This is a genomic window from Bradyrhizobium sp. USDA 3240, from assembly GCF_054063295.1.
The window spans coordinates 1,565,151-1,620,190 of sequence record NZ_JBSSGD010000002.1; the positions used below are offsets into that span (position 1 = coordinate 1,565,151).

Here is a 55,040-nt window from a genome sequence, read left to right on the forward strand (position 1 = left end):
GGTGTTCTGCTTCTGGATCGCCTTCATCGGCGCATCCTTTCTGGAGAGATCGAGCAGCCGCTGGTAGGCCACCTCGGCCTCGGCCCGGGTCGGGCGCGCAATCACGAAGGCGGACAGCCCGAAGCGCAGCGGTGCCGTGGCTCGCGGCCGCGCAGCCACGTCGGCGATCAGGCCTGCGACGTCGTCGAGCGGCTGTCCATTGATGAACCATACATCGCCGTGGTCGGCGACCAGGGCACGCGCCGGCTCGGATTCGCCGCCGACATAGATCAATGGCCGTGGCCGGTAGAGGCTGCCGGGCCGCAGCACATAGTCCCTGACATCAAAATGCTCGCCCTTGTAGGTCAGCCGCTCGCCCTGCATCAGGCGCGACACCACGGTGATCCACTCGCGGCCGTAGGCATAGCGGGCGTCATGCTCCGCAAAGCCGATGCCGGCCTTGTCGAGCTCGGGCCGATTCCAGGCATTGACCAGATTGATCGCGAAGCGGCCGCGGCTGATGTTCTCGATCCCGAGCGCAAGCTTCGCCAGCACGACCGGATGATAGAGATAGGGCTTGATTGCGGCGATGATCTCGATCCGGCTGGTCAGCGCGGCAAGTGCGGCGGCGGCGCTCCAGGCCTCGAGCTGATCAAGATCCTCCTGATGCGGATTGATGGTGTGCTGCGCGATGAGCGTGGAGTTGTAGCCGAGCCTTTCGGCCGCGATCACGAGGTCGCGATTGCGTTCCCACGATGCATCATAGGGCTCCTCGGGATCCTGATAGGCAGCGCGCGAACCGTGCACCAGCGCCCAGATCCCGAAGCGAAGCGGTCGTATCGTCATTGGCGATCTCCGAATTGCGCTTTGTCGCTTTGCTTTTCACGAAGACGCGGCTGGAGATCAAGCAACGTCACATCAAAAGATTTTCCTTGCCGCGCCGCGCGCGCGGACAAATCAGAAAACTCCAAATCTCACGACAATTGAAATACCGCTCTATTTCTGTTGGCGAAAAATCGTGGGACAGTTTGCGTCATCTGAACGATCCCAGTTCGACCGCAGTCGAATGCGCAACTGACAAAAGATCATCATTCCAGGCCGACATCCATGAACAAGCCCGTATCCGCCACCTCGTTGCAGCCGTCCGACCGCCTGGATAGCCAATCCCCTGACATCGATGCGCTGCTGAGCCGCATCGCCGAGGGCGCCAGTCAACGCGAGCGCGAACGTATCCTGCCCTTCGCCGAGGTCGATCTCATTCGCAAGGCGCGTCTGGGCGCACTACGGCTTCCTGTAGATGTCGGCGGCGCGGGCGCGTCGATCCGCACGCTGTTCGAACTCGTGATCCGGCTCGGCGCCGCCGACGCCAACGTCGCGCATATCCTGCGCAACCATTTCAGCGTGGTCGAACGGCTGGTGCGCCGTCCCAGGGACGAGCAGCACCGGCAGTGGCAGAAGGCCGTCGCCGACGGCGCGATCATCGGGCTCGCGGCCACCGAACTCGATACCCCGAAGGTCGGCAATGTCACGCCAAACACCACACTGACCGCCGACGGCGACGACTATCTGCTCAACGGCACCAAATACTACAGCACCGGCACGCTCTATTCCGACTATGTGCTGGTGCGCACGGCCGACACGACTGGCGCCAATGCGGCGGTGCTGATCCCGGTCAAGCGCGAGGGTATCGAGCTGATCGACGATTGGGACGGGCTCGGTCAGCGGCTGACCGCAACCGGCACCACGCACTTCCGCAACGTGCGCGTCAAGCGCCAGGAGGTGGTGTTCGATGCGCCTGACGCCGGCTACGGCATTCCCTACTCCAACACGTTCGCGCAGCTGTTCCTGACCGCAATCAACGCCGGCATCGCGCGCGCGGTGCTGCAGGACGCGAGCGAACTGGTGCGATCGCGCAAGCGGACGTTCTACTATGCACCGAGCGAGATACCGGCGGACGACCCGTTGCTGCAGCAGACCGTCGGCCAGATCGCCAGCGGCGCGTTTGCGGCCGAGACCGTGGTGCTCGCGGCGGCAGAAGCCCTCGACGCCGCCACCGACGTGTTCGACGCCGGCGATGCCGGTGCCGTCGACGCCGCGCACAGGGCCGCACTGCTCTCGGCCAAAGCCAAGATTGTCGCCGATGAGCTCGCGATCCGCAGCGGCAGCCTGCTGTTCGACGTCGGCGGCGCGTCCGCCACCAAGAAGGCGACCAATTTCGACCGCCACTGGCGCAACGCGCGGACCCTGGCCTCGCACAACCCGAACAACTTCAAGGCCCGCTCGATCGGGCAATATGAGATCAGCGGCACGCCGCTACCCGCCAAGGGCTTCTTCTGATCGGAAGCAGATCCGGCGGCGACAAGAGGGAGAGACCCGATGAGCAAGCCGGACATCCATTTGGTCGACGCGGATCACGAGATCGAGCTGCAGTTTCGCCTGGTGATGCGCCGCCTCGCCGGCGGCGTTTGCGTCATCACGGCGGGAAGCGGCGATGACATCACCGGGATGACCGTCACCTCGCTGACGTCGCTCAGCGCCTCGCCGCCTCGGCTCCTGGTCAGCATCAACCGGCAGGCCTCTACGTTTGAGCCGATCGCCCGCCACCGGCTCTTCGGCGTCAACATCCTCGGCTCGGACCAGCAGGCGCTCGCGGAACGGTTCAGCAACAGCCGCCTGAAAGGCAGCCAGCGTTTCGACCGAACGGCCTGGACCCCTGGCTCATCCGGCGTCCCGTTGCTGGACCATTCGCTTGCCACGGTCGAATGCCAGGTGGAGGAGATCATCGAGCGGCACTCTCACGGCATCATCGTGGGTCGGCTGTCCAGCATGGACGTGTCGCACCGCCTGTCCGGCCTCACCTACTGGAACGGACGGTATGTGCAGATCGATCACGAGGCTGATCTCGATCTGCTCGCCGAAGTCAGTATTCCGCTGGCCCACGTCCGCTAGGACAAGGAGGGGCACGCCATGAAGCGCGAAATGCCGCCACAGTCGCCACCGTCATCGGCCGGCGTTGCCGGCAGCCCGCCGGGCCGCTGGCAGCTCGACCGGATCGTCGCCGAGCTGCGCGTCTCCAGGGAAGAAACCCACAGCATTCGGCGGGACGGCGATCCGCGGCGCGCCCCATCGCGCGATGCGCTCGAAGCGATCCTCGACGGCCTCACCGAGGCGCTGTTCCCGCGGCACTATGGCCAATCGGATCTCGACGGCGAGAATATCGACTATTTTGTCGGCAATACCTTGAGCATCGCGCTGGATTCGCTCCACGCACAAATCCACCGCGCGGCGCTGTTCGTCGGCGACGAGCTCGAGCCGGGTTTTGAGCGCCATGACGCCGTCGAACTGACGCGCGCGTTCGCCGCGCAATTGCCGCAGGTGCGCGGGCTTCTCGTCAACGATCTGCGCGCGGCCTTTGTCGGCGATCCGGCGGCGCGAAACTTTCCGGAAATCCTGATCGGCCACCCCGGCATGACCGCGATCATCCACCACCGCCTTGCCCATCTGCTGTACCGGCTCGGGGCGCGGCTGGTGGCACGCCTGATGGCGGAGATCGCGCATGCCCGGACCGGCATCGATATTCATCCCGGCGCCAGCATCGGCTCGGGCTTCTTCATCGATCACGGCACCGGCGTTGTGATCGGGGAAACGGCGATCATCGGCGACAATGTCCGGATCTACCAGGCCGTTACGCTCGGCGCGCGGCATTTCCCGACCGACGACGAAGGCAGCCTGATCAAGGGCGACGCCCGTCATCCGATCGTCGCGGACGACGTGGTGATCTATGCCGGCGCGACCATCCTCGGCCGCATCACGATCGGCCGCGGCTCGACCGTCGGCGGCAATGTCTGGCTGACCCGCGACGTCCCGCCGAACAGCGTGGTGACCCAGGCCACCGCGCGCAACACGCCGGGCGGCAGCAACGCCTCCTCCTAACCAGCCACCGGCGCCTTCCAGCGCATGAAGTGCCGTTCGATCGCCTCGAGAACAGCATTGAACGCCAGACCGATCACCGTGATTCCGAGAATGCCGAAATACATCTGCGGGATCAGGAAGCTGTACTGGCTGTTGATGATGAGATAGCCGAGGCCGGCCTTGGCGCCGACCATTTCGGACGCCACCAGCACCAGCATGGCCGATGCGCTGGCGAGGCGAATGCCGACGAAGATGGTCGGAAGCGCGGCGGGCAAGATCACCTTGCGGAACAACTGCTGCGGCGTCGCACCCATGGTCCGCGCCGACTTGATCAGCAGCGGATCGACCTGCTTCACGGCGGCAATGGTGTTCAGCAGCAGTGGCCAGGCGCAGCTATAGATCACCATCGTGATCTTGGACAATTCGCCGATCCCGAGCAGCAGAATGAACACGGGCAGCAGTGCCAGCGGCGCCGTGTTGCGGCAGATCTCGATGAACTGGTTCAGGAGATCGCCGAGCCGGGTGTACCAGCCGACGACGAGCCCGAGCGGGACAATCAGGACGACCGAGATCAGAAATCCGCTCAGGGCGCGGAGCAGGCTCGCGGTGACGTCGTCGTAGAGCTCGCCGGTTTGCGCAAGCTGCCAGCCGGCCGCGATCACCTCCGAGAATGGTGGCAGGAACACGACGTCGATCAGCCCGAGCCGCGGCACCGCCTCCCAGGCGGCCAACAGGGCAATCAGCAGCAGGGAACGACGACCCGCGGTGGCCAGCCGGCGAAGGGCAGCGCGCATCCGAACCGCCGCCGATGCTTGGCCGTCCGCGCCGGTCTCTCGCCGGCCATAGCCGAGCTCCAGCAGGGTCAACATCTCCAGACTAGACATGCGCAGCCTCCTCCACCTCACGGTCGGTGCGACGCACGCTGCCGGCCAACTGTCCCTGCTGGGCCTTCTGCACTTCCTCGCGCAGTACGCTCCAGATCTCATGCCTGACGTGGCCGAACTCCGGCAGCGAACGCACGTCCTCGGCCTCGCTGCGCAGCGCGTCGGGGATGGCGATGACCTGCTTGATCCGGCCCGGGCGCGACGTCATCACCGCGACACGCTGACCGAGCACCACCGCCTCATCGATGCCATGGGTGATGAAGACGATGGTCTTGCCGGTGGCGCGCCAGATTCGCAGCAGTTCGCCCTGCAACGTCTCACGCGTCTGTGCATCGAGCGCGGCGAACGGCTCGTCCATCAACAGGACTTCCGGATCGTAGGCGAGGCTTCGCGCGATCGCGACGCGCTGCTTCATGCCGCCGGAGAGTTCGTGCGGGTAGCGGTCGGCAAAACCGGACAGCCCGACCAGGTCGAGGAAGTGCCGCGCAACCTCGCGCCGCTGCCCAGCCTTGAGACCGGCGATATCGAGCCCAAACTCGATATTCTGCGCTGCGGTCCGCCACGGAAACAGCGCGTATTGCTGGAACACGATGCCGCGATCGCGTCCCGGCCCGGTGATCGGCCGGCCATCGAGCAGGATGCGGCCGCTGGTCGGTGCCGTCAGGCCACCCAACAGATCGAGCAAGGTCGATTTGCCGCAGCCGCTCGGTCCGACCAGAGCGAGGAATTCGCCCGAGCGAACATCGAGCGTGATGTCTTCCAGCGCAGTGAAACGACCCGCAGGGCGGCCGCCCTCGCCTCGCGTGACGAATTCCTTGCAGACCTGCTCGAAGCGGATCTTGACCGGGCTCGTCATCGTGCCTCCGCCGTCTTGCCCGCACGGAAATAATTGAACTCGTTTGTGTAGGTGTCGGAGACCTTGATCTGGCCGGGCTTGAACAGCCCATCCTTCACGAGCCAATCGATCCACACCTGGATCTCGGCGTCTGAAATCACGCCGCCTTTGCTCGCGACGCCAGTGCTCTTCCAGTACTTGATCGAGGAGCCGTCCTCGTTGCGCTTGCGTTCGGCAATGATCCGTTCGAAACGGGCGCGGACCTCTTCCGGCGGCGTGGTCTGCGCCCATTGGATCGCCCGCGAGATGCCCTCGACCAGCTTGCGCGAAGCATTGGGATTATCCTTGATGAACTTGTCCCGCAGCACATAGGCGCCGCCGGTGAACTGGCCGAACAGATCGGTATCGTTGAACAGCGAATGGATGCCGCCCCGCTCCAACGCCTTGTCGCGCAACACGCCGCTGAGCGTACTCACCTCAACCTGACCCTGGCGCAACGCCTGCTCACTGGTCACCGGCGGTATCGCCACCAGCGTCACTTGCCTCGCCTCGCTCGCACTGAGGCCATTGCGTGCCAGATATTCGCGGAGCACGAATTCGAGATGGGCGCCCAGCGTATTGACCGCGACCTTCTTGCCGATCAGGTCGCGCGCCGTCCTGATCGGGCTGTCGTCCTTGACGAAGTAGCCCTGATAGGTGTTGGCGTCGGAGCCGTAATAGCCGACCACGGCCTTGATCGGAGCTTTCGCCGCGATCAGCTTGAGAATTGCGCCATAGAACGCGCCGCCGATGTCGATGTCGCCGGTGACGACGGTCTGGATGTCCTGCGGTCCGCTGATGGTGTTGCCGACCCATTTCAGCTTCAGCGGCGCGAGATAGCCGAGGTCTTCGGCAAGCTCAGTGAACGTCACCTGACCGGCCCAGCCCTGGTAGCGAATCTCGGTCTTTTCGAGCGGCGGCTCGGCAAAGGCCGGAGCCGCCAGCCCGAGCGCCACGGCGCCGGTCAGCATCAGGCGCGCGGCCGCGCGCGCGGCGAAACGCCGGGCGCGCAGGATTCGGATCAATGCATTCATGTTCGCAACTCCCCTCGATCCGACCGGATCATGCCGCCTTCGCGGCCTGCTGCTTCGGTGCCTTGATGCGCGTCACGCTGTGACGACCGTCGATCGATACCGGGACTTCGCCGTCGATCGTGGCACGGCGCACCACGCGGTGCTGATCGCCATAGTCATTGACCGCATAGTGCTGGGTTGCGCGGTTATCCCAGATCGCGACGTCGCCGGCCTTCCAGCTCCAGCGCACGGTGTTCTCCGGCGCCGTGATGTGCGACTGGAACAGGTCGAACAGCTTCTGGCCGTCATATTTCGGCAGACCGACGAAGCGCTGCACGAAATTGCCGAGCACCAGCGTCCGCTCGCCGGTCTCGGGATGAACGCGCACCACGGGATGCTCGGTCTCGTAGATCGTGCCGGTGAACACTTCATCGAAATGCTTGCGGTCGGCCTCGCTTGCGCGCGCCTTGACGGCATAGTCATAGGCGTTGCTGTGAACCGCCCAAAGCTCGTCGGCAAGACGCTGCAACGGCACCGGCAGGTCGAGATAGGCCGCGGCCGTATTCGACCAGACGGTGTCGCCGCCATAGGGCGGGATCACCACGCCGCGCAGCACCGAGATCTTCGGATAGGCATCGACGAACGTCACGTCGGTGTGCCATTGGTCGGCGCGGCCGCCGCCACGTCCCGAGTCCAACTCCAGGATCGAGGATGTCCCCTTGATCGCGCCGACCGTCGGATGCGGCACCAGCCTGCCGAGCCGCACCGCAAAGCGTTCCTGCTCGGAATCGTCGAGATGCTGCTGGTCACGGAAGAAGATCACCTTGTGCTCGAGCAGCACCTGGTTGATGGCGCGGATCACCTCATCGGACAGATCGCCCGACAGCTCGACGTTCCTGATCTCCGCGCCAAGCCTCGCTGCACGCTTGACGATATCGGCGCGCGGAATGACGTTATCGCTGACACTCGTGTTGCTCATGATCGTGCTCTCACCGCGATCTCCAGGACAAGGCTCCGCCATGCGCCGGTCGCGGGAACGACGGCGGAGACAAACGAACCGGCTTGCAAACCGGCTTGAAGGTGTGGGCTCTACTCGGCCGCGACGTGCTCCGGTGGACGCCAGACCGCCGGCGCATAAAGCTCGGCAGCAAAATCGTCGGCGATCGGTCCATTGATGCGCGCCTCATGCGCCGCCAGATCGGCCAGGAACAGATCGCGGCTGATCCGCGCCACAACCGCGGGAATGTCGCGCCTGAAGCTCGGGACGTCGCCGACCGGCAGGCCGAAGCTGACGAAGGCGGCCGGGTTGAAGACATGGATATTCTTCAGGAACGGCGCGCGACCGGGCTCCCGCTCCAGATATTCGTGCCCCGATCCCAGATAGGGATACGCCGCGAGAGTCTCATCCCTGTCCTGGTCACGCGGCGTGAAACGGTCGCGCCACAGCAGGATCTCATCCGCAAAGTCGCGAAGCTCGGCCTGCGCGCCGAGGTCCACGGCATATCCGGTACCGGCGATGGCAAAGTCGAAGCCGAATTCACCCCGCGGCGTTACCGCGACGGGACGCCCGCCCTCGAGCCGCACCGCCTGCCACGGCGCGCCCAGATGGAGATGGAAATTGGGAAACGCGACGGCGCGCGAGATCGCATCCGGCGGCGGGGTCGAGCCTGCCGCGCGGAAGCGGATCGCCTGCTGCCAGCGCACGGCATCCGGCAGGGCCCCGAAATTGTCGTAGGCGCCCGGATAGCCGCGGATCCGTATCACCGGGAGCGAGGCCAGCGTCTCGCGCCGTGCATAGAGGTGAACGTCGCGCGCTCCGGCTTCCAGCGCGACGGCGGCGGCGTCGAACGCCGACGCGGCGCTTCCAATCACCGCCACCGATCGGCCCCTCAGCGACCTGAAGTCGATCCTCTCGGAAGTATGCGCATGAATCTGCTTCGGCAGATTGCGCAGCGCGTCCGGAATAATGGCGCCGCCACTTCCGGCAAAGCCGGTCGCAAGCACCAGCTTTCGCGCGGTCTCGACCGTCACGCGGCCGCCTTGCTCCAGATGCAGCCGCAGATGCCCTCCCGCCGGTTCGATCAGAACCAGCCGCGTCGCGTAACGGACCGCGACACCGGTGACCTTGCGGTACCAATCGAGATAGGCCGCCCAGTCGAGCCGCAAAATACGATCGAGCGCGTCATAGGCGGCTGCACCGTAACGCGCCTCGTACCACGCCTGGAACCCGAGACCGGCCAGACCAAGCTCCGGGCCTGGCAGGGACTTCGGCGTCCGAAGCTTATGCATGCGCGCGCTCGTCAACCACACGCCCGACTCAGTCCCGCCGGCCGCGGCATCGATCACCGAGACCTTCCCGATCCCTGTCCGCCGAAGCGCAAACGCAAACGCCGAGCCGGATTGTCCACCGCCGACGACGACCACGTTGTGATCGATCCCATCCAGATCGGGCACCCAGTTTTGCGGATCGGGTCCGATCAGGCGCAACGCCTCGCGGGCAACACTGTCGGGGTCGGATAGCGGCATGATGATCGGCCTCGCTTTGACGTTGCAAATCGTAAGAGCGATCGATCGCCAGTCAATGAAACGAAACCAGCTTTGTTTTCTGCGGCGCGCAATGATCGCTCCGTGGCCGACGCAGCCGTTGAAATATTTGCGACGATCGTCGCGTTCCTCGCCATTTCAGCGTGCGAGACCAGAACGACTGAAGCGCTTGACAGGCAAGAACGGCACGAGCGGCCTGCTGATTTCTTCGCGACGGATGCACTCGTCTATCATCGCCGATCAACTCACAAGCTTCATGCTGGCTTCCGACGCAACAATGCAAGTTCATTTCATCGACAGGCTTGCGATCACCGACGTAGAGTCAAAGCATAGCTCGCACGCCGAAGTGCACACAGCGCTGCAATCATCGACGACAGGACACGCCGCAGATGAGTGGTGTCATTAGCCTCGAACACGATACGCCTGAGCTGGCTCGCTCCTATGATGAAGCGGGGCTGGTTCAGTTCCGTCACGGCAAGTTCCTGATCGGGCCATTGGCGATCAGGACCGGCGAGCATGTCCTCGATATCGGGACGGGCACCGGCCGCCTCGCCGAATTCGTCGCCGGCCTGGTCGGACCGAACGGCCGGGTGATCGGGATCGACCCGCTCCCCGGCCGCGTCGAGATCGCGCGACTTCGGCAGTCGGATCATCTTCAATTCGGCACGGGCCGGGCCGAGGACCTCTCAGGCTTCGACGACGGCCAATTCGATGCGGTCTATCTCAACAGCGTCTTCCATTGGATTGCCGACAAGCGCGGCGCCTTACAGGAAATCCATCGTGTGCTCAAGCCCGGCGGCCGCCTCGGGCTCAACGTGCAGGACCCATCCCGTCCGCATCAGTCCCGCGTGCTGCTGCGCCGGGCCATCACGGAGACCGGACTCGCCGATCATTGCCAGGATTCCAATCCGGTGCTCGGCCTGACCGACGAGGAACTCAGGTCACTGTTCGCAGCCGGCGGCTTCGCCGCTTACCGCAGCGAACTGCGCACGCTGACGGACGTGCACGAGGACGTCAATTCGCTGCTCCGATGGTCGGAAGCCAGCGCCTTCGGCAACTTCCTCGAGGCGTTCTTACCATCCGAACGCGAACAGATCCGCGGCGCGTTTGCCCGCCTCGTCGAAACGAAGCGCACACCGGAAGGGTTGCCTCTGGAGCGTTACCTGCGTTTCGCGTTTGCACACAAGCCATCAACCGGCAACTGACCACCCCAACATTCCGCGAGCCGCAGGCATGAGCGATCGACAGCTTTCTCTCAATCTCTTCATCTATCCGGGTGGCCATCACGAAGCGGCCTGGCGCTACAAGGGCTCGGCTGCGGAGCGGATCCTCGACGTCACCTACTATCAGGAGCTGGCGCAGAAGGCCGAGGCGCACAAGTTCGACGCGATCTTCTTTGCCGACGGGCCGGCGCTCGCCGACAATGTCCGTTATGCGCAGCGCTTCCGCTTCGAGCCGATCACCTGGCTTGCCGCCATCGCAGTCGCCACCCGTCGCATCGGCCTGATCGCGACCGCGTCGACGACCTACACCGAGCCTTACAATCTCGCGCGTCTGTTCGCCTCGCTCGATCATCTCAGCGGCGGCCGGGCCGGCTGGAACATCGTGACGACGAGCACGGCGCAGGCGGCGCAGAACTTCGGCCTGCCTGAGCATCCTCCGCATCATGAACGCTACGAGCGCGCGCGCGAATATCTCGATGTCATCACCAGGCTGTGGGACAGCTGGGAAGACGACGCCCTGATCAACGATCCCGTCTCAGGCGTTTTCGCCGACACCGACAAGATCCACGCCATCAATCACGCCGGAAAGCACTTTCGCGTCCGCGGCCCCCTCAACATCTCGCGGACACCGCAGGGACGGCCGGTCTATGTGCAGGCCGGCTCGTCCGACGACGGCCGCGCCTTTGCCGCACGCTTTGCCGAAGCCATTTTTACGGCACATCAGACCCTGGCGAGCGCTCAGGAGTTCTACACCGATATCAAGCGGCAAGCTCGCGCCTTCGATCGCAGTCCCGATCAGATCAAGGTCCTGCCGGGCATCAGTCCCTTCATCGCCAGTACGCAAGCCGAAGCGGATCGGCTGCAGGACGAGTTCAATGAACTGATCCAGCCGGAATATTCGCTGACCCAGCTGCGCCAGATGATCGGGCTCGATCTCTCCGGCTTCGACCTCGACGGTCCGTTCCCGCGCCATCTGATCGACACCAATGGCGCGCGCGGCGTGGCCAGCCGCTTCAAGCTGGTGGTCGACATCGTTGATCGCGAGCAGCTGACGATCCGCCAGCTCGTCCAGCGCCTGGCCGGTGCGCGCGGCCACTGGGTGATTGCAGGGCCGCCGGAGAAGATCGCCGACAACATCCAGACCTAGTTCGAGAACGGCGCCGCCGACGGCTTCAACGTCATGCCGCCCTGGCTGCCCGGTGGGTTCGACGTCTTTGCCGAGCAGGTCGTCCCGATCCTGCGCAAGCGCGGCCTGTTCCGCGATGACTACGCCGGCACGACACTGCGCGACCATTATGGCCTGCACCGGCCGCCGAGCGTCTTCTCCAGCTCGATTCAAGCGATCGCATGATCGCCTGACGTTCGCCAAGTGAAGCAAATCAAAGTGAAGCGGCGCACGCGACGCGTTTAGCCGTCGACCGCGGCCGCGATCCTGCGAAGGCACTGGAAAAGAAGGTCTTTTCCGTGGTGGGCAATCAGGGCTCGAACTTGGGACCCGCTGATTAAGAGTTCAAAACCGGCGCCTCTCTGCGATTTCTGAATCTGCGCCACACTACGATGAAGTCGAGAAAGGTCTTTTATTTATAGAGACTTGTCGCATAGCTTCGCAGCCCAGCGAACCCTGACCTTCAAACACCTCAGTTCGCCAAAACCGTTTGAAAACCGTTTTAGCAGTTCACGTCGACCCTCATGACCGACATTCGCATTGCTCTCAACGACAAGGCCATCGCTCAGCTGCCGACTCCTGAAGATGGCTGGTATTTGGCTCGCGACACCGAGTTGAAAGGCTTCTTCGTGGTTATCGGGAAGCGAAAAAGGACCTTCACTGTTCAAGGTGATCTCAGACAACGAGGAAAGCGGGCGTCCTCCATCAGAGTATCGATTGGTGACGCCAGCGAGTTGACGACCAGGGCAGCCCGCGCGATTGCCAAGGAATATCTTGCTCAGATCAGCAAGGGACAGCACCCGAAAGCGAGGGAGAACGGAAACTCCGAACAAGCCGCGATCGATGGGAATGGTGCTGTAGGGGCCGCTACCCTGGAGCAGGCTTGGCAACGCTACCTGGAAGCCCATCTGGTCCGAAAAGGCCGTAGCGAGAAAACGATCAGCGGGTATCGCGATCACGTTGAGCGTCTGTTTTCGGAATGGCTGAAGACCCCTTTGCTGGATCTCGCGAATGATCCTGCTCGGGTCGCCAAAAAGCATGATCAGCTTACTAAGGAGAACGGTCCCTACATCGCGAATGGCAGCATGCGGACGCTGCGGGCCATCTACAACCATGCGCGGAAGACCAATCGATCGCTGCCGCGCGACAACCCCGCAGATGCTGTCGATTGGAATCAGGAAGAGCGCAGGAATACTGGTATGGGGACCGGCGATTTGAGAGGATGGTTTCTCGAACTGGCCAAGATAGAGAACCCAATCCGGCGCGAATTCCATCTTTTAGCATTGCTGTGTGGATCTAGACCCACCGCCTTGCAGCTGGCCAGTCCAGAGCACATAAATTTTCGACGGCGCACGCTCCACATCCCAAAGCCCAAAGGAGGCAGTAAGCGGGCGTTCGACATCCCGCTATCTCGGCAAATGATCCTGTGTCTCATTCGGGTGCTTCGTTTCGGAAGGCAAATGCAGCCGTTTCAGTCGCAAAAGTGGTTATTCCCCGCTGAGAGCGCCTCAGGACACTTAGCGGAGACAAAGGAGGATCGAAAGGTCTTGTCAAAATGGGGCAATGACCTTCGTCAAACATTTCGGACGATTGCCACCGCTGCCGGCGTTTCCGAATTCGATGCTAAGCTCCTCATGAACCATTCTATCCCTGGCGTGAACGCAGGCTATGTCACTCGGCACAAGCTGGTTGAAGACCACCTGCGCAGCCAACAGCAAGCTATCAGTACCGTCGTGTTTTCCGCACTTGGTGACTCGCTAAAGGAACATAAAGCTCTGATAAATTGGCTCGGTCCCGGGGCTAGCCGAAGAGCCGTCACCCAAGTCCGATTGGAGCCAAACACTCTGAGCGAGGAGCAAGAACGAATTCAGAAGGCAGCATGACTTCGAGCTGGCCGCCTGAGGAGTGTGGCAGTGTAACTCGGGAGACCGATTGTAGACGGCGTGCCGAGAGTTAGCAGCGGCTGCCAAACGCCCCCCAAGGACCCGCGCCTACCAGCCTCCTGTGCGTAACGAACTCAAAGGCTTAAGCGTCCCTTTGAGCGCAACGGATCAGAATCGGAATGGCGGAATCAAAATCCGCTCCATTATGCAATGATTTCAAAGCGCATTTGGAAAAAATCACCAAAATGCGCTCTAGCAACTTCAATAGCTTAGTTCTCGTTTCCAAATGACGAAGCTACTTTCGTCGGGAGGGCTTGGCGGCTCGGCTCGAAGAATGATCATCTAGATTTCCCGCCATACCGGCCTATGCGCGACGATCGCTGCTTCACTATGGAAGCGCACGTCTTTGCGATCGAAGTGCAAATTGGTGCCGCTTTCGTCGATCACGGGAGCCGGCTTCGCTTCGTCGCTTGATGATCCTTACCTCATTCTCGAACGTCCGCTTGCCAAACTAGAACCCCATGATCGTGCCAGCGCAGGTCCTTACGTCTCCCACAAGCTGCGGCGTTGACCTAGTTCAACGGAGGGCCTGTGCCGCTGTCGCGGCGTGCCCGGTGTTTCTGTGGCGCCCGGCGCCGGCGGCGCGCTGTACCGGCTTCTAATGGCCTCGCTAATGGCTATGCCAGTGTCGCCGTGGTGACGGGTGCGCGTCGATGTCGGGGCTGCCCTGCCTGCCGTCGTTGTGGGCAAGAGAGCTTTACACGCTCTTCGGGGCTAGATTCTCGAGGGGAGCCGTCAGGCGGCAAATTTCCAAGCCGATTGGATGACGCCAAAGATGAAGTGACTGTAGCGATGCGGGATTGCGAACATAGCATCCCCAAACTCAAAGCGCGCTCAGTCCGCCATCGACGACGAGATCAGCTCCGGCCACGTAGCTGCTTTCGTCAGAAGCCAGGAACAGCGCTGCCGCAGCAATCTCCTCCGGGCGACCAAGGCGGTTGAGCGGGGTGGCAGCCTTGAAGCTCTCCCCGATCGCGTCGGCGCCTTCTTTCGTTGCCGACTGAGCGTCGATGATGGGCGTGTCAATCGCGCCGGGACTGATCGCATTGATACGGATTCCGCGGTCCTCCGATTCGACCGTCCACGTGCGCACAAAGGAACGAACGCTGGCCTTGGTTGCGTTGTAGGCGGTGTAGCGCGGAATGCCCTTGAACGCGGCGATGGATGAAATCAGGACGATGGCGCCTCCGTCACGGACGAGAGGCGCCTTCTGAACCGTGAAGAGAAGCCCGCCAGCTATGACCCGCAGATGGTCTATCAGACGGACGCCATGATCACGCGGATCGCTGCAGCTTGCAGCGCGGGTAGGACACACGTTAGCGGAATGTGCATCGCGAGAACGACGGTGCGCCGGACTCGCCGAGCCGTCCGCAGATGTGCGACCGGAATGACCCGTTAACACCGCGCTGGTGATTTGAGCCAGGCAAAAATATTGCTGACGGATCCGCGGAGATGCGCACCGCCGGGCTTCATACTGCATGTGACGATGTCGACCTGGTCAACCGCGAAGATCCGCCCTTAAGTTGGAAACTTCGGCTCAACCCCACCGTGGGTCAGCCTCCAAGAGAGAGTGCCGGCAGGCCCGGACGCTAAGTCTAGTGCCAGTTCTTCTGCATTGCATTCATGACGGTATCCGACTTGTGTGTCTTGCAGTAGCTGCCTACAACCTTCGCGTTCCGCTTAACGTAGCGGATGTCGAGTTCGCTGAGATTCTTTGTCGCGCTGAAATAGCCGCCCATCCACGAACTTATCAGGGCCTGTCGCTCGGCATCTGACCGCTAGGACAATGCAATGGATCGAACTCAGGTGCGAATTGACGAGGTAAGACTAAGACCGCCCTGTTGAGTCCTGTTCCGACGCTAGTGGCTTAATTTGTGCAAGCTGGGAACTTGTGTTCACTTTGTAACTTAGCCCCCATCGCAATGCGGCAGGATGGCGGGACTAATGGAACGCAAACTCGACCGACTGAAAGCACATTCTCTTATGGCGCTATCGCTGAGCACCTGCGTTCTCGTCGCGAGTTTTGCCATGCTGGTGGCGAGGTAAGGTACGCCCGCCGTGTCATTCCAATCGGCGCGTTAAGACGCGGCATGAAACAACTGATTGCGATCCGCATGGAAGTCGATTTGTTAGCGCACGCGAGGCCGTCGCCCGTGGGATGGCCGATCGTATAGCAACGCTCGACCAGGTCATCAGCGGCATGCTTCAGCAGCGCTCGCCGCGGCCAAGCTCGCGCCGGCGTTCGGCTCTTGCTTTTGAGTAGATGGCTTTGGTCCTCGCCGGGCCTCTGTACTTAGTCTCAGTTCCTGTAGTGGCAGAATTCATCCCCGTTTTCGTATTCCCTGCAAATCTTTACGCGAACGCGCGGACGATCGTCATCGTAGTACGATCCCTCATCATCGTTTTGCATTGGACGGTTGCGACCGACCGTACGATGGTCCCAGTCATCTTCATCCCCGGTCCGTCCCATATGCCTCTGCCCCATACGATCGCTATCGCGCTCCTTCGTTCTCCAGTCGCGGCCGACTTGGACGTCTTCACCAGATTTCCGCTCTCGGTCGCGAAGCTGGTCAGCTTGCCGGGGACTGCGCTCCGGCTGCACCGGGGAAAGTTGTGGTGAGGAGGCGGCCGGCGGACCGCCGCTTTCCTGCTGCTCTTGGAATTGACCGCTACTATCGACGACAAGAGACACGTCCTTGCCGTTCTTGGTTGCCTTCACGGAGGTCCCTTCCGCAGTCGATTTGACATCTCGAATTTGCGAATAGCCTGCTGATTCAAGCCTGTCTATCAGCTCCTGCTGAGACAGGGCATAGACCGGCGAAAAGATGCCAGCCATTGCGAAAGAGAGAAGTATCGATTGAATCGTCGTTTTTGCTGACATGCGCATGCTCCTATTCTCGTTGCAGTTGGGTGATGGTGTTTGTGCCCTTTATTTCCTTGGAGCTGAACGCCACTCTGTCGCCCGCGCGGAGTGCGTTGAATAGCAGCCCGTCTTGCACGGCGAACGTCTTAGGCGATCGGGCAGAGTCACCGGCGGCAGGGGGCGCACTCGGCGATTGCTGGACCGTTATCGATCCCGTCGGTTCGTCAACGCTCACGATTGTGCCGCGGTGCGTCTCTTGGGCCGCGGCGAACGCCATAGTTAGGGTAAGCAGGCTGACGCATGACAAGCAGAGTATCGCTCTCATCTTTCGCTCCTTGGGGCGGCTTGCGCCCAACCGGCGCGCGCCCCGGCAGGGAGTGTTGAGAGAGCAATGTGATATCGGGCTGGGCCGTAGCATGCGGAGGCGCTCGCAAATTCTGCGCAACGCGATACTTGGGCATGTCGCCTCATGGGGAGATCGCAAATTCCCCAGATCAGGCAATTTGGTTATTGTGCGAAGGTTCCTATGACGCTTTGGCGGAGTTCCTACCGACGATCGGCGGCACGCGATACCCAGTGCCCTTGGAGCCAAACGTTCCATGCCATTTTCGGCGCGCTGCCGCCCGATAACGGAACAAGTGTTCACTTTGTAACTTAATCCGCGTCGCATTGGCGCGGCAGGAGGATGGGGCGTGCTAGAGCAACCGGTGGTGCTGATCCTCGTGGTTGAGGATGAAGTGCTTATTCAAGATCTGGTCAAGGAAGCCTTGGCGGACGGCGGTTTCACAACAGAATCTGTTTCAACTGGAACGAAAGCGATCGCGCTCCTCGAAAATGGCGAGCAGGAATACCGAGCTCTCATCACTGACATTAAGTTGTCTGGTACTCTCACCGGCTGGGATGTTGCGCGGCGTGCAAGAGAGCTTAAGCCACAAATGCCCGTGGTCTACATGACCTCAAGCCATGCCGAGGACTGGCCCTCGCATGGCGTGCCGAACAGCGTCATATTGCAAAAGCCTTTCGCGCTCGCGCAAGTCGTGACGGCGATTTCTCAACTGCTCAACCAGATGCCGCCGACGCAAGAGCAAGGCTAGTTGGCGAGTTCCGCGTGGGAATGACGTTCCAGTGGCAGCCAGTCCGTAAGGTCCACGTTCGGGAACAAGTGGCAACTTTCCCGTTGGCTCATGCGCTCAATACTGCTTTAAAACAGTTCTAAACATCGCGGAAAATATGGCCCCACCGGTGGAGGACCAATGGAACTGACCCTCTACCGCGTCTACGCCATAGGCGCGGATGATCGCATTCTGAGACGGGTCGACTTGCACTGTGTGAGCGACGCAGAGGCAATCCAGCAGACCCAAGATTTAGCCGTCGGGCATTCCATGGAGCTGTGGAAGGGCGAGCAGCTGCTACGCAAGTTCGATGCGCGGCAGTAAGTAAGGCCGTTCCAGTCGGAGAAGACCGTCGAAGAAACGGCCCCAGCGAGGGGGGCAAGCTGGGGCCAAGTTTTCCACTTTGGTCATCATCCCGCGCCGCCTATGACGGCACCGGATGTCCAACAAGTGCCACCGAACGCGCTTCGTTCCTGCAAGGATTTGATCGCCCCACAAACGTCCGTGATATCTGCAGAAAGTGCCAGCGCAAAAAGGAACGGCCCCAATGCCCCGGGGAGAGAGGCCGCTTGTCATCCCTCTCCTCAACACGACGCCATTCTAACGGCGGGAATTGCCGTTTGTTCCCGAAATAGAAAAACGGCCCCAGCGCATTGCTGAGGCCGTTCCTTCTTTCCTATGCTGTCTTCCGACCGTGCCTGCCGCAAAACAACGGCCTTACTGGGTCTAAAAGCTTTCCTTAATGAAACGTTACCTGCCCAGCAGCCGGATCATCGAATCAAGCGCGCGTCCCGTCAACCAACACATGTGAATCGCGCTCAGATTTATTGCCACTTTGTCCCGGCTGAAGGCCGGCGACTTGGCGCGGCCGCTGAGGCCGCTTTCCCGTTTCAGTTCCTGAGTTGCTCGACCCGCGACCTCGCCTGGACAGCGGGAACACGGGCTCTTTCTCCATTCAGGCAAACCCACAAACCCACCAAGAGTCACTGATCCATGCGAGTGGACATCAAGCAGCTGCGCCAAGCCCGCGCCAACAAGGCAAAGGATGGCAAGACCGCGCTTTGAGCCAGAACGGATGTTTTACGAAACGCGTTTCACGACAGGAGGCCGCCACGTTCCCGCGCGGGGCAATGGGATAGCCGCTTATCTCGTCGCTCCGAGGCTGCTGTCAGCTGCCGACTAACGCTGATCCGGAAAGAAAAGTTGTCCCTGTCAGACCAGACGTAGTGTCAGCTGCCGGCGACCACCGAGATGTCGACCGAGAAAGCCTCGCAAGGCCGAAGGCAACTCGATCTGGTGGAAGTCGCACCGCCGCTGTAGCTCTTGCGCGACGTCCTCCGAGACGTTGCCCAGACCTCGACGGTGTTGCAGGCGACGATCCTGATAGGATCATTGTACTCGCCGGCGAGAAGGCCTCGGATGACGGCCTCGAGGTCGGCCGCCTCGAGATCGGTCTCGCGCCAAACCCGGCCGAGCGGGCCGAAGTCGTCGGCGACCAGGTAGATGGTCCGGTCGATTGCCGAGACAATCGAAGGAGTCCAACCGGATCGATGCATACGCTACTCTGAAGGCGGACAAAGACAGGTGCGGTGGTCTCACTGTATCATTGGACCCTGCGGCGGCAAGACGCTACTCGTCGCTGGTGTTTCCCTCGACGCTGTCAAAGCCGCCGAGTTGGGCGATTTTTTCGAAGTCGCCAAGCGTAACGACGCGGCGCTTGAAATCAAGAATGCCATCTGCTCGGAAAGCTTGAAGGACGCGGTTGACGTGCACGGTGGTCAGCCCAAGCGCGTCGGCCAGCTTCGATTGAGTGATCGGAAAGTCAAACTGCTCGTTGGCGACCATGCCCATCGCTCCGAGCCGCTGGCGCAACTCGGCAATCAAATAGGCCATGCGCCCCGATGCCGATCGCGTGCCCAGACTGACGATCCATTGCCGGAACAACGCGGCGTCAACAAGCGACTCGCGCCAGAGCGCCCGTGCCAAGGCCGGCCGCGCACCAAGGATCCGTTCGAGCTGATCGTGATCGATGAAACCAACCTGCGCTTTTGAGAGCGTCGTCAGGTCGTGGTCCATCCGCTTCAATACCAGGCCTTGAAGATCAGGAATGTCGCCGGCGATGTGAAAAGACAGGATCTGCCGCTTGCCGTCTTCCGACACCTTGGACCGATAGGCGAAGCCGCTCAGGATCACGCAGCATTGGGTGCTCATGTCTCCCTCGCGAACGATCGGCGTGTCTTCCGGCATATTCTTCACCGGCGCGATGATGGATCGGAGAGCTGCAACATCTTCATCGGGCAACTCAGAGTGTTGCCGCAACTTGCGGATCATCATCGCGATCGGCATCTGGGGGTCCTTGTCTCCCGTCGGGACGGGAGGCCGTCCCGATCTTCACCCAACCCTACGCTTGGAACGATGGCAGAAGTAATAAATTGTCTCGCCAAATCAATAATCTGGGTCGGAGGCGAATGCGGTATTTTTTTCACGTCCAGCAAGGGGAGCAGTATCTACCCGACGAAATCGGCGAGGAGCTTCCCAGCAGGGAAGCCGCGTGGAAGGAGGCGACCGTTACGACCGGACAACTTCTCGAAGATCTGGATGGCGAGCTGAATCCCGACAAAGAATGGCTAATGCAGATAACAGACGGCTCCGGGAACCTGATTTGGGTGTTTCGTCTGACGGTTGAAAAGCACTAATTGCGTGCACTGCGGGGCGGGGACCAAGCCTATTCGTTCTTGATCCAAATCAACGAGCGCATCGGCTGTGGTTACAGGGTTCACAGGATGAAATGGGACGCGATCATGATAATTGGCTGCGCCACAATCGCGCTCAGTGTGCCGCTCCTGATTGTCGTCTTTATGGTGTAGCCGAGTTGGCACAGATTGCACCAGTCGCCGCATCTGTGCAAAAGCATCCTCCGGCCATTACGACATCTGCTTTTGGGATAATGCCGGTCACAATTTTCGGCGTCGCCATGCTGCCGCTGTAAGGCCGCATCAGTTGGCGGCCGCTCACGCGAATAGGTCTTTCCCAGCCTCCTTCCTCCTCACAAACGTTCCGCTTTCGTGGTATTCGAGCCAGCCTTGCTTGATCGCGTGCTGTAGTCCCGCCCAATATTCGGCCGGCGTCGCCTTGTCCTCGTCGATCATCGGACGGTTGATCTTCTCGATGTAGATCCTGCCATCCTGGATCGGCTCAAATGCCCGCGCATGCTCCATGATTCTGCGGGCGGCCTTTTCGGGGTCGGAGTAGGAGCGGTCAGCTTTCATCTTCAATGTCGGATGTTCTCGATTTTTTGCATCAGTCGGATTTTCCGACTGGTCTGATCTTCTCTTCGAGCTTGCGGTTAATCAGCATTTCGGCCCGTCGCCTTGCCAACTCGGGCAGCCTCGTGCGCACCGTGCCGTGTACCGTTTCACCGTTAAGCTTGATGACGATCTCGAATTGATCGTCGTATTGCCGGGCCACGCTGAACGTGACGCCCCTGTGTATATGCGTAGTGGGCATGCGGCTGATTTAGCAAATCGACGGCGGGCGCCAACACCGGGAAGGTACGGGCAATCGTCCCACTCTGGGGATGGGCCTATGCAGAGGGCTAGTCGTTCCAAGTTTGCTGGCCGCATGCCCTGCATTCGAACATCCGAACTGGCTTGCCGGTGCGAATGTTTAGCGTGGCCAAGTGCGCGTGTAGCGCGCTGCTACCGCTCTCCCGGCCCCACCAAGTCGACGGAGGGTTCATGGCGGAAATCTTCCTTGTGCGGAGCGCTACCAAGTGGCTGCGCTTGAACGGGTATCCCTGCTGGCGCGAACAGCCCTTGCAGCGCATGTATCGCTCAAGCTCGTGAACCGGCGTCCACTTCGGCCGCCGGACGATGTCGAGCGCGACCGTCTGATGCGTCTCGCAACCGAGACACTTCACCTCAAGGTACCGATAGCCAGCGTTGAGGGCGTCGCCGAGCGCTGGGGAGGGCTGGGCCGGCCCCTGGAAGGCGAGCATGCGGGCGTTCCACGCCTGGCAGGCCAAAATGTCCGCATCCCGTCGAGCGTCGGCAGCACGCTCGGCCAGATGCCTGACCGTCGACCCGAACATGTACTCTCGTGACTTGGATCCCATGCCCCAATGATCGCGCCGATCCGCAAGGGTAGGAAGCCGCTACGGGTATCGGGCAGCCTGCACCCACCTACAACGATTTGGTCAATGAGCGGCGGCTTGGGCGGGAGAGCCGCTCCAGCAGAGGATTTTCTCCTCGCCGGTAGCGCTCGCCTTCGTGCGGACCCCCTCTGGTCAGCGGGACGAGCGGCTATGCACGGGAAGGATGTCGCGGCCCGACGACCGGCTCCTCACCAATCAGCCCGCAGGACGTATCGTTGCTTGAGCCTGTTTGTCGTTGTTTTGGTTGCCTCCTGTATGCGGTCGAGATCCGCGCCGTCTCGCGTGGTCACGTTGAGACGCCACTCGTCGCTTACGGGATCAACCCCCACATGGGCGATGTATTCCCCCCCGGGGACGCTTCGAAGCTCTCGAAGGGCAATCAGCTCCAGATCCTTTGCAGAGATCATCGTGGTGACCACCGCAGAACTCCTTACAATAACGCGGATAACTCTGACTTAGACGTCTGTGTTCCTATGGCCCCGACAGCGACGGGCATGGGTCACGCTTGCTCCCCCAGGTTGCGCTGCGCTAATCTGTCACTGGAACAACGGCATGACGAGCACCGACCTCAAACCATCATCGGACGACCGCGCGCACTTGCTGCGCCGCCTTCGGCGCGTTGAGGAATGGCGCCACGCGCGTTTCAAGCGGCGGCTTGCTGGCCCTAACCGAGAGAAAGCCATCAAGGCTGGGCGGCTCTATCTTGAAGTGGGCGCGCGCCGGATGGCAGCGGAGCGGGGAGTAATTTACAGGAACGTAGGTGCCGGTGTCCGGCAGGTTTAGTCGGGCGTCGAACGCCGACTCTTCGTGGCCGGGAGTCTGGAAGATCAGGCAGCGGCGGCGCCGGCGGGTCTAGGTCTGTGTGCTGCCCGTCCTGGACCTTCGCCTGCTTCCGGCGGCTCATCACAGCGCCAATTAAACCGACCACAACTAGCGTGGCTCCCGCGATGATGAGCCAGTGTGGTAATCCCCGCCATGCTGTCTCGGTCCTGATCGTATTCAATTCGCCATGAGTCCTTCGCTTGGTAGCCGAGCGACCAATTGAACGCGAAAATTCGTAATATTTCGAACTAGATCGTCGCGACCAGATCCCTGCGGAAGCTTGCGAGCGGCGGCTTCTAGCTTCACCGCCATTTCTTGCAGCTCCTGCAAGTCGTTCACGCTGGGGGGCCGGGTGCCGAGGCCGCCACTTGATCCGCTGATTTTATCTCTTGGAGGTCGGCAGCTTCGATACTGCGCTCCTCTCAGATCCTCCCGCTATAGCCTGCGTGCAACAGTGACCCTAGTTTCCCGCTGCGAGTGGTCGCGCTGCGTTGCCTATGCGCGCCAAACTTACCTCTTTGGAGGTATTAAACTTTTGTGCGTTTTCGTGCAGACTTACCCCTATCAGGATTTTGCACATCCTTCCTGGGGCTAGAAGATAACGCCGCTCCGCGTGTTTTTTAAGCGAGCGGCGTTTGTGCGTTTGGCAGGGCTGCATAAATGGCAAAGGCCCCAACGGGGGCTAGCGCGTCAGGGCCTCTGCAATCATCGATCCGGAGAGCCATATTCAACTCTCGTTCCGGACGTGATCGCTGTTCACTGTACCGAAAAGCGGGAGCGGGAAATGGACCCCTCCCGGGTTACCTCATTTGACAAGCTTCCTAATCGAATGGCAACCCCCGGGCTGCCGCCCATCCAGGGCGGACGGCCTTCAATGTGCTTTTTGCCATTCAGGCCGGCGGTTTCTTGCTTGCGTGGTTGTGCGCAGCAAGTTATTGGGCAGCGCCATTTCGCATCCTCTTCAACCACTGTAGATATGCTGCAGACACTTGGGGATCTCCCCGGCGCGCGATCGGACCTGACGAGGCGATTGCCAAAAAGTACGCCGGCATGTCGGTTTTGGCCATAAGCCGCCCTCATATCGTTGATGCAAGCTGCCTAGCGATAAACGGACGATAGTCGTTCATCTTGCCCGGCCGTCGGTAGTCTGGACCTCAGCGCAACTTCGCGGCAATCTAGCGCCTCGGGCTCTTCAGGGCCACGTCGCGACCGATCTTTCCGGGCAATCAGGGAGGTAAGAGCGATGTTTTCACACGTCATGATCGGCACCAACGATATCGAAAAAGCCAAGGCATTTTATGACTCGGTGCTTGCCACGCTCGACATTCGCCCGGGGCCCCTTGAGGCTCTTCAGGACGGTCGGTTGCGTGTCCTCTATCGAGCGTCCGGTGGCGTGTTCGCTCTCACACAGCCGCTGGACTGCAGGCCCGCATCGTATGGAAACGGCGAGACCATCGGCTTCCGGGCTTCATCACCCGAACAGGCCAACGCATGGCATAGTGCTGGCATCGCCGCCGGCGGCCAGTCGATCGAGGATCCGCCTGGCGTGCGTGTAAACTCCGCAGGCAAGCTCTATGTCGCCTACTTGCGTGATCTCGACGGCCACAAGATTTGCGCTTTGCACCGAATCGGCGGCGCGCCTCAGGCGTGATAGCCCAGCATTCATGTCCGTTCTGGGTCACAAGGCGACATCCCTGCGGTCGAGGCCGCGTGTCCGCTTACCCCTCCAAAGCGGACGGTCCCGGATTTATGAGTACACGCCCTAAAACCCTTCAGTTACAGGCTTTCCCGTCTGGTCCCGCCGAGTCGATGATACACGGATCGTACACGGCCGCTTCTGGATTTGTTCTCGTTGCTGATCGCCAAGGCAGTGGACTTTCGCGGCTGGGATCAACAGACGTTCATGGTCGCGGCCTGGTTTCGATTATTCTCCTTTGATGATCACCTTCTCCGGAAAAGGAACGACGCGGCTTGTTCTGGTAGTCGGGGCTTGGGCATTGAAGGTCGCCCGCGACGCGCGTGGCCGTCGGTGCAATTTATACGAAGCCAAGTTGTTCGCCGCAGTCGATGAACGACGTCGAGAAATGCTTTGCCCCGTGCGCTGGTGCTCCGGCGGCGGCTGGTTGTTAGTGATGGCTGCGGCGAATCTGCTGGCCGAGGCTGATCATGGAGATTTGCTCGATCGCGATGATTTCCCCGATTGGGATTATAAGCCCGGCGAAGACGGCGCGCCATTCGATTACAAAGCATCTGATTGGGGGCGACTAAAGAATGGCCGACTAGTTGCGTTGGACTATTCGACCCCGACGCATCTCACAAAAGAAGAGCTCGACGAGCTAACGCGAACCGCGGCATGGGCCGGATTGACGGCAAAGCAAAGCCAGCCGGGCGTGAACCGGCGGGCCAGCAAATGAAAAGCGACCCTGGCTGCGGGGAGCGCCAAGGTCGCCACTCTCAACTCCCGGTCGGGGGGCACCAGATCGCGGGAGCCAACACGCATGACTCCCTGCATTGCCACTTGTTCCTGACAGTCCGGTCAACCTACCCGCAGGTTCTCGGCGGAAGTCTCGCCTCGATTTTCCCGCTCTTCGTAACTGACCTTTGCACCCTCATTGAGGCTGCTCAGACCGGCCTTTTCGACCGCCGAGATGTGCACGAATACGTCTTTGCCACCGTTGTCGGGCTGAATGAACCCGTACCCCTTCGTGGGATTAAACCATTTAACAGTACCTGTAGCCACGGCGTCTCTCCAATTGAAATAAGGCGCCCAGCCTAGCGTTAGCGCTGGACATCGCAAGCCGGAAACCAGCCGCTTAAATCCGGAGAACTTAAAGGAAACCACCTGCGCTGTATTTGACAGCCTGCATCTTTCCTAAACACCTGCGCCATTATTAACGGCCTGCGCATTTCGCGAAGGCCTGCATAGCAATAGTCCGAATGCAACAATGAGAACGACCCCGGCGCGTGTGTGTGAGCGGGGTCGGGGTCGCCACCTCTGGGCTCCCAGCCTGGGGGTGTGGGGACCTGATAGCCCGAGAGCAAACACACTACGCCCGGCATCGTCCACTCGTTCCTGCGCTTCCGGGAATAAGTGGCAATTCCACAGGTTGGTTCGCCAGTTCGTTATGGAGCCTTCACGGCCGCAGCGCCCTTCCCGGGTGTTGGGGCCGCCGCCGGGCGCGTATTTCTGAGACCGGGCGGCGTACTTTTTCGACCGGATCAGGGGCGGTCGTTGTCCGCCGATCAGAGTAACGATGAAGTTTGCTCATCCCTCGTTCACATTGAGCTTCCTACTCTGTGTGGCATTCGGAATATGCCCCCAGGAGGAAAACCATGAAGCTCAAATCTGCACTTGTTGGACTTGCTGCACTCGCCAGCCTTGCATCGGTCGGAACTGCATCGGCGCTGCCCGCCGCAACGCCGAATGCTCTCGGCGGCACCGATGCTGTCATCCAGGTCAAGGGCGGCGGTCATGGCCACGGCGGCCACGGGTGGGGCCATCACGGCGGTCGCGGGCATCACTACGGCTGGGGCCGCGGCCACCACTATGGTTGGGGTCACCATCGCCACTAAGCGGCAGAAGAAAACGCCGGCGGGCGCGTATTTCTGAAAACCGGCGGCGTACTTTTTTCATCAGATCCAGGCCGCCGCCCAGTCCGGCGGACAATCCGGAAGCGGCTTGTCAAGCAGGCCGGCGACCAACACAGCGAGGAACGCGCCCTCGACGGCCCCCTCGGCGTACTCGACGTTGTTGCCGTCCCATTCGAAATGGAGGGCCGCTGAGGCTATCGCCCGCATGCCCTCGATAGTCGTGGGGCGATCGTAATCAGTCGAGCGAAGGTTGCTCGCATCTGATCCATGGCGGCCTCAAACGCATCCTCCGCATCTGCGTAGCCGACCGCTGATCAGCATCAGTGCAAGCGGTTTCGTATGCTTCCCGCGCCTCGATGCCGCGTAGAATGGCGTCGCGATAGGTCCCGGACGGGTATGACAAGCGGGCCATTTCGAGCCGCCGGATGGTCTCTTCGCTGGCCGCATCACGAAGCCGAGACAGCTCGACGAACTGGCGCCCCAGCTCAATCAGCTCGGCGTCGGGATTTGCCAACGGCGCGATTGATGCCGCAGCCGGAGCCGCTGCAGCCCCCGCCATGATCTGCAAACCTAGCCTTCGGGTCATGGTTTTCATTAGCCCATGCTCCCCATTTGCCAATCTTGGGTGCCGGCCTGTTCGTGCAGCCCACCATGGTCGCCGATACCGGATTCGGCGGGGTCTAGCTCCAGATCGCCGCGACAGCCCGCGGCCCATCGCTCTTGGGTATGGTTGTGGTCCAGGCTGCCAAGGCTAGGTTCTTGGTCGGCAGCATCTTGCTCGGCGTCGATTTCAACCCGCTCCTCGCCGATGCGCTGCCGCGAAGAATGCCTCTGGTTGATCATGCGGTCGAAGGTGCCGAGATCTGGCTCGCGATCGTCGCCCCCGCCTCCCCGGCCCTGTCCAGGGAATGCCTCTTGGGTGCCGAGAGATGGCTCCGCATCGCCGTCAGCCTCGAGCTCGCGGCATACGTAGTCGTCGGTCTTGTCGAGAAACCGGACCAGCCAGTCTATCTCGTCCGGGGCCTCTTTGCGGAGCTGCCCTATGGCGACGAAGACCGTCTCCGGGGAAATGTCGGTGCGGAAATAGAGCTCGCCAGCGGACCCCGCAGCGGCGGGCACAGCTATGCTATTCTCAGAATCAACCTGAGCCATGACTTACTTCATAGTTTGGGCCAGGCCCGTCTTGCTGTTCGCGCAGCGCGGCGGGCCGCTTGGTTTTCAAGCAAATTTAGGGTATGACCTAAATATGAAATCGTCAACCAAAAAGGTCATACCTAAAAAACGGGGGCGACCCGCCACGGGCAAGGACCCTCTCGTAAGCACGCGCATGCCACCGGCGCTGATTGCCGCCGTCGAGGCATGGGCCACGCAGCAAAGTGACGACCCCGGCCGTTCTGAAGCCATCCGCCGGCTGGTCGAGATCGGGTTGACCGTACCGACCATGGCCCTCCCCGATGAGCGCAAGGAGCAGCAAGACCGCGGCGACCCAAAGCAGCGCGCCCGCGAACTGGCGAGCAAAGCAATCGACAAGGTGGCTGACCCTGTGGCCAGCCCAGACGATCAAGCCAACCGCAAGCGCAGGCTGATCAAAGGTCCTGAGGAATTTCAGAAGGTGCGTCGCGACAGAAACCGAAAATGATCGCCGCCTTTAGTTCTTCTTCGCTCAGGATCGAAAGCTAGCTCCCCGCGTCGGCCCAGTCTGATCATGGCGCCGTACCAAATCACTAGCGCGAAGATCACCAGCAAGACGACGGTGATGATCTGTTCACCGATTGGTATCGGTTGTTTGTTCATGATCCGCGCCGAATCGAAACGGCCCCGGCAGAGCTTGGGGGAGCGCACCGAGGCCGCTTCGTGGAGCGCCCCTGTGCGGAGGAGCGCAATTCACTGTATTGGGAAAAAGTGGCAATTTGTACTGCGCTGGCGGGCTACTCCGAAGGTGCCGTTGTCTGAAAGCTGAGCGAGAGCGTTGGCGACGACGCGGTGGACACCATGAGAGCAGGACGTCCGTGCAGCAGGCCGGCAAAAGACCTGTTCACCCGAAATGAAAAGGGGAGCTTCCGCGCGGGCGCCCAAAAGAAAAGACCCCAGCACCCTGGGGCTTACGCGCCGGTGCTGAAGCCAGTTGTTCCTATGCTGTCGGGGCGTGACCCGATGCTCCAAGATTGCACGCTCGGTTCCTTAGGGTCAAAGGAATTGCCTCTTTTTCCCGATGCTCGTCTCTCCGACGAATTGACGCCCCGTGATCATGCGGGTGACAATTGGCACAAGCTGCACTGGAATTGCCGAGTCCTAGCGTAGGCTGCTGGGCTACAGTGGCGTAAAAGCACACTCCAAATTTGACGGTTGCGGCGAAGTGACCGTCATCGTGGCGAAGATTCTTGCATGTAATTGCTAACGGTACCGACGAAGGCACCTCCGAAAGTACAGGGGGCGTACATGGAAGAGCGAACCATTGCGATGCTGCGGATGCACGAGCAAAACATAGAGCGTTACCAAGGGTTGCTGCGCACCAAACTTAGCGACGTCGAGACTCACTTCATCGAACGGCGCCTCTCCGAAGAGCGCTTCACGATCGAGATGCCGAAGTTTATGAAGGGAGTCGGTCCTGTCCCGATAATAAAAATAGTTCTGCTCGATAACGATGTTCATCGAGAACCACTCCAAGGGTGTAGCGTGATTGGTCCTTCAGTAAGCGTTCAGGGGACCGCTATGACTGCTCTGCCTGCCAAGCTGGAACGATTTGAGATTCTGGCCGTGGAATGCGATTTGATCGCTAGCCGGGAGGCGGATGGAAGCAGAAGAGCCCTTTACCTGCGCCTGGGGGCACGCTACCGCCAGCTAGCCTGCGATATGCGCAGTGTCATTGCGAGCGTCGATGCAGCCGCATAATAGCGTTTGAATCCACGCCTTGACCCATCTCTTGTTGAGCACGGCCAACTTGGGCAGCGCCGAAATAGGCCAAGCTGGCTGACCTTCGTATGTTAATGCGAGCTTCCGAGCCGAAATACATAATGGTCTTGCTTCATTAATGGTCCTTTCCTGGCCTCGGCGAAACCCCCTCGCTGGGGCCATTCTTTGGGTGGGTCGGATCGCCGATGGACCTGTTCCTCCGCCCCACCGTCATAGCCGGCACCCATTGACCAACTCGTTGTAGGCGAGTGCAGGCTGCCCGATAGCTCTAGCGGCTTCCCACCCTCGCGGGTCGGCGCGATCATGGGAGATGGGATCCAAGTCTCCCGAATACATGTTCGGCGCAACGGTCAGGCACCTCGCCGAGCGAGCCAAGGAAGCCCGGCTAGAGGCCGACGCCGTGGCCTGCCAGGCGTGGAACGCCCGCATGCTCGCCTTCCAGGGACCGGCCCAGCCCTCCCCGGCTCTCGGCGACGCCCTCAACGCCGGCTATCGGTACCTTGAGGTGAAGTGCCTCGGCTGCGAGACCCATCAGACGGTCGCGCTCGACATCGTCCGGCGGCCGAAGTGGACGCCTGTCCATGAGCTCGAGCGATACATGCGCTGCAAGGGCTGCTCGCGCCAGCAGGGATACCCGTTCAAGCGCAGCCACTTGGTAGCGCTCCGCACAAGCAAGATTTCCGCCATGAACCCTCCGTCGACTTGGTGGTTGGGAGAGCGGTAGGAACGCGCAACACGCGCACTCCAGCAAAACGTTCCATGCTTTGTTGGCATTCTGCCCTATGTCCGAGGAACAAGTGTTCACTTTGTCACTTAAGTCCTCGCCTCGCTGGAGGGGGAGGTACATGGGTGCAATCGGGCCGAAGATCCAAGACATAGAAAATGAGCCGGTAAGGGCCTGTCGGTGCGGGAACCCTCAGGATTTGGTCCGGGCCATGCTAAACATTCGCACCGGCAAGCCAGTTCGGATGTTCGAGTGCAGGGCATGCGGCCAGCGAACTTGGGACGACTAGCCCCCTGCGCATATTCCCATCCCCAGAGTGGGACGATTGCCCGTACCTTCCCGGTGTTGGCGCCCGGCGTCGATTTGCTAAATCAGCCGCATGCCCACTACGCATACACACAGAGGCGTCACGTTCAGCGTGGCCCGGCAATACGACGATCAATTCCACATCGTCATCAAGCTTAACGATGAAACGGTCCACGGCACGGTGCGTACGAGGCTGCCCGAGTTGGCAAAGCGGCGGGCTGAAATGCTGATAAACCGCAAGCTCAAAGAGAAGATCAGACCCGTCTGACGGCGGGAAGGTCGGCTGGTGGATAAGCTATTGGACTGGGGTGAGGTAATCGACTTCGCCAAGGGCGTTTCCGGCTGAGTTCGCGCCCCGTGTTAGTTGACGGCCGCGTTCCTCAAACCTCAGCGGCGAGGCCATGTGTGATAAGTGCGACGAACTTGACGAGAAGATCGCACATGTGAGGAGGCTATCCCAACCCGCCTTGGACCCGCTGACACTGGAGCGCCTCGGGCTTCTATTGAAGCGATACGAGGACGAAAGGAACGCTCTCCACCCGGAAGAAGAGTAGGGCCGCGCTCACTTGGCGGCCTCTTTCATTCGCAGGCATCGGAAATTTATAGTTGGTGGTCTGTCGGCACCCAACAGCCTCAGTAGCTACGGATGCCGCTCTCACGCCGGCCGAGTATCAGCATGCGATCGGCAAGGGCTGGCTCGAGTACCATGAGAGCGGGACATTCGTGAGGATGAGGCAAGCTGGGAAAGACCTACTCGCGTGAACGGCCGCCTTACAGCAGCAGCATGGCGACGCCGAAAATGGTGACCGGCACAAATCCCAAAAGCACAAGCCCGGTGTCGTAAGTCCAGTTGGGGCCGGAGGATGCTTTTGCGCAGATGCGGCGATAGCCAATCATGAGTGATACTTTGACGGTCATAGCGCAATTTCCTTGCCCAGTGGACCAAGGAACCACACTACGCAGGTAGTTGGTCAGGCGCATAGTGCAATCTGTGCCAACTCGGCTACAGCAAGAAGATGACAATCAGGATGAGCACGCCAAGCGCGATTGTGACGCAGCCGATTATCGTCACCGCGTCCCATTTCATGCTGTAAACCCTGTAACCAACAGCCGGTGCGCCCCTTGATTTGGATCAAGGCTTGCTTCGCCCCATAAAATCAAAGCACGCTAACGGCAGACCCGCGTGTCACCGAAGTCCTCGAACTGTTCAGGCTGATGCGATGAAAACAGTCTTGATCTATATCGATACTAGCAAGCAGGTCGGCGATCTTGACCATGTGAGGGTCTTTGCAACGATCGAGGCAGCGGAAGCCTGGTTCGAGAAGAACGATCCGGAAGGCGTAGCGTTTGAATACGAGCTGATAGGATGACGCCGCAGTTGCCTGATCATGCATTCCCGGCGCCTGCAACGAATTCAGCGCTTCCTGCTTCCGTTGAGCCTGCGCAGTGTCACACCAGTCCGCGAGATCGCGCACCAGCTTGTCAGCATCCCGCACGAGATCCGCGGCAGCCTTTATGGCTTCGGCGACCTGCTGGATTTCGTCGATCGTCGTAGCTTCTTGGCCCTTCGAGCCGCTGCGTTCGCGTTCGGCTAAGAACGCCTCGGCAATGCCGCGCGGATCCGCCAGGCTGAGCGACTTCAGAATGTAAACGCGCGCTCCTAGTAGCCGCCAGTCCTCAAGGAATTGCTCGCGGTCGATCACTTCGTGCCTCCGTACCAACTAGGCTTGGTCCCGGTCGAGTACCTCTTGGCTTTCTGAGCCGCACAGCTGAGATGACGCATGGTGTCGTGCTCGGTTGCGACCTTGAAGTCACCGTAGTTGGTTCGGAGGTCGACGGTGCCCAAATGCTGACCGGTACCTCCAGAGGACGAGGACGCGACAGGCGTCGCGCTTATTGACGGCATTCCGATGTGACCCATAAGACCGACAGGACCGCCGACTGCGAAATGAAGAAAGTCCCTGCCGCTATTGATCGCGTGCAGAAGCCCTATGTTCTTCTCTGCAGACGCCGCGTTGACTACGAACTCTTTGTTGGAAAGCATCGCCGGGATACTATCCGAGGTCGTCGAGCCCGGCCCCGTAATCAGGCCGCCGGTGGCCGCGTATGTAGGCTGCTCTCCTGCTTCGGCGGCACCTCGGATGCTGCTCGATGCGGCGTCGACGGCCGATGCCAGCCCCTTGAGGCTGTCGTCGACCGACCCCGTCGATTCATCAAGGCCATCGCCTGCCCCAATGCTCGGCGCCTGGGCAGCAGCGTTCTGCACCTGCTGAGCGTCAGCGCCCGTCGCGGTTTGCGACTTTCCTTTATCTAACTCCTCCACCACGCTCTGGATAAAGCCGGCAAAGGCTGCGCTCAGACCGTTGAGCTGGCTCGCATCAGGTAACGCTCCCTGCTTCTGCTGGTCAGCTTCCGGTGACGGCAGCGACCTTCCGGGCCGTGTCGGCGTCCTTCAGTTCTCCGCGCCGCCAACGCAAGATCATCCACGTCGACATGGACGCCTTCGATGCGTCCGTCGAGCAGCGGGACAATCCGGATCTTCGCGGCAAGCCGGTCGCACTCGCGGACGATGGTTATTGCCGCACGGTCCGGACGGCCCTTGAACGGCTGCTGGCTCGCCTAGATCGAAAAGATTCGAACTAGGCCGACCTTCCAACCAAGCGCTTCGCCCTGTAGCGACCACAGCAGCTTCAAGGCTTGGTCCGCGGACTCGACTTTCTTTGACCCGTCAGAAGCGGAGCATGGGCGGCGAGCCTGTCGGCTATGAACTCGGTGAAGAGCCGAACGCGCTTGGTCTTGCGGGTCTCACCCTGCGTGAGCAGCCAAAGCGTGCCGTACATGTGGAGGTCGCTGCCAGGCACTCTGGTCAGTAGAGGGTCGGCATCTCCGACGAAGCACGGTAGCGTCGTGATTCCGAGCCCTTGCCGCACGGCGGCGATCTGACCGTCGGCGTCGGTTACCCTGAACGGAACCTGCGTGGTGCGGAGCTCGCCCGCACCGGCCCAGTCCGGAATTCCATGCATGCTGATGACGATCCACCGGACGGGATCCGACGCACCAGCACGCGTTGTGGCAAGTCTGTCGCGGGACATGTAGACGCCCCCGAACACTTCCGCGCCCTTCAGGCCATGAAGATTGAGCGGCAGGGTCTTGCGGTCGTAGACCACGCGGATCGCGACGTCGGCTTCCCTGTTGGTCAGATTGGCCAGCTCGCCGGACGACAGGATCTCCATCTCGATGTCGGGATGTAGTCGCGCGAACTCGGCGAAGTCAGGCATGAGCAGATGCGTCGAAAGGGGCGGAGCCAGCGTCACCCGCAGACGTCCGCGTACGCTTTGGTCGCGGCCGAACACGCGCGTTTCCAACTGGAGCGACGATGCCTCCATCTGCTCCGCGAGCTCGAGAACCTCCTCCCCCGCCCCCGTGATGCGGTAGCCTGAAGGCAACTTCTCGAACATCTGCGCCCCGAGACGTTCTTCCAGTTGGGCGACGCGCCGCAGCACGGTCGCATGATTCACGCCGACGCGTTCGGCGGCTGCCCTTACCGAGCCTCCGCGCGCGACAGCGAGAAAATAGCGAACGTCGTCCCAGTCGATCATGGTGCAATCCGGCACCGGTTCGTGCCTACTCTGAATATCCGTGTAGCACATAGGACGACGACAAATAGGCGATTTAGAAGGCTTGACGTGCAAATAAGCCAATTTCGGACGGCCGGACGCCCCAAAGTTCACACTGGAGCCCCGGCCTCCCAAGCGGTTCAATTTCGCACCAGCGATGTGCGCGCTTGCGCACTCACAGCCGGACCTCGCCAGGCCCATTTCGACGAGATCGCGGGAACGCCCCCGAGCCATCAAAAGCAAAGTCTGAAGGAAGATCTCATGGGAAAGCTGGACAACAAGGTTGCAGTCATCACTGGCGGATCGAGCGGCATGGCGCTGGCGAGCGCCAAGCGGTTCGTCGAGGAAGGCGCCTACGTCTTCATCACGGGCCGAAGGCAGGAAGCGCTCGACGAGGCCGTCAGGTCGATCGGCCGTAACGTGACAGGTGTGCGCGGCGACGCGGCCAATCTCGACGACCTCGATCGACTGATCGACGCGGTCAAGCGGGAAAAGGGAAAGATCGACGTCCTGTATGCGAGCGCCGGCATCGGCGAAGCCGTCCCGCTGGGCGAGATCACCGCGAAGCATTTCGATGCGACCTTCGGGTTGAATGTGTTTCGGCATGGAATAAGGACCCCGTTTCGGGGTGATCGGCATCCAATCGGGACCCCGGGATAAGGGTCCACAGTGGCTTCCATCGAGTCATGGAAGCCGAGGTTGGGATGCTGGTGGTGGAGACGATTGGTAAGATCCGTCGCGCCTACTTTGTTGATGGTCGTCCGATCAAGGCGATCTGCCGAGAACTTGGCGTATCGCGGAAGGTGGTTCGCAAGGTCATTCGTTCTCAAGCGACGGAGTTCCGGTACGAGCGCGAGACGCAGCCGCTCCCGAAGATGGGTGCCTGGAGTGCCGAGCTTGATCGGTTGCTGGCAGGGAATGAGAGCAAGGCGGCGCGGGAACGGCTGACGCTGATCCGGCTATTCGAGGAACTCCGCGGCCTGGGTTATGCCGGCGGCTATGATGCGGTTCGTCGATACGCCCGACGGTGGACCAAGGAACGCGGCACCTCGACAGCGTCGGCTTATGTGCCGCTGAGCTTTGCACCAGGCGAAGCCTACCAGTTCGACTGGAGCCACGAGGTGGTCCTGCTGAGCGGCACCACGGTGATGGTGAAGGCTGCTCATGTTCGGCTCTGTCACAGTCGCATGCTGTTCGTGCGGGCCTATCCGCGGGAGACGCAGGAGATGGTGTTCGACGCCCACGACCGGGCATTCGCCCTGTTCAAAGGCACCTGCACCCGCGGCATCTACGACAACATGAAGACCGCGGTGGAGACGATCTTTGTCGGTAAAGGCCGTCTCTACAATCGCCGCTTCCTGCAGATGTGCAGCCACTATCTGGTCGATCCGGTCGCCTGTACGCCAGCGTCGGGCTGGGAGAAGGGGCAGGTCGAGAACCAGGTCGGGCTGGTCCGGGAGCGCTTCTTCACGCCGCGGCTGCGGTTCAAAAACCTCGACGAGTTAAACGCCTGGCTGCTCGACAAGTGCATCGCCTACGCCAAGGCTCATCGCCATCCGGAGCTGGTCGATCAGACGATCTGGGACGTGTTCGAAGCCGAACGCCCCAAACTCGTTCCCTATGCCGGCCGCTTCGACGGCTTCCATGCGGTGACAGCATCGGTCTCGAAGACCTGCCTGGTGCGCTTCGACAACAACAAGTACTCGGTCGCAGCCAGTGCAGTCGGACGACCGGTCGAGGTTCAAGCCTATGCCGATCGCATCGTGATCCGTCAGGATGGACGTATCGTTGCCGAGCACCCGCGATCCTTTGGCCGCGGCGATACCGTCTACGACCCCTGGCATTATGTGCCGGTGCTCGCCCGCAAACCCGGCGCCTTGCGCAACGGTGCTCCCTTCAAAGACTGGGTGCTGCCGGCCGCGATCGAGCGGATCCGGCGCAAGCTGGCCAGCACCGACGATGGCAATCGGCAGATGGTCGACATCCTCACCGCGGTGCTGACTGACGGTCTGTCCGCGGTGGAAGCGGCTTGTGCCGAAGCGCTCAGTCACAGCGTCCATTCCGCCGATGTCGTTCTCAATATCCTGGCCCGTCAACGTGAACCCGCCCCACCGGCCAACATCATGACGCCGGCCGCACTGACGCTCCGTCATGCACCGATCGCCGATTGTGCCCGCTACGACAACCTCCGGAGGACCATCTGATGGAACGAACCCAAATCTTCGACCTCATGGGCGAACTTAAGCTCTACGGCATGAAGGCTGCCTTCGACGAGATCATGGCAACTGCCGTCAAGCGCCAGCACGAGCCTCAACGCATTGTCGGCGACCTGCTCAACGCCGAGATCAACGAGAAGCAAGCCAGGTCGATCAAATACCAGCTCACCATTGCAAAGCTGCCGCTCGCCAAGGACATCGCCGACTTCCAGTTCGACGGCACGCCGATCAATCAGACTCTCGTCAATGATCTCGCTGGCGGCGGCTTCATCGCCCAACAACGCAACGTCGTGCTGGTTGGCGGCACCGGTACAGGCAAAACCCACCTGGCGATTGCCATCGCCAGAAGTTGCATCCGCGATGGCGCCAGAGGACGCTTCTACAACGTCGTCGACCTCGTCAACCGGCTCGAGACCGAGACCCGCAACGGTCGGCAGGGACGGCTCGCCGAGCATCTGACCCGCATGGACTTCATCGTTCTCGACGAGCTGGGCTATCTGCCGTTCGCGCAATCCGGCGGTCAGCTTCTGTTCCATCTCATCAGCCGGCTCTACGAGCGCACCTCCATCATTGTCACCACCAATCTTGCGTTCGGCGAATGGCCCAGTGTGTTCGGTGATGCCAAAATGACCACCGCGCTACTCGACCGATTGACCCATCACTGCGACATCGTCGAGACCGGCAACGACAGCTGGCGATTCAAAAGCCGCGACGATGTTCAAACAACCCGCGCTCGCGCCGTCTCCGCAACCCCGACCAGCTCCGACGACCCGAGCGCTACCAGCAGAGCACGCCGATCAAAGGGGTCCCTTTTGGATGCCGATAGGGGGTCCCAGTCGAACGCCGATTGACATGTTGGGGTGGCGCGACATTGGGTCGGCGCCGTCTGACCGCGTGATCGAGCTCGCGGTGATCGACGATGATCGACATCCGCTCGGCTTCCCCTGCATTCGGCACGCCGACGGATGGTTCGATGCCACCACGATGCGACCCCGTCACAGTGTCCGCGACACACTGGCGCTATTGGCAGCCCGACGTGCTGCCAATGTGCTGCTGCTGACGATGGCGCGGTTTGGTGCTATCAACCGGCTAGTCTCGGTCCTGCTCCTGCGGTCTCGGGTGCCGCAATCGCGGCGGCCTGATTGGACATTGGTGCTGGCGCTCGCCTCAACGGCAATGACCATCGCTGCGGGTGTTTCATTGGTCTATTTTCATTATTTGGATCGGCCTTGACCGTTCGCGGGCTCATCGTCGGCGATGGCGCGCCAGGCTGCACCGTCGAGATCGTCGTACTGACCGCTTTTGAGTGACCAGAGGAAGCCGAGCAGGCCGGCAAAGCCAAGTGCGAGAGCCAGAGGCACCAGAAAGACCAGAATTTCCATCAGACGATCTCCCTTGCTCGCGCCCGCAGCGCGTTCAGCATCACGATCACCGAGGAGCCCGACATCGCCGCCGCGGCGATCAGCGGAGTAACCAGGCCGGCGATCGCGATCGGCACGGCCAGTAGGTTGTAGATCACGGCGAGCCAGAGATTTTGGCGCATTAACCGCAGCGCCTTGCGAGACACCTTCACCGCAGTCAGCACTGGCACGAGACGTTCGCCGAGAAAGACCGCATCGGCGACCGCCTGGCTCATGTGGGTGGCCGTAACGGGCGACATCGAGGCGTGCGCGGCAGCCAGCGCTGGCGCATCGTTCAGGCCGTCGCCGACCATCAGTACCTTGCAGCCTTGGCGCACCAGTTCGTCGATCCGGTCGATCTTGTCGACCGGAGACACCTCGGCGCGCCATTCATGCACGCCGAGCACCTCGGCTGCCAGCCGGACCGCAGGTTCGCGATCCCCAGACACGATCTCGACGGCGATGCCCATGCTTACCAGCCCTGCCACCACCTCGGCCGCGTCCGGCCGCAGCCGTTGCCGAACCGCGAAGGCATATCTGCACTCGCCAGACCTGAATGCGACGACTGACGCCTCGGGATCGCGGCACAGAAGCTCGTCGGCGAGGTCGTCCGCGCCGCAGAATGACGGCCGGCCCAGCCGGATCGGACAACCTTCGTAAAAGCCGTAGACGCCCTGGCCTGGTTCTTCCTGTATGTCCGGCAGGGGTGCGGCCGCACCCGCCTTGCGCGCGACCGCGGCGGCGACCGGATGACGGCTCGAGAGTGCCAAACGGCCAGCCAGCTTCACGACATCGTCCGGGATGTCCGCGAGATTGGCGACATCAAGCTCGGGTAGCGTCAACGTGCCCGTCTTGTCGAAGATCACCCGGTCGATCTCGGCGATGCGCTCGATCGCGTCGCCAGCGTTGAGCAGCACGCCAGAGCCAAACAGCGCACCGGATGCAACGGTCTGCACGGCAGGAATGGCAAGCCCCAATGCGCAGGGACAGGTGATAATCAGGACTGCAATCGCTGTCACGATCGAATCATGAAAGCTCGCGCCATATGCCAGCCAGCCCAGCATCGTGATCAATGCGGTGGTGTGCACCACCGGGGCATAGAGCCTTGATGCACGCTCCGCCAGTCGAAGATAGCGCGAGCGCGCCTGGAGCGCGCGATCGAGCAGCTGAGATATCTCATCCAGCAGCGTACCACCCGAGGCGGCCGATACACGGACGCGCAATGTTCCGGAACGGATCAGTGTGCCCGCGAACATAGCGCTACCAGGCGTCGCCATCGCCGGCAACGTTTCGCCCGTGATCAGGCTCTGATCGACATCCGAGCGGCCCTCGATCACGTTGCCATCGACCGCGCAGCGTTCGCCGGGCCGCAGCAGCACGACGTCGCCGGGCTGGATCGCGGCTGCCGGGACCGTTCTGATCTCGGTTGGGCTAATAAACTTAGTCGCAGTCTCCGCCTTCAGCGCCGCGAGGTTGCCCGCAAAGGCGCGGGTGCGCCGCCGCATGTTCTGGTCGAGGTACCGACCGGCGAGCAGGAACGCGATCAGCATGATCGCGGCATCGAAATAGGCATGTTCGGCGTGATTTACCGTCTCGATCACCGAGGTTGCCAGCGCGAGCACGATGCCGATACTGATCGGAACGTCCATGTTGACGCCGCGCGCTCGCAGGGCTGACAAAGCCGACGAGAAGAAGGGCTGCGCCGAATAGGCTGCGGCCGGCAGCACGATCAGCGCGGACAGCCAGTGGAAGAAATCGCGCTGCTCCGGCAGCATGTCGGACATGTTGCCGGACCATACGGGGACGGACAGCATCATCACGTTCATCGCCGCAAAGGCGGCGACGCCCAGCCGGCGCAACAGGCCTTGCGCTCGCTGCGCTTCCAGCGTTTCGGCATCATTCCGCTCGAACGGATAGGCCTTGTAGCCGAGTTCCGCGAGTCGGCTTACAAACAACGCCGGGTCGACTGCACCCGCCTTCCATTCCAGCGCTAGGCGACTGTCGGTCAGGTTTACGCGAGCCGAGGAGACGTCTGGTATGGTTGACAGATTACGCTCGATCTTGGCCATGCACCCCGCGCAATTGATGCCCTCGACTGCGAGATCGAGATGGACGAGCCCGGTGCCGGCGCTCTTCAGATAGTGAGAGAAATCGATATCCGCCTGCATGAGATTTCCCCTCAGTTCAGCAGGATTCGGTTCTTCGACAGGAACATGCGGCGGCCATCCGCATTGCCCTCGATCACCAGGTCCCACTGCCCCGCGGCGACGCCCTCGGCGCGGCCGCGATAGGTACCAACGCCCGCCTCTCCGATCTCGATCGCCCGATCGGCGCGACGATCGATCGGCCGTTCGAGTCGAGCGAGGAAACTCAATCCGGTCAGGGGTGCGCCGGCGTGATCGCGCACCTCGAGTGCTATTGCGGCGGTCCCATCAGACCGCCGATCGATATGCGCATGCACCTGCCAGTCGCGCTCGTTCTGCTGTTTCGCCGCGTCGATCTCGCGCTGATAGGCGAGGCCGGCGCTATAGGCGCTGTCGACCTCAGTGCCCGGAAGTGTCGTGATGGCAAGACGCATCATGACCATGTTCACGCTGATCACGACAGCGAAGAACGCGATTGTTGTGACCAGGACGAAGCGTCCCGTGATGGGTCGCGCGACTGAGCTTGAGGCTGCCATGGCTGGATTCCATCGTTATGGAAGGACGAAGTGGTCGGTCGCGGCGGCGACTTCTCCGAGGCCGATATCAGTGACGCGAAATGTGACCGGCACCGACTTTTCCGCCTTTTCATTGAACGCCGCCGTCACCAGCACGCGAAGCTCGGTAGTGGTGTCGCGGCCAAGGACGATCATCGGCCGGTCTGGCGTCACGGAGTCCGCACCGATGACGTGCAGCTTCGCGTCGGCTGGCCCATCGACATCGATCGCGATCACGCGATCAAAACCGCGCTTGTTGAGGAAGCGGAGCGTGTATCCATTGCGGATCGCGCCATCGCTGAGACGCACTGCGATCGGGTTGCGGTCGTGCAGCACGTTGACGTCGAGCAGGGTCCGCGACATCAACGCGTACAGCATGACCGCGCAAACCACGGTGATCAGGCTGGCGTAGACGACAGTACGGGCTCGAACGGGCTTGAAAATCTCCTGCTTCCCGGCAACGCGCCGCTGACCGTTGATATCGTTGTCGTATCCGATCAGGCCCGTCTTGCGGCTGACCTTGGTCATGACAGCATCACAGGCATCGATGCACAGGCCGCACTGGATGCAGCCGAGCTGCGCGCCATCGCGAATATCGATCCCGGTCGGGCACACGGCAACGCACTGGTTGCAATCGATGCAGTCGCCGGCCTTCTCACCGAGCGAGCGAATGTCGAACGCCTTCTTCACCGAGCAACGCGGCTCGCCGCGATCGTATTTATAGGTGACGTTGAGCGCCCATTCGTCGGTCAGTGCGGCCTGGATCCGCGGCCACGGGCACATATAGACGCAGACCTGCTCGCGCATGTAGCCGGCCAGCAGGTAGGTCGACGCGGTCAGCATCGCGATCCAGACATAGGCGATCACTGGGGCCTGAAAGGTCGCAAGGTCGCGCACCAGGGTCGGCGCATCGGCGAAGTAGAGCACCCAGGCGCCACCGGTCCACCAGGCGATCATCAGCCAAATTGCGTGCTTCAACGCACGGCGACCGGCGCGCTTTACGGTCATTGGGCCAGCGTCGGCCTTCATCTGCGCGCGACGGTCGCCTTCGACCAGCCGCTCTACCGCATAGAACAGATCCGTCCAGACCGTCTGCGGGCAGAGATAGCCGCACCAGATCCGGCCTCCGAGCGCATTCATCAGGAACAAGGCGAATGCCGCCAGCACCAGAAGGCCTGTGAAGTAGTACACTTCCTGCGGCCACAGCTCGATGAAGAAGAAATAGAAGCGGCGATTGGGAAAATCGATCAGGACCGCCTGATCGGGCGCGCCGAGGCCGCGATGCCAGCGCACGAAGGGCAGCAGATAGTAGACACCGAGGCAAATGGCCATCAGCCGCCATTTGATCGAGCGGAATCGGCCCGAGACGCTCTGCGGATATACCTTCTTGCGGGGCGCGTAGAGCGGCCCGTCTTCGTCGGTTGTGAGTTCATCAGGCGACACGGACTTGTTCATGGGTTGCTCGAGTGAGGCTTTGTTGAAACCTACATCCCTGCACCATGTCCGGGTTTGACCTCGGTCAATGATCTTGGCTCCCTCGTGGTGGCGGCTACTTGCCGCCACCGAGCGAGTGCACATAGACCGCCAACGCCTTGACTGTGACCGGGTCGAGGCGGCCGACCCAGGCCGGCATGACGCCGGCGCGGCCATTGGTGATGGTCTCGACCAGCGTCTCCTCATCGGAGCCATAGAGCCAGATCTGGTCGGTCAGGTTCGGCGCGCCGAGCTCCGGGTTGCCCTTGCCGTTGTCACCATGGCAGCTGGTGCAGTTCTCGGTGAAGAGTTTCTTTCCGGCGGCGGGGTCGAACTTCGGCGCGGTGGAAAGGCCGGAAAGGGAGCGCACATAGTTCGCGACGGTCACGATCTCGTCCTTCTTGAGGACGCCGTCACGGCCGAACGCCAGCATCTGCCCTTCATGGGTCTTTGCGTGCCCGGAACGTGCGCCGAACTGGATGGTTTGCATGATCTGGTCAAGCGAGCCGCCCCACAGCCACTCGTCGTCGTTCAGATTCGGATAGCCCTTTGCACCCGCGCCGCCGCTGCCGTGGCAGGGCGCGCAATTGTCGGCGAACACGGTCTTGCCGCGAGCACGTGCCAGCGCCAGCAGGGCCGGATCCTTCTCGATGTCGGCCAGCGACGCGTTGCCGAGCACCGCCATCTTCTCGCCGCGCAGCTTCTCGAGATCCGCAAGGTCGGTCGCGACACTGGCGCGGGTGGAATATTGGAACAGACCGGTGGTGTAGCCCGAGACCAGCGGCCAGGCCGGATAGACGACCCAATAACCGATCGCCCAGATGATCGTTGCATAGAATGTCAGGACCCACCACCGCGGCAGCGGCGTGTTCAGCTCCTTGATGCCGTCCCACTCATGACCTGTCGTGCTGCGGCCGGAAACGCGGTCGATCTCATTGTGCTCGCTCATGATCGGTCAGTCCTCCCGCAGCGGCATCCGGGCTGCAGCATCGAAGAGAGATTTGTTGCGGGGCCAAAGCGCGTAGACGACGATGGCGATGAATATCCCGACAAAGAGGGGGGTCCAAATTGAACCAACCAGGCTCGACGCAAAATTATCGACTTGAATGATCGCTTTCATGCTCGTGGCCTCAGCGCAGATTGGCTTTTTCGTTGTAGAGTTTGAAGTCGACGAGCGTGCCGAGCATCTGCAAATAGGCGATCAGCGCGTCGAGCTCGGTCGGATCGCCGGCCTTGCCGTCGAAGTTGCGGACCACTGCCTTCGGATAGCGCTTCTGGAACGCTTCGGAGCCGGGGCTGTCAGGGTCGACCTGTGCTTTCAGATCGGCGGCCGCGTTGGCGATCTGCTCGTCGGTATAGGGCACGCCGACCGCGCGGTTGGTCCGCAGATGAGCCATGGCGTCGGACGGGTCGATCTCCGTCCTGGCGAGCGCCGGGTATCCGGGCATCACCGATTGCGGGACAATCGAGCGCGGATTGATCAGGTGCGTGACGTGCCAGTCGTCGGAGTACTTGCCGCCGACGCGCGCAAGGTCTGGTCCGGTGCGCTTGGAGCCCCACTGGAACGGATGGTCATACATGCTCTCGGCGGCCAGCGAGTAGTGGCCGTAGCGCTCGACCTCGTCGCGCAGCGGCCGGATCATCTGCGAGTGGCAGAGGTAGCAGCCCTCGCGGACATAGATGTTGCGGCCTGCGAGCTCGAGCGGCGTATAGGGCCGCACGCCGTCGACCGCCTCGATCGTGCTCTTCAGGTAGAACAGCGGCGTGATTTCGACCAGTCCGCCGATCGCAATGACGACGAGGATGCCGACGATCAGGATGATCGAGTTCTTCTCAAAGATCTTGTGTCGATTCCAAAAGGACATTGCGTGACCTATTCGGCAGGCTGGAGGGCGCCGGCGCCCTCGGTTTCGCTGGCCCGGCCGGCATTGACGGTCATCCAGAGGTTGAAGGCCATGATCAGGGCGCCGACCAGGAACAGCGCGCCGCCGGCCGCGCGGATGATGTAGAAGGGGTGCATGGCTTCGACGGATTCGATGAAGGAGTATTCGAGGAAGCCGAGCGAGGTGTAGGCACGCCACATCAGGCCCTGCAGGATCCCCGACACCCACATCGCGGAAATGTAGAGCACGATGCCGATCGTCGCGATCCAGAAGTGCCAGTTAACGAGCTTCAAGCTGTAGAGCTGGCGATTCCAGATCCAGGGGACGAGACAGTACAGCGCGCCGAACGATACGAAGCCGACCCAACCCAATGCGCCGGAATGTACATGGCCGATAGTCCAGTCAGTATAGTGGCTCAGCGAATTGACCACCTTGATCGACATCATCGGGCCCTCGAAGGTCGACATGCCGTAGAAGGCGACCGACACCACCATCATGCGCAGCAAGGGATCGGTGCGCAGCTTGTCCCAGGCTCCCGACAGCGTCATCAGGCCGTTGATCATGCCGCCCCAAGACGGCATCCAGAGCATGATCGAGAACGTCATGCCGAGCGTCTGCGCCCAGTCCGGCAGTGCCGTGTAGTGCAGGTGATGTGGACCGGCCCAGATGTAGAGGAAGATCAGCGCCCAGAAATGGATGATCGAAAGCCGGTAAGAATAGATCGGACGCTCCGCCCGCTTCGGGATGAAGTAATACATGATCGCGAGAAAGCCCGCAGTCAGGAAGAAGCCGACAGCATTATGTCCGTACCACCACTGGAACATCGCGTCCTGCACACCGCCCCAGGCGACGTAGGACTTCGAGCCGAGGAAGGAGACCGGCAGCGCGGGGTTGTTGCCGAGATGGAGCACCGCGATCGTGATGATGAACGCCAGGTAGAACCAGTTGGCGACGAAGATATGCGGCTCCTTGCGCTTCACCAGCGTCATCAGGAACACGAGCAGATACGTCACCCAGACGATCGTCAGCCAGAGATCGGCGTACCATTCCGGCTCGGCGTATTCCTTCGACTGAGTCACGCCGAGCAGGTAGCCCGTGCCGGCGATCAGGATGAAGAAGTTGTAGCCGACCACGACGAACCAGGGCGACAGGTCGCCTGCAAGGCGCGTGCGGCAGGTCTTTTGAACGACATAGAACGACGTTGCGATCAGGACGTTGCCGCCGAACGCGAAGATCACGGCAGACGTATGCAGCGGCCGCAGGCGGCCGAATGTCGTCCAGGGCAGATCGAAATTGAGCGCCGGCCACGCTAACTGCGAGGCGATGATCAGACCCACGGCGAAACCCGCGATGCCCCAGAACATCGCCATGGCGGAAGCGAACTTGATCGGGCCGAGATTGTAATTGGGGCGGCCGCCGATCTCCGCCGGAGGCAGCTGAGCCGGACGGTCAAGGTAGCGATTCCCGATCATGATCACGGAGATCAGGCTGGCGGCGCAAGCAAGCGACGCGTGAAAACTGAACGCCGTATCGTGGCCCATCGCCGCGCCGAGAAAGCTAACGAAGGCAAAAACTGCGAGTGCCGACGCCAAGCCGGCTTCGCCCATCGTCATCGACTTTGAAACGGAAGATGGACCTTTCATGTGGAGGCTTTCTTTGGGTGCGACGGCGTCAGGGAAATCACAGTCTGGCTGCCAGCCGCTTGATCGGCGTCAATTCCGGCGCCATGCCACGTGCCGCCGGCACCGCGGCTCAGCGCAGTCAGGGTCATTTCATTCGGACAGTATCTTGCCGGATTGGCCCGCCGCTCCCGCGCCAGATCCTCGGCGCAGCGTGCCTTCTCGCGGCATAGACCGCACACCCGCTGCAGATCACGCAGCACATCGCAATGGGACGAAGCGAGCATCTGCTCGGTCAAACCTGCATGCTCGAGATGTTTGCTGAGTAACTCCGGCGAGCCTTGCTCGCGGGCAAGCGCACGAAGGTCCGACGTCGAGAGGTTGAGCTCGTGAGCGATCTCGTCGACCTCTCGAGGCGTCATGAGATCGAATTCGTGTCGCCGAGCAAGAAATGCTCGCAAGCGGCCGAGTAGATTCTCGAATTGCGGCGAGCTATTGCCGGCTGATCGGTCGGTCATTTCACAAGCCCCGTTCTGGTTCTCCACCTCTAGCGGAGAGATCCGATCTCCGATTTGATCTTGGTCAAACGCGCAATGCCACGGCGATCGATCGCGACCACCGCGCAAGATCATTAGCCGCCTCAGGCTGATGGCAATGCCGACGGCGTTCGAAGCTCCATGGAGTCGGCAAAGATCGTCCAGTCACGGACACCCTTCTGTCTGCAGAAGTCGGCTTCGGCCAGTTGTGCAGCCGTGGAAAGCGAGGCGGCGTCCACCTTGAACGCTGCCTGGCAGGCGCGGTGTTCGTGGCCGGTATCGTCGCAAACCGTTTTGATGAAACGAACGTCGAATGATGGCATGGCACCCTCACGTGGACTGATTCCTTGTTGTTGACGCTGCCATCAATGCGCGGCGCCCGTATTGATCTGTCGCAACGACGTGCTCTGCGTTGCGGAGTGTCTGGTTGCGGAGAGTATCGAAGGCGAGCAGAGCTTGAACGATCGCGCGGACCGCGCGCATTTCGCGACGTACGGCTCACGTGGTCAGGAATGACAACCGGACCGGACGAGGTACTATTCCTGGCGAGATTTCCAGTCTGCGGATGACGGCCGGACTGCCGGTATCGACGTCGCCTTTCCGTTAACGGTCCATCCGGCTGCAACGACCGCGAAGCCCACGATCGCGCAGATCGCAAGCAGCGTTGCGGAGAATCCCACGACATCGGCGCTGATCACTGCGGTCGCGATCAACGGGATCAGTATGATTGCGGGGCGAACGATCATCCTGCCGTCTCCCTCGTCGCTTTGGTGGCAGCCGCTCGTTCGTCTTCCGCGGATTGAATATAAAAGCCGGAATAGGTATCGACGTAGCACAGGTGATCGTGCACTTCCTTGACGCCGGCGACATTCTCCGCGGCGACAATCGCCGCCTGTCGCGCCCGCTCATCCATGATGACTCCGCGAAGGTGCACCACGCCGTTGCGCACCGAGACTTGCAGCCCGAGCGGACACCAGTTTGCACCATCGAGTGCCCGCACGATGCGATCGTGGATGTGCTGGTCATCCGCCATGGGATCCGGAACCTGGTGTGCGATGGACGCTACTGACCGTAGCAGGTCCGCGCGTGTCACGAGGCCAACGAGGCGCCCGTCGTTCATCACCGGCAGCCGCTTGACGCCCTTCTTCTCCATGAGATCGACCACATCAGGTAAGGGCGTTTCTTCCGTCACGGTGACAGGATCGCACGACATGATCTCTCCGACCTTCCGGCCGCGCTCGTGGACAAAGTCCGCGGCTGTATAGCCGGAGCCGAGAAGGAACTTAAACCAGCGACCACGCCGGCGTTGCGTACCGATCTCGCTTCGCCGCAAAAAGTCGCTCTCCGACAGGATGCCGACCAGTCTTCCAGCCGCATCGACCACCGGCAGGCCGCTGATATGGTGATCCATCATCAGCTTCGCTGCATCGAGAATGGATACCTCGGTTCCAACGGTGATGACGTGTCTCGCCATGATCTGATGTGCGCGCATTGCTGATCTCCTTCCAATCGCCTGTCACCAAGGTCACACGCAATCGGCTCATCTACTTTGATCTCCCTCAACGCCCGTGCTTGACGGATCAGGGCGACGCGACCGATGATCGACGATGCTGACGCCCTGTTCAGAAGATCAAATTCATGTTGCAGAACCTGCTTGCCTCGATGGGAGTGCTGGCGATTGTCGTCGTGACATTCGCCTGGATGCGCTTGCCGCCAAGGCGGTCGCTCAGGCAGCCCGCCAGTTCAAGCACCCACCGACTCCATCGGCGCCAACCGTTCTAGGCCGCCGCCTGCCCCGATCCGACCACCCGACTGGAATTTTGACCTGCATCAAAACGGAGCGCCGCGCCACCGTATAGGATGGTCATCCGTCAGGATCGTGCAAATGGCAGACATAAGGGCTTGGCGCCCCATCATCTTCTCGTGTCCAAATACCGGCGATCGAGTTCAAGGCCTGCTACCTGCCGACGCATCCGAGCTCTTGGCTGACGAGTTGCACTCGATCTCCTGCGCTGCCTGCGACGGCGTCCACTTCATCAATCTGCGAACCGGTGCCGTCGTCAGTCCCACGGGCAGCTAGCCTGGTCACGAGAACCAGCGCGGGCCGGAAGCCACCATCAAGTTGACGCGCGTCAACGCGCAGGCGCAGCCGGCATGAGAAACAATACTTCCCTCAACGAAGGATGTTGGACATGACAGACCATAGCGAAGCCCGTCCCGTCTCCGACGCCGTCCAGAGCTACGCGAAGCGGGCGATGGCGGTCCAGTCGGAATTCTCGGAGAAACTGATCGAGGCAAACCAGCACTGGTTCGAGCAGATCCAGATCGAATCGAACGAAGCCTGGGAGCTTTTCCGCAGGTTCAATTCCACCGCCTCGGTGGCCGAGAAGATCACGGCTCTGCAGGACTGGGCCAAAGGCGTCACCGCGCGCGGGGCGAACGATGCGACGTACGCGATCGAGACCGCACGTTCGCTGGGTGCGATCGAGCTGAACCTGTTTGCACGAAAGACCGGCGGCGTCGACGAGGCTATTCAGGAGGCAGCCTGACGTGCCAACACGCGACGCCCCAGAACGCCAAGAGGCCGGCGTCAGCGCGACATGGGAGGGGGTCGCAACGGCCCCCTTCGGTCGGGATCTTGAACTCGCCGTGATCGAAGGCGACGCCATTCACAAGCTCGTCTTTCCATGCCGCCGCATCCTGGGCGGCTGGGTAAAGGCGGAGACCGCCGAACGCATCCTGGTGCAGCCGACGCATTGGCGTGCCTGGATCAGATAGACCTGTCGCCGCCGCGGTGGCCGGCCCGTGCCGAGCGGCCGGTGGCTTCGGCCGTCCGGAGGTTGTAGTATCGATCCAGCTGAGGGCTTCGCCGGGGAAATATGTCTGATCGCATCTGGTATCGCTATGGCACTGCCCTGGCAGCGGCCGCGCTCGTATTCGCGGTGCGCGCGGGGCTTGATAGTTATTTCGAAGACCGGACCTTCACGATCATCTATGTGCCCGCCGTGCTGTTTGCCGCTTTCGCCGGCGGTCGCGGCCCAGCGATCGTCACCACCCTGCTCTGCCTCGTCATCAGCGCCAAATTCCTCGGGACAAGTTTGGTCACTGAACCTGCGAATCTGATGGATATCGCTTGCTTTGCGATCCTCGGCCCGATCCTCGGCTTCATGGGCGACCGGCTCTTGAGGGAAAGCGATCAGGCGCAAAATCGCCATGCCCATCTGCAATCGATTCTGGACACGGTCCCTGACGCGATGATCGTCATCGACGACCACGGCATCATTCGCTCCTTCAGCGCGGCAGCCGAGCGCTTGTTTGGCTGGAAAGCGGACCAGGTCGTCGGAAAGAACATCTCGAGCCTGATGCCCCAGCCCTATCGCGGCGAGCACGACCGGTATCTCGAACGTTACCATACGACGGGCGAACGGCGCATCATCGGCATTGGCCGGATCGTGGTTGGAGAACGGAGCGACGGCTCGACCTTTCCGATGGAGCTCGCCGTCGGCGAGGCCAAGGTACGCGGAGAACGCTTTTTCACCGGCTTTATCCGCGATCTCACCGAGCGCCGTGCGCAGGAACGGCGGCTCCAGGAACTGCAGTCCGAGCTGGTCCATGTGTCGCGACTGACCGCCATGGGCGAGATGGCGTCCTCAATCGCGCATGAGATCAACCAGCCGCTATCAGCCATTACGAACTACATGCGCGGTGCGAGGGCACTGCTGGCGTCGGAAACACCGGACGCTACCCGCATTCGGGACGCACTCGAGCGGGCCGCGCAGCAGGCGCTACGGGCCGGCGACATCATCAAGCGTCTGCGCGAATTCGTCGCCAAGGGCGAGACCCAACACTCCCTGGAGAGCCCGGCCACCCTGCTTGAAGAAGCTGTCGCATTAGCGCTGCTCGGCGCCAAGGAGCAGGGCGTCAGGTTCGCGATCCGCAGCGACCGGGACATGCCCTCGATCATCGTCGACAAGATCCAGATTCAGCAGGTCGTGCTCAACCTGATTCGCAATGCGATCGAGGCGATGGCCTCCAGCCCGCGCCGCGAATTGACCGTCGGCGTCACCAAGACTAACGGTGTAGCGACGTTCACCATTGCCGATACCGGTCCGGGCATCAGCCCTGACATCGCCGACCGCCTGTTTCAGCCCTTTATCACGACAAAGGAGCATGGCATGGGCGTCGGCCTCTCGATCTGCCGGACCATCATCGAATCCCATGGTGGACGCATCGATGTGATGCCAAACTCCGGAGGCGGCACGGTTTTTCAGTTCATCCTCCCGTTCGCGGAGGACGGAGAAGAAGCATGACGACGCGGCATACAATTCTTGTCATCGACGACGATCCGGCGATGCGGGACTCACTGGCATTCCTGCTCGATGTCAACGGCTTTGCCGTAACGACTTATGAGACGGCAACCAGTTCTATCGATCATCTCAAGAGCAGCACGGTCGACTGCATCGTATGCGACATACGCATGCCCGGCATGAGCGGCCTCGAACTGGTTCGCAAACTCAAGGCTGACGCAGCGGCATGCCCCGTCATTCTGATGACTGGCCATGGCGACGTCGCACTTGCGGTCGAGGCGATGAAGGCTGGCGCGGTTGACTTCATCGAAAAGCCGTTCGAGGACGACGCGCTGTTGCGTGCGATCCGCGAGGCCCTGCAAACACAGTCAGCAGCACCGGCCGACGAAACGGTCAAGCGCGACGCTGAAGCTCGTCTGGTGGACCTCTCGCCGCGCGAACGTGATGTATTGCGAGGGCTCGTGGCGGGCAAGATCAACAAGGTGATCGCCCATGACCTTGGCATCAGCCCGCGCACGGTCGAGGTTTACCGAGCGAACCTGATGGCCAAGACCAATGCGCGCAGCATGTCGGAGCTGATGCGGATCGCGATCGCTGCCGGGCTCTAGCCTTAAGCTGCCGCCGAACGCGCGCACTTGCTCGAGAGTACCGCAGCCAACTTCTGCTCGGTTTCGGGCGACAGATTCAGGTTAATCAATACCGAGCCGGGATCCATACGCGCGACGACACCGCCAAGTTGGAACGAGAGCCCATCAATCGCCAGTTCGACGGGCTCGCCTGTCGCTGCGTCCGGCAATGCGCACTCGATCGATACCGCCTCCATCGACACGTCGCGGACCTCGATACGCTTCGTCTCGCTGCGCCAGACCAAGGTACCGGATCGTCGAAGCGCAACGCGGGACGAGCGCCGACGATCAACATCGGTGGTCGACGTACGAATGACACGGATAAGCGTCGTGCGCAGCTCGGCCACTTTCTCGGCAATTGCCGTTGATCCGTTGTGCATCTCCGACGCACGTCGGCCGGTTTCAACCGCTTCGGCAGACACCGAGGCAATTTGAGACGCCACCTCGCGGGCAGCGTGCGAGGTCTCTTCGACCGTCCGCGATATATCGGCCGTGACGACGTTTTGCTCCTCGACCGCGGCTGAGATTGCGGCTGATACGGATTCGACGCTGCGAATGACCTCACCAATGGTGCTCATGGACGCAACCGAAGCATGCGTTGCCTCCTGGATCTCGGTGATTTGCTGCGCGATCTCGTTTGTTGCCCTCGCGGTCTGTTCGGCCAGCGACTTCACCTCGGCCGCAACGACTGCGAAACCGCGACCAGCAGCTCCGGCCCGCGCGGCTTCGATCGTCGCGTTCAATGCCAGGAGATTTGTCTGGCCGGCAATTTCGCTGATCAGGCTCGTCACAGTTCCAACCTTCGAAGCAGCTTCCGACAGCTTGACGATTGTCGCCTGGGCTTGTGTCGATGCCGTCACAGCCTCCAGCGTCAACGAACGCGACGCTCCCACTTGATCGGCGATCTGCGATATCGAAGTAGCCAGCTGGGAAGATGCTCTTGCGACCGTCTGGGCGTTGGCGAGCGCCTCCTCGGCAGCCGCTGCGACGCTACTGCTGTTTCTCTCCAGCATCAGCGCCGTATCCCTCATCATGGACGCGTTTCTTGTCATGCGATCCGTGCAGGACGCAACTTCGCCGACAGCGACCTTGGTGGCATTTTCGACGTTCGCGGCCATCTGCTGCAGCGCCAATGCCCGGGCTTCCTCGGTAGCGCGCCGCCTTTCCTCGTCTTGCCTCGCCTCTTCGCGAACTTTCTCGGCAGCTCTGGCTCTGAACTGTTCGATCGAGCGTGCCATGTCGCCCAGCTCATCGGGCCGACCGAGCCCAGGGAGTTTCATATCGAAGTCACCCCCGCTCAAACGGTTGAGGGCGCCCGTCATTGTAACCAGAGCTCTGGATATCCGTCGCGCAAGCAACAGAGTTATCAGCCCGACGGAAATCACGATTGCCGCAGCAACGATGACGATGCTTCGCGCCCGTTCCCAGAGCTGAGCCTGGAGATCGTCCATGTACACGCCTGTCCCGATGACCCAATTCCACGGTTGAAAGCCCGCTACAAACGACAGCTTCGGTTGCGGTGTATCCAAGCCCGGCTTAGGCCATTGATAGTCGACAAACCCCTCGCCCTTTTGCTTCACGGTTTCGACAAACTCGACAAAGAGCTGCTTTCCGGTCGGATCCTTGATCTCACGCAGATCCTTACCGTCGAGCTCGGGCTTGATTGGATGCTTGACCATCGTGGGACCTAGATCGTTGATCCAGAAATAATCCCCATTTCCAAATCTTAGCGCGCCGATTCTGGCTGCCGCGTTGCGGCGGGCAACGTCTCCACCCACCCCACGATTGGCGGCGCCGTCATGTTCCTCCTGCGCGATGCTCAGGGCCAACTGAGTAAGGTGCTTCAATTCACCCTGCCGCTGCGCGCGCAACGCATCTGCCAGATTGCTTGCCTGGATAGCGGCCAGCCCGGTCAACCCGCAAAAGCTCAGCCCAACAATTGCGTAGATGCGCTGCGCCAGAGAGATCCTGAAATTCATTGCTTTCACCAACTGATTTACTGCAAACGGGTTACCCGATCTGACCTAGGCCCGCGCAAGTCAATATGGGATCACCTGAGCCGGTGCGGACTATTGAGCCGCAAGATTTAACTCACGTAAAATCCCCTATCGGAATTCTGCAGCAGAGCTCATTTTTCGCATAGCGACGAACAGGGCGATCGATCGCCAGCGATGTGAGCCGGCATCAATCGCCGATGAGCGCTCGCGCATGCTGTCGCGCGACCGCAAGGCGACCAAGCAGCCGGTCGTGCTGCTGCAGCTTCGTCCTGGCCGCTCCGGCCGGATACCCGGCGACCAAGCCGCTGATCTGGAGCAGTTGCAGTTCGAGCATCAACAACACGCGGCGGACGGAATGGCGAATGTCCGCTCCCGACGCCACCTCTTCGTGGTTCGCCCGGCGCGATTCCGGAAAGTGCACGAGGTTTCCCATTGCCCTGACCAGCCCATATTCGAGACGAGGAAGCTCAATGGCAAGCAAGCCCCCTTTCGAGGCCACCAACAGCAACGAAATGCACCTATTCCGCCTTGATCCGGATCAAACGAAATGAGCTGAAGCAGATCAAGATAGCTGTCATCGCACAATGCTTTGCTGAGTGACGTCGACAGAACGAGAAAGGGGCATCAATGGACGGGATCACGCATTTCATTGCCCTGCCGTACGACCGGACCGACGGCGGGCTCGTTCCGGGCCAGCAGGCCAAGTGCGGCAGCCCTGCAGCGGCGATAGAGCATGCCAAGCACTTATGGAAGACATTCGGCCACGCTGGTGCCGCAGCTGTCGTCTGTACCGGCTATCCGGAGACGAGAACCACCGTGCTGAGGACATATGGAATGGTGCCAAACGACCTGGAGCAAGAGCCATCCGCCCCCCATTTGCGGTGAGGAGCAATCTGCGATTCCTTGCGCTGGCTCAAATCGCCGCGGGCCGCTGCATGCTTACATTAAGTTACTAGGACGAGCACCCCATACTCCCGGGAGGTTGTCTCGATATTTAATGCCCGGCTCTCTTTTGCCGGGCATCTTTTCCGCCGGGTGAGCTGACGACAGAGCGCAGGCACGTCAGTGGGAACGTTGACGATCCGGTCCGAATTGGCGTGCATCTTTGAGCTGGCTCAAGCCATTCCCGTCATATTCGCCCTCTAACGTGGAACCGATAGCGGCGTCCGAGGTCATCCCTTACTCCCGGGAGAGCGACATGCAATCTGCGACCACTCCAAACGAGCAAGCACGCACGGATGATCTTGAGCTGCTCGATCGCTATTGGCGAGCCGCCAATTATCTCTCCGTTGGACAGATCTATCTGCTGGCGAATCCCCTCCTGAAAGAGCCGCTGAAGCCCGAGCACATCAAGCCGCGCCTGCTGGGGCATTGGGGCACCACGCCGGGGCTCAATTTCATCTATGCCCACCTCAATCGCGCAATCCGCGCTTCCGACCTCAACGTCATCTACATCTGCGGTCCCGGCCATGGCGGTCCCGGCATGGTCGCGAACACCTATCTCGAAGGCACTTACACGGAAATTTACCCGGAGGTGACGCGCGACGCGGACGGCTTGCGCAAGCTGTTCCGCCAGTTCTCCTTCCCCAGCGGTATTCCGAGCCACGCGGCGCCAGAGACGCCCGGCTCGATCCACGAAGGCGGTGAGCTCGGTTATGCACTGGTTCACGCGTACGGCGCAGTGTTCGACAACCCCGATTTGATTGCCGTTTGCGTCGTCGGCGACGGCGAGGCGGAAACCGGCCCGCTCGCGGCGTCCTGGCATTCCAACAAGTTCTTGAACCCGGTGCATGACGGTGCGGTGCTGCCAATCCTGCACCTCAATGGCTACAAGATCGCCAATCCCACCGTGCTGGGGCGGATGGATGACGAGGAAGTCCGCAACCTCTTCACTGGCTATGGCTATGAGCCGCTCTTCGTCGAAGGCGACGATCCGCATGCCATGCATCGGTTGATGGCCGACACGCTCGACACCGCGCTCGCCGGCATCCGCTCGATCCAGCAAGCCGCGCGCCAGCAGACCAGTGGCTTTAAGCGACCGCGATGGCCGATGATCGTGCTGCGCAGTCCGAAGGGCTGGACCGGACCGAAGGAAGTCGACGGGCTGAAGGTCGAAGGCTTCTGGCGCGCACATCAGGTGCCGATCACCAACCCGCGCGGCAACCCCGAGCATCTGAAACTGCTCGAACATTGGATGAGCACCTACGAGCCCGACAGGCTGTTCGATTCGAATGGCCGGCTCGTACCTGAACTGCAAGCCCTTGCGCCCGCAGGCGACCGTCGGATGGGGGCCAACCCGCACGCCAACGGGGGCCTCCTGAAGCGGGAATTGAAGCTGCCGGATTTCCGTGCGCATGCGGTCGAGGTCACCGCTCCGGGCGACGCCATCGCCGAAGCCACGCGAGAACTCGGCAAGTTCTTGCGCGAGATCGTAGAGCTGAATGCGGAGGCCCGCAATTTCCGCATCATGGGTCCGGACGAAACCGCTTCCAATCGGCTCGACGCGGTCTTCGAGGCCACCGACCGGGTCTGGATGGAGGGCATCGAACCTTATGACGTCCACCTCGCCCATGACGGCCGCGTGATGGAGGTCCTGAGCGAGCATCTCTGCCAAGGCTGGCTCGAGGGCTACCTGCTTACCGGCCGC

General features: G+C 61.2%; 60 protein-coding genes and 5 pseudogenes (2 of these 65 cut by a window edge). 27 read left to right on the forward strand and 38 right to left on the reverse strand.

The annotated features are described in order from the left end of the window. A protein-coding gene (locus ACVIGA_RS08195) for an LLM class flavin-dependent oxidoreductase (protein WP_456665974.1) crosses the window boundary here: on the reverse strand, positions 1-825 show its 5' portion. It extends 264 nt beyond the left edge of the window; 825 of the gene's 1,089 nt are visible here — the first part of the coding sequence; its start codon is at positions 823-825; its stop codon lies beyond the left edge, outside the window. A gap of 261 nt (positions 826-1,086) precedes the next feature. Between ACVIGA_RS08195 and ACVIGA_RS08200 the strand changes: the two genes are divergently transcribed. From ACVIGA_RS08200 to epsC, 3 genes are read left to right on the forward strand one after another with little or no spacing between them, the layout of a single operon-like run. Further along, positions 1,087-2,316: an acyl-CoA dehydrogenase family protein gene (locus tag ACVIGA_RS08200; protein WP_456665975.1), complete on the forward strand. Its 1,230-nt coding sequence runs from the start codon at positions 1,087-1,089 to the stop codon at positions 2,314-2,316. Positions 2,317-2,355: 39 nt separating this feature from the next. Further along, complete coding sequence (locus tag ACVIGA_RS08205; protein WP_456665976.1) at positions 2,356-2,928, forward strand: flavin reductase family protein; 573 nt, start codon at positions 2,356-2,358, stop codon at positions 2,926-2,928. 18 nt (positions 2,929-2,946) lie between these two features. Beyond that, complete coding sequence (epsC, locus tag ACVIGA_RS08210; protein ID WP_456665977.1) at positions 2,947-3,912, forward strand: serine O-acetyltransferase EpsC; 966 nt, start codon at positions 2,947-2,949, stop codon at positions 3,910-3,912. Here epsC and ACVIGA_RS08215 read toward each other — a convergent pair. The 5 genes from ACVIGA_RS08215 to ACVIGA_RS08235 all read right to left on the reverse strand — a co-directional run bounded on the left by ACVIGA_RS08215 (position 3,909) and on the right by ACVIGA_RS08235 (position 9,188). Further along, positions 3,909-4,775: an ABC transporter permease gene (locus tag ACVIGA_RS08215; protein ID WP_456665978.1), complete on the reverse strand. Its 867-nt coding sequence runs from the start codon at positions 4,773-4,775 to the stop codon at positions 3,909-3,911. The two genes, epsC and ACVIGA_RS08215, sit on opposite strands and share 4 nt — an antisense overlap. Then, positions 4,768-5,631: an ABC transporter ATP-binding protein gene (locus tag ACVIGA_RS08220; protein ID WP_456665979.1), complete on the reverse strand. Its 864-nt coding sequence runs from the start codon at positions 5,629-5,631 to the stop codon at positions 4,768-4,770. The genes ACVIGA_RS08215 and ACVIGA_RS08220 overlap by 8 nt, the downstream gene beginning before the upstream one ends. Then, positions 5,628-6,683: an ABC transporter substrate-binding protein gene (locus tag ACVIGA_RS08225; RefSeq protein WP_456665980.1), complete on the reverse strand. Its 1,056-nt coding sequence runs from the start codon at positions 6,681-6,683 to the stop codon at positions 5,628-5,630. The genes ACVIGA_RS08220 and ACVIGA_RS08225 overlap by 4 nt, the downstream gene beginning before the upstream one ends. 28 nt (positions 6,684-6,711) lie before the next feature. Then, positions 6,712-7,641 carry a TauD/TfdA dioxygenase family protein gene (locus ACVIGA_RS08230; protein WP_456665981.1) on the reverse strand — a complete coding sequence of 310 codons (930 nt, stop codon included), beginning with the start codon at positions 7,639-7,641 and terminating at the stop codon, positions 6,712-6,714. A gap of 110 nt (positions 7,642-7,751) precedes the next feature. Further along, positions 7,752-9,188: an FAD-dependent oxidoreductase gene (locus tag ACVIGA_RS08235; RefSeq protein ID WP_456665982.1), complete on the reverse strand. Its 1,437-nt coding sequence runs from the start codon at positions 9,186-9,188 to the stop codon at positions 7,752-7,754. Here ACVIGA_RS08235 and ACVIGA_RS08240 point away from each other — a divergent pair. From ACVIGA_RS08240 to ACVIGA_RS08255, 4 genes and pseudogenes are all read left to right on the forward strand, one after another. Continuing rightward, positions 9,187-9,612, forward strand: coding sequence for a hypothetical protein (locus ACVIGA_RS08240; protein ID WP_456665983.1), 426 nt, complete (start codon positions 9,187-9,189; stop codon positions 9,610-9,612). The genes ACVIGA_RS08235 and ACVIGA_RS08240 overlap by 2 nt on opposite strands. Beyond that, positions 9,596-10,411 (forward strand): class I SAM-dependent methyltransferase, encoded by an 816-nt coding sequence (locus ACVIGA_RS08245; RefSeq protein WP_456665984.1) that lies wholly within the window; start codon positions 9,596-9,598, stop codon positions 10,409-10,411. Before ACVIGA_RS08240 ends, ACVIGA_RS08245 begins: the two co-directional genes overlap by 17 nt. 28 nt (positions 10,412-10,439) lie before the next feature. Further along, positions 10,440-11,780: pseudogene (locus ACVIGA_RS08250) on the forward strand (LLM class flavin-dependent oxidoreductase). Positions 11,781-12,118: 338 nt separating this feature from the next. Continuing rightward, positions 12,119-13,477 carry a tyrosine-type recombinase/integrase gene (locus ACVIGA_RS08255; RefSeq protein WP_456665985.1) on the forward strand — a complete coding sequence of 453 codons (1,359 nt, stop codon included), beginning with the start codon at positions 12,119-12,121 and terminating at the stop codon, positions 13,475-13,477. Positions 13,478-14,360: 883 nt separating this feature from the next. On the opposite strand, the gene ACVIGA_RS08260 is transcribed toward ACVIGA_RS08255, so the two are convergent. The 4 genes and pseudogenes from ACVIGA_RS08260 to ACVIGA_RS08275 form a co-directional block, all read right to left on the reverse strand. Next, complete coding sequence (locus ACVIGA_RS08260) at positions 14,361-15,017, reverse strand: SDR family oxidoreductase (protein ID WP_456665986.1); 657 nt, start codon at positions 15,015-15,017, stop codon at positions 14,361-14,363. Between the two features lie 115 nt (positions 15,018-15,132). Then, a pseudogene (locus tag ACVIGA_RS08265) lies at positions 15,133-15,300 on the reverse strand (HdeA/HdeB family chaperone); the annotation flags it as partial. Positions 15,301-15,836: 536 nt separating this feature from the next. Beyond that, a complete protein-coding gene (locus ACVIGA_RS08270) occupies positions 15,837-16,418 on the reverse strand; it encodes a hypothetical protein (RefSeq protein WP_456665987.1) in 582 nt (193 codons plus the stop codon). A gap of 10 nt (positions 16,419-16,428) precedes the next feature. Continuing rightward, a complete protein-coding gene (locus ACVIGA_RS08275; RefSeq protein ID WP_456665988.1) occupies positions 16,429-17,070 on the reverse strand; it encodes a copper-binding protein in 642 nt (213 codons plus the stop codon). A 22-nt stretch (positions 17,071-17,092) separates the two neighbouring features. Between ACVIGA_RS08275 and ACVIGA_RS08280 the strand changes: the two genes are divergently transcribed. Together ACVIGA_RS08280 and ACVIGA_RS08285 are read left to right on the forward strand one after the other, a co-directional pair. Further along, entirely contained in the window at positions 17,093-17,494 is a 402-nt protein-coding gene (locus ACVIGA_RS08280) for a response regulator (RefSeq protein ID WP_456665989.1), read from the forward strand. Positions 17,495-17,653: 159 nt separating this feature from the next. Further along, on the forward strand, positions 17,654-17,836 hold the full coding sequence (locus ACVIGA_RS08285) for a hypothetical protein (RefSeq protein ID WP_456665990.1): 183 nt from the start codon (positions 17,654-17,656) through the stop codon (positions 17,834-17,836). 905 nt (positions 17,837-18,741) lie between these two features. Here the strand turns inward: ACVIGA_RS08285 and ACVIGA_RS08290 are convergent. Together ACVIGA_RS08290 and ACVIGA_RS08295 are read right to left on the reverse strand one after the other, a co-directional pair. Further along, entirely contained in the window at positions 18,742-19,068 is a 327-nt protein-coding gene (locus ACVIGA_RS08290) for a hypothetical protein (protein WP_456665991.1), read from the reverse strand. Between the two features lie 73 nt (positions 19,069-19,141). After that, entirely contained in the window at positions 19,142-19,858 is a 717-nt protein-coding gene (locus tag ACVIGA_RS08295; protein WP_456665992.1) for a Crp/Fnr family transcriptional regulator, read from the reverse strand. A gap of 122 nt (positions 19,859-19,980) precedes the next feature. Here ACVIGA_RS08295 and ACVIGA_RS08300 point away from each other — a divergent pair, with 122 nt between their 5' ends. Continuing rightward, the gene (locus ACVIGA_RS08300; protein WP_456665993.1) at positions 19,981-20,208 is read left to right on the forward strand and encodes a DUF6894 family protein; all 228 of its coding nucleotides are present in this window, start codon (positions 19,981-19,983) and stop codon (positions 20,206-20,208) included. A 315-nt stretch (positions 20,209-20,523) separates the two neighbouring features. Here the strand turns inward: ACVIGA_RS08300 and ACVIGA_RS08305 are convergent, their stop codons facing one another. From ACVIGA_RS08305 to ACVIGA_RS08320, 4 genes and pseudogenes are all read right to left on the reverse strand, one after another. Next, the gene (locus tag ACVIGA_RS08305) at positions 20,524-20,781 is read right to left on the reverse strand and encodes a hypothetical protein (RefSeq protein ID WP_456665994.1); all 258 of its coding nucleotides are present in this window, start codon (positions 20,779-20,781) and stop codon (positions 20,524-20,526) included. 31 nt (positions 20,782-20,812) lie between these two features. After that, on the reverse strand, positions 20,813-20,980 hold the full coding sequence (locus ACVIGA_RS08310; RefSeq protein WP_456665995.1) for a hypothetical protein: 168 nt from the start codon (positions 20,978-20,980) through the stop codon (positions 20,813-20,815). Between the two features lie 238 nt (positions 20,981-21,218). Then, positions 21,219-21,626 (reverse strand): annotated as a pseudogene (locus ACVIGA_RS08315) (hypothetical protein); the annotation flags it as partial. Between the two features lie 227 nt (positions 21,627-21,853). Next, positions 21,854-22,084, reverse strand: a complete 231-nt coding sequence (locus ACVIGA_RS08320) for a hypothetical protein (RefSeq protein ID WP_456665996.1) — start codon at positions 22,082-22,084, stop codon at positions 21,854-21,856. 1,646 nt (positions 22,085-23,730) lie between these two features. Between ACVIGA_RS08320 and ACVIGA_RS08325 the strand changes: the two genes are divergently transcribed. Beyond that, positions 23,731-24,138, forward strand: coding sequence for a VOC family protein (locus ACVIGA_RS08325; protein ID WP_456665997.1), 408 nt, complete (start codon positions 23,731-23,733; stop codon positions 24,136-24,138). A 286-nt stretch (positions 24,139-24,424) separates the two neighbouring features. Then, positions 24,425-24,901, forward strand: a complete 477-nt coding sequence (locus ACVIGA_RS08330) for a hypothetical protein (RefSeq protein ID WP_456665998.1) — start codon at positions 24,425-24,427, stop codon at positions 24,899-24,901. A 122-nt stretch (positions 24,902-25,023) separates the two neighbouring features. On the opposite strand, the gene ACVIGA_RS08335 is transcribed toward ACVIGA_RS08330, so the two are convergent. Then, complete coding sequence (locus ACVIGA_RS08335) at positions 25,024-25,227, reverse strand: cold-shock protein (RefSeq protein WP_456665999.1); 204 nt, start codon at positions 25,225-25,227, stop codon at positions 25,024-25,026. Between the two features lie 593 nt (positions 25,228-25,820). Here ACVIGA_RS08335 and ACVIGA_RS08340 point away from each other — a divergent pair. Continuing rightward, positions 25,821-26,060 carry a hypothetical protein gene (locus ACVIGA_RS08340; RefSeq protein WP_456666000.1) on the forward strand — a complete coding sequence of 80 codons (240 nt, stop codon included), beginning with the start codon at positions 25,821-25,823 and terminating at the stop codon, positions 26,058-26,060. A gap of 60 nt (positions 26,061-26,120) precedes the next feature. Here the strand turns inward: ACVIGA_RS08340 and ACVIGA_RS08345 are convergent, their stop codons facing one another. Genes ACVIGA_RS08345 through ACVIGA_RS08355 form a run of 3 tightly spaced genes read right to left on the reverse strand, consistent with a single transcriptional unit; the run spans position 26,121 to position 27,230 of the window. Beyond that, entirely contained in the window at positions 26,121-26,285 is a 165-nt protein-coding gene (locus ACVIGA_RS08345) for a hypothetical protein (protein WP_456666001.1), read from the reverse strand. Positions 26,286-26,313: 28 nt separating this feature from the next. Beyond that, the gene (locus tag ACVIGA_RS08350) at positions 26,314-26,673 is read right to left on the reverse strand and encodes a hypothetical protein (RefSeq protein ID WP_456666002.1); all 360 of its coding nucleotides are present in this window, start codon (positions 26,671-26,673) and stop codon (positions 26,314-26,316) included. Further along, positions 26,673-27,230: a hypothetical protein gene (locus tag ACVIGA_RS08355; protein ID WP_456666003.1), complete on the reverse strand. Its 558-nt coding sequence runs from the start codon at positions 27,228-27,230 to the stop codon at positions 26,673-26,675. The genes ACVIGA_RS08350 and ACVIGA_RS08355 overlap by 1 nt, the downstream gene beginning before the upstream one ends. Before the next feature lie 31 nt (positions 27,231-27,261). Between ACVIGA_RS08355 and ACVIGA_RS08360 the strand changes: the two genes are divergently transcribed. The 4 genes from ACVIGA_RS08360 (at position 27,262) to ACVIGA_RS08375 (ending at position 30,289) form a co-directional block, all read left to right on the forward strand. Beyond that, positions 27,262-27,717, forward strand: coding sequence for a hypothetical protein (locus ACVIGA_RS08360; protein WP_456666004.1), 456 nt, complete (start codon positions 27,262-27,264; stop codon positions 27,715-27,717). A gap of 800 nt (positions 27,718-28,517) precedes the next feature. After that, positions 28,518-28,970: a hypothetical protein gene (locus tag ACVIGA_RS08365; RefSeq protein ID WP_456666005.1), complete on the forward strand. Its 453-nt coding sequence runs from the start codon at positions 28,518-28,520 to the stop codon at positions 28,968-28,970. Positions 28,971-29,301: 331 nt separating this feature from the next. Beyond that, positions 29,302-29,715: a hypothetical protein gene (locus ACVIGA_RS08370; protein ID WP_456666006.1), complete on the forward strand. Its 414-nt coding sequence runs from the start codon at positions 29,302-29,304 to the stop codon at positions 29,713-29,715. Between the two features lie 418 nt (positions 29,716-30,133). Continuing rightward, positions 30,134-30,289, forward strand: a complete 156-nt coding sequence (locus ACVIGA_RS08375; RefSeq protein ID WP_456666007.1) for a hypothetical protein — start codon at positions 30,134-30,136, stop codon at positions 30,287-30,289. A 503-nt stretch (positions 30,290-30,792) separates the two neighbouring features. On the opposite strand, the gene ACVIGA_RS08380 is transcribed toward ACVIGA_RS08375, so the two are convergent. The 3 genes from ACVIGA_RS08380 to ACVIGA_RS08390 all read right to left on the reverse strand — a co-directional run bounded on the left by ACVIGA_RS08380 (position 30,793) and on the right by ACVIGA_RS08390 (position 32,287). Further along, the gene (locus ACVIGA_RS08380) at positions 30,793-30,939 is read right to left on the reverse strand and encodes a hypothetical protein (protein WP_456666008.1); all 147 of its coding nucleotides are present in this window, start codon (positions 30,937-30,939) and stop codon (positions 30,793-30,795) included. A gap of 239 nt (positions 30,940-31,178) precedes the next feature. After that, positions 31,179-31,724 carry a hypothetical protein gene (locus tag ACVIGA_RS08385; protein ID WP_456666009.1) on the reverse strand — a complete coding sequence of 182 codons (546 nt, stop codon included), beginning with the start codon at positions 31,722-31,724 and terminating at the stop codon, positions 31,179-31,181. Continuing rightward, the gene (locus ACVIGA_RS08390; RefSeq protein ID WP_456666010.1) at positions 31,721-32,287 is read right to left on the reverse strand and encodes a hypothetical protein; all 567 of its coding nucleotides are present in this window, start codon (positions 32,285-32,287) and stop codon (positions 31,721-31,723) included. The genes ACVIGA_RS08385 and ACVIGA_RS08390 overlap by 4 nt, the downstream gene beginning before the upstream one ends. 227 nt (positions 32,288-32,514) lie before the next feature. Between ACVIGA_RS08390 and ACVIGA_RS08395 the strand changes: the two are divergent. Beyond that, a pseudogene (locus ACVIGA_RS08395) lies at positions 32,515-32,583 on the forward strand (Y-family DNA polymerase); the annotation flags it as partial. A gap of 128 nt (positions 32,584-32,711) precedes the next feature. On the opposite strand, the gene ACVIGA_RS08400 reads toward ACVIGA_RS08395, so the two are convergent. After that, positions 32,712-33,620 (reverse strand): LysR family transcriptional regulator, encoded by a 909-nt coding sequence (locus ACVIGA_RS08400; RefSeq protein WP_456666011.1) that lies wholly within the window; start codon positions 33,618-33,620, stop codon positions 32,712-32,714. 279 nt (positions 33,621-33,899) lie between these two features. On the opposite strand from ACVIGA_RS08400, the pseudogene ACVIGA_RS08405 reads away from it, so the two are divergent. The 4 genes and pseudogenes from ACVIGA_RS08405 to ACVIGA_RS08420 all read left to right on the forward strand — a co-directional run. Beyond that, positions 33,900-34,232 (forward strand): annotated as a pseudogene (locus ACVIGA_RS08405) (SDR family NAD(P)-dependent oxidoreductase); the annotation flags it as partial. A gap of 110 nt (positions 34,233-34,342) precedes the next feature. Continuing rightward, positions 34,343-35,842 carry an IS21 family transposase gene (istA, locus tag ACVIGA_RS08410; RefSeq protein WP_166309211.1) on the forward strand — a complete coding sequence of 500 codons (1,500 nt, stop codon included), beginning with the start codon at positions 34,343-34,345 and terminating at the stop codon, positions 35,840-35,842. After that, entirely contained in the window at positions 35,842-36,705 is an 864-nt protein-coding gene (gene istB / locus ACVIGA_RS08415; protein WP_166107168.1) for an IS21-like element helper ATPase IstB, read from the forward strand. Before istA ends, istB begins: the two co-directional genes overlap by 1 nt. Positions 36,706-36,748: 43 nt before the next feature. Beyond that, complete coding sequence (locus ACVIGA_RS08420; RefSeq protein ID WP_456666012.1) at positions 36,749-37,087, forward strand: hypothetical protein; 339 nt, start codon at positions 36,749-36,751, stop codon at positions 37,085-37,087. Here the strand turns inward: ACVIGA_RS08420 and ccoS are convergent. From ccoS to ACVIGA_RS08480, 12 genes are all read right to left on the reverse strand, one after another. Further along, a complete protein-coding gene (gene ccoS / locus ACVIGA_RS08425; RefSeq protein WP_165128271.1) occupies positions 37,069-37,236 on the reverse strand; it encodes a cbb3-type cytochrome oxidase assembly protein CcoS in 168 nt (55 codons plus the stop codon). The two genes, ACVIGA_RS08420 and ccoS, sit on opposite strands and share 19 nt — an antisense overlap. Continuing rightward, positions 37,236-39,422 carry a heavy metal translocating P-type ATPase gene (locus tag ACVIGA_RS08430; protein ID WP_456666013.1) on the reverse strand — a complete coding sequence of 729 codons (2,187 nt, stop codon included), beginning with the start codon at positions 39,420-39,422 and terminating at the stop codon, positions 37,236-37,238. Before ACVIGA_RS08430 ends, ccoS begins: the two co-directional genes overlap by 1 nt. Before the next feature lie 11 nt (positions 39,423-39,433). Beyond that, positions 39,434-39,934, reverse strand: a complete 501-nt coding sequence (locus ACVIGA_RS08435; RefSeq protein WP_456666014.1) for a FixH family protein — start codon at positions 39,932-39,934, stop codon at positions 39,434-39,436. A gap of 15 nt (positions 39,935-39,949) precedes the next feature. Continuing rightward, complete coding sequence (gene ccoG / locus ACVIGA_RS08440; protein WP_456670764.1) at positions 39,950-41,407, reverse strand: cytochrome c oxidase accessory protein CcoG; 1,458 nt, start codon at positions 41,405-41,407, stop codon at positions 39,950-39,952. A gap of 94 nt (positions 41,408-41,501) precedes the next feature. Next, entirely contained in the window at positions 41,502-42,374 is an 873-nt protein-coding gene (gene ccoP, locus ACVIGA_RS08445; protein ID WP_456666015.1) for a cytochrome-c oxidase, cbb3-type subunit III, read from the reverse strand. A gap of 6 nt (positions 42,375-42,380) precedes the next feature. Then, the gene (locus ACVIGA_RS08450; RefSeq protein WP_456666016.1) at positions 42,381-42,545 is read right to left on the reverse strand and encodes a cbb3-type cytochrome c oxidase subunit 3; all 165 of its coding nucleotides are present in this window, start codon (positions 42,543-42,545) and stop codon (positions 42,381-42,383) included. A gap of 10 nt (positions 42,546-42,555) precedes the next feature. Further along, positions 42,556-43,290, reverse strand: coding sequence for a cytochrome-c oxidase, cbb3-type subunit II (ccoO, locus tag ACVIGA_RS08455; protein ID WP_456666017.1), 735 nt, complete (start codon positions 43,288-43,290; stop codon positions 42,556-42,558). Between the two features lie 8 nt (positions 43,291-43,298). Then, positions 43,299-44,921, reverse strand: a complete 1,623-nt coding sequence (gene ccoN / locus ACVIGA_RS08460) for a cytochrome-c oxidase, cbb3-type subunit I (protein WP_456670765.1) — start codon at positions 44,919-44,921, stop codon at positions 43,299-43,301. 26 nt (positions 44,922-44,947) lie between these two features. After that, a complete protein-coding gene (locus tag ACVIGA_RS08465; RefSeq protein WP_456666018.1) occupies positions 44,948-45,445 on the reverse strand; it encodes a hypothetical protein in 498 nt (165 codons plus the stop codon). Between the two features lie 122 nt (positions 45,446-45,567). Further along, positions 45,568-45,786 carry a hypothetical protein gene (locus tag ACVIGA_RS08470; RefSeq protein WP_338692157.1) on the reverse strand — a complete coding sequence of 73 codons (219 nt, stop codon included), beginning with the start codon at positions 45,784-45,786 and terminating at the stop codon, positions 45,568-45,570. Between the two features lie 419 nt (positions 45,787-46,205). Beyond that, positions 46,206-46,955, reverse strand: coding sequence for a CBS domain-containing protein (locus ACVIGA_RS08475; RefSeq protein WP_456666019.1), 750 nt, complete (start codon positions 46,953-46,955; stop codon positions 46,206-46,208). A gap of 130 nt (positions 46,956-47,085) precedes the next feature. Continuing rightward, positions 47,086-47,214: a hypothetical protein gene (locus tag ACVIGA_RS08480; protein ID WP_456666020.1), complete on the reverse strand. Its 129-nt coding sequence runs from the start codon at positions 47,212-47,214 to the stop codon at positions 47,086-47,088. A 441-nt stretch (positions 47,215-47,655) separates the two neighbouring features. Between ACVIGA_RS08480 and ACVIGA_RS08485 the strand changes: the two genes are divergently transcribed. The 4 genes from ACVIGA_RS08485 (at position 47,656) to fixJ (ending at position 50,378) form a co-directional block, all read left to right on the forward strand. After that, on the forward strand, positions 47,656-48,012 hold the full coding sequence (locus ACVIGA_RS08485) for a hypothetical protein (protein WP_456670766.1): 357 nt from the start codon (positions 47,656-47,658) through the stop codon (positions 48,010-48,012). 1 nt (position 48,013) lies between these two features. Then, positions 48,014-48,241 (forward strand): hypothetical protein, encoded by a 228-nt coding sequence (locus ACVIGA_RS08490; RefSeq protein ID WP_456666021.1) that lies wholly within the window; start codon positions 48,014-48,016, stop codon positions 48,239-48,241. Between the two features lie 101 nt (positions 48,242-48,342). Next, entirely contained in the window at positions 48,343-49,773 is a 1,431-nt protein-coding gene (locus ACVIGA_RS08495; protein WP_456666022.1) for a PAS domain S-box protein, read from the forward strand. Beyond that, on the forward strand, positions 49,770-50,378 hold the full coding sequence (gene fixJ, locus ACVIGA_RS08500; protein WP_456666023.1) for a response regulator FixJ: 609 nt from the start codon (positions 49,770-49,772) through the stop codon (positions 50,376-50,378). Before ACVIGA_RS08495 ends, fixJ begins: the two co-directional genes overlap by 4 nt. A gap of 2 nt (positions 50,379-50,380) precedes the next feature. Here the strand turns inward: fixJ and ACVIGA_RS08505 are convergent, their stop codons facing one another. Beyond that, positions 50,381-52,375 carry a cache domain-containing protein gene (locus tag ACVIGA_RS08505; RefSeq protein ID WP_456666024.1) on the reverse strand — a complete coding sequence of 665 codons (1,995 nt, stop codon included), beginning with the start codon at positions 52,373-52,375 and terminating at the stop codon, positions 50,381-50,383. Between the two features lie 205 nt (positions 52,376-52,580). Next, on the reverse strand, positions 52,581-52,901 hold the full coding sequence (locus tag ACVIGA_RS08510; protein ID WP_456666025.1) for a hypothetical protein: 321 nt from the start codon (positions 52,899-52,901) through the stop codon (positions 52,581-52,583). A 690-nt stretch (positions 52,902-53,591) separates the two neighbouring features. On the opposite strand from ACVIGA_RS08510, the gene ACVIGA_RS08515 reads away from it, so the two are divergent. Continuing rightward, positions 53,592-55,040, forward strand: partial view of a phosphoketolase family protein gene (locus ACVIGA_RS08515; RefSeq protein WP_456666026.1) — the 5' portion only. 963 nt of this gene lie beyond the right edge of the window; only the first 1,449 of its 2,412 coding nucleotides appear in the window; it begins with the start codon at positions 53,592-53,594; the stop codon falls past the right edge of the window.

Coding starts and splice junctions, on each gene's coding strand:
- ACVIGA_RS08275 (WP_456665988.1), bottom strand. CDS start 17,070: ATGCGACGCGGATTAAGTTACAAAGTGAACACTTGTTCCGTTATCGGG.
- ACVIGA_RS08345 (WP_456666001.1), bottom strand. CDS start 26,285: ATGCGGGCGATAGCCTCAGCGGCCCTCCATTTCGAATGGGACGGCAAC.
- ACVIGA_RS08355 (WP_456666003.1), bottom strand. CDS start 27,230: ATGGCTCAGGTTGATTCTGAGAATAGCATAGCTGTGCCCGCCGCTGCG.
- ACVIGA_RS08270 (WP_456665987.1), bottom strand. CDS start 16,418: ATGTCAGCAAAAACGACGATTCAATCGATACTTCTCTCTTTCGCAATG.
- ACVIGA_RS08505 (WP_456666024.1), bottom strand. CDS start 52,375: ATGAATTTCAGGATCTCTCTGGCGCAGCGCATCTACGCAATTGTTGGG.
- ACVIGA_RS08485 (WP_456670766.1), top strand. CDS start 47,656: ATGACAGACCATAGCGAAGCCCGTCCCGTCTCCGACGCCGTCCAGAGC.
- ACVIGA_RS08240 (WP_456665983.1), top strand. CDS start 9,187: ATGATGATCGGCCTCGCTTTGACGTTGCAAATCGTAAGAGCGATCGAT.
- ACVIGA_RS08290 (WP_456665991.1), bottom strand. CDS start 19,068: ATGCATCGATCCGGTTGGACTCCTTCGATTGTCTCGGCAATCGACCGG.
- ccoP (WP_456666015.1), bottom strand. CDS start 42,374: ATGAGCGAGCACAATGAGATCGACCGCGTTTCCGGCCGCAGCACGACA.
- ACVIGA_RS08370 (WP_456666006.1), top strand. CDS start 29,302: ATGGGATCCAAGTCTCCCGAATACATGTTCGGCGCAACGGTCAGGCAC.
- ACVIGA_RS08285 (WP_456665990.1), top strand. CDS start 17,654: ATGGAACTGACCCTCTACCGCGTCTACGCCATAGGCGCGGATGATCGC.
- ACVIGA_RS08245 (WP_456665984.1), top strand. CDS start 9,596: ATGAGTGGTGTCATTAGCCTCGAACACGATACGCCTGAGCTGGCTCGC.
- ACVIGA_RS08330 (WP_456665998.1), top strand. CDS start 24,425: ATGATCACCTTCTCCGGAAAAGGAACGACGCGGCTTGTTCTGGTAGTC.
- ACVIGA_RS08495 (WP_456666022.1), top strand. CDS start 48,343: ATGTCTGATCGCATCTGGTATCGCTATGGCACTGCCCTGGCAGCGGCC.
- istB (WP_166107168.1), top strand. CDS start 35,842: ATGGAACGAACCCAAATCTTCGACCTCATGGGCGAACTTAAGCTCTAC.
- ACVIGA_RS08365 (WP_456666005.1), top strand. CDS start 28,518: ATGGAAGAGCGAACCATTGCGATGCTGCGGATGCACGAGCAAAACATA.
- fixJ (WP_456666023.1), top strand. CDS start 49,770: ATGACGACGCGGCATACAATTCTTGTCATCGACGACGATCCGGCGATG.
- ACVIGA_RS08295 (WP_456665992.1), bottom strand. CDS start 19,858: ATGCCGATCGCGATGATGATCCGCAAGTTGCGGCAACACTCTGAGTTG.
- ACVIGA_RS08255 (WP_456665985.1), top strand. CDS start 12,119: ATGACCGACATTCGCATTGCTCTCAACGACAAGGCCATCGCTCAGCTG.
- ccoG (WP_456670764.1), bottom strand. CDS start 41,407: ATGAACAAGTCCGTGTCGCCTGATGAACTCACAACCGACGAAGACGGG.
- ACVIGA_RS08475 (WP_456666019.1), bottom strand. CDS start 46,955: ATGCGCGCACATCAGATCATGGCGAGACACGTCATCACCGTTGGAACC.
- ACVIGA_RS08380 (WP_456666008.1), bottom strand. CDS start 30,939: ATGACCGTCAAAGTATCACTCATGATTGGCTATCGCCGCATCTGCGCA.
- ACVIGA_RS08350 (WP_456666002.1), bottom strand. CDS start 26,673: ATGAAAACCATGACCCGAAGGCTAGGTTTGCAGATCATGGCGGGGGCT.
- ccoO (WP_456666017.1), bottom strand. CDS start 43,290: ATGTCCTTTTGGAATCGACACAAGATCTTTGAGAAGAACTCGATCATC.
- ccoN (WP_456670765.1), bottom strand. CDS start 44,921: ATGACGATGGGCGAAGCCGGCTTGGCGTCGGCACTCGCAGTTTTTGCC.
- ACVIGA_RS08220 (WP_456665979.1), bottom strand. CDS start 5,631: ATGACGAGCCCGGTCAAGATCCGCTTCGAGCAGGTCTGCAAGGAATTC.
- ACVIGA_RS08325 (WP_456665997.1), top strand. CDS start 23,731: ATGTTTTCACACGTCATGATCGGCACCAACGATATCGAAAAAGCCAAG.
- ACVIGA_RS08225 (WP_456665980.1), bottom strand. CDS start 6,683: ATGAATGCATTGATCCGAATCCTGCGCGCCCGGCGTTTCGCCGCGCGC.
- ACVIGA_RS08230 (WP_456665981.1), bottom strand. CDS start 7,641: ATGAGCAACACGAGTGTCAGCGATAACGTCATTCCGCGCGCCGATATC.
- istA (WP_166309211.1), top strand. CDS start 34,343: ATGCTGGTGGTGGAGACGATTGGTAAGATCCGTCGCGCCTACTTTGTT.
- ACVIGA_RS08435 (WP_456666014.1), bottom strand. CDS start 39,934: ATGGCAGCCTCAAGCTCAGTCGCGCGACCCATCACGGGACGCTTCGTC.
- ACVIGA_RS08305 (WP_456665994.1), bottom strand. CDS start 20,781: ATGAAAGCTGACCGCTCCTACTCCGACCCCGAAAAGGCCGCCCGCAGA.
- ACVIGA_RS08465 (WP_456666018.1), bottom strand. CDS start 45,445: ATGACCGACCGATCAGCCGGCAATAGCTCGCCGCAATTCGAGAATCTA.
- ACVIGA_RS08470 (WP_338692157.1), bottom strand. CDS start 45,786: ATGCCATCATTCGACGTTCGTTTCATCAAAACGGTTTGCGACGATACC.
- ACVIGA_RS08400 (WP_456666011.1), bottom strand. CDS start 33,620: ATGATCGACTGGGACGACGTTCGCTATTTTCTCGCTGTCGCGCGCGGA.
- ACVIGA_RS08235 (WP_456665982.1), bottom strand. CDS start 9,188: ATGCCGCTATCCGACCCCGACAGTGTTGCCCGCGAGGCGTTGCGCCTG.
- ACVIGA_RS08200 (WP_456665975.1), top strand. CDS start 1,087: ATGAACAAGCCCGTATCCGCCACCTCGTTGCAGCCGTCCGACCGCCTG.
- ACVIGA_RS08260 (WP_456665986.1), bottom strand. CDS start 15,017: ATGCAGTATGAAGCCCGGCGGTGCGCATCTCCGCGGATCCGTCAGCAA.
- ccoS (WP_165128271.1), bottom strand. CDS start 37,236: ATGGAAATTCTGGTCTTTCTGGTGCCTCTGGCTCTCGCACTTGGCTTT.
- ACVIGA_RS08300 (WP_456665993.1), top strand. CDS start 19,981: ATGCGGTATTTTTTTCACGTCCAGCAAGGGGAGCAGTATCTACCCGAC.
- ACVIGA_RS08215 (WP_456665978.1), bottom strand. CDS start 4,775: ATGTCTAGTCTGGAGATGTTGACCCTGCTGGAGCTCGGCTATGGCCGG.
- ACVIGA_RS08205 (WP_456665976.1), top strand. CDS start 2,356: ATGAGCAAGCCGGACATCCATTTGGTCGACGCGGATCACGAGATCGAG.
- epsC (WP_456665977.1), top strand. CDS start 2,947: ATGAAGCGCGAAATGCCGCCACAGTCGCCACCGTCATCGGCCGGCGTT.
- ACVIGA_RS08450 (WP_456666016.1), bottom strand. CDS start 42,545: ATGAAAGCGATCATTCAAGTCGATAATTTTGCGTCGAGCCTGGTTGGT.
- ACVIGA_RS08340 (WP_456666000.1), top strand. CDS start 25,821: ATGAAGCTCAAATCTGCACTTGTTGGACTTGCTGCACTCGCCAGCCTT.
- ACVIGA_RS08430 (WP_456666013.1), bottom strand. CDS start 39,422: ATGCAGGCGGATATCGATTTCTCTCACTATCTGAAGAGCGCCGGCACC.